This is a genomic window from Aeriscardovia aeriphila, assembly GCF_002259595.1.
Classification (GTDB): domain Bacteria; phylum Actinomycetota; class Actinomycetes; order Actinomycetales; family Bifidobacteriaceae; genus Aeriscardovia; species Aeriscardovia aeriphila.
The window spans coordinates 1-57671 of sequence record NZ_MWWU01000005.1 but is presented as its reverse complement, the minus strand read 5'-3'; the positions used below and the strand labels follow the sequence as shown (position 1 = coordinate 57671).

Below are 57671 nucleotides of genomic sequence, written 5' to 3'. Positions count from 1 at the left end.
GCCGTAACAGGACATTACACTTTCCTCATCAATCCACTCATGCGTTCTTATGGTTTTGCAGGAGCAAACCAGTGGCGTTGGTCCGGAGAAGGTAGTAAAAAACTGGATTCTGATGAAAATGCAACGAACTGGTCTGGTGATTTGAAGTTCACCCTTCCAATGGATGGTAAGCACTTCCAAGACGTTTCTGTTAAGAATCCGATTAACCTGAAAATCGGTGCTACTGAAACAATTTCAATGAATGAAGTATACCCTGGCGGCACATATGATGATGACACGCCGCTCACCTACATTACTTCACTCAAGAGTGCGGATGAGAATGTTGCAACAGTTAACGGTAATTCCATCGTCGGAGTCAACCCAGGTACTACAACTGTCACCATTACCTCTGGCGATCAATCTCGAGACGTCACAGTGAACGTCTTCGAAGCATCCATCACCGCTGTTGATAATCCTCAGCAAATGACTGTTGCTTCCGGTACCACCCAGCTTGACCTGCCGAAGACGGTTCACGCCACCTTCGACAACGGCACCTCTCGCGATGTTGCCGTCACCTGGGCAGATCTCTCCGCTGAACAGAAGGGTATTCTTGCCTCCCGCAAGGGCGGTGTTATCACCCTCAACGGCACCGTTGCCGGCTGGGACAAGCCAGTCACCCTGACCATCAACGTCACGCCAGCAACCGTCGCAAGCGTTGAACTCTCCCCAGCAGACACCGACGTCACCACCCCATCCGGCACTGCGCCAGCACTCGCCAAGACGGGTAAGGTCACCTGGTCCAACGGCGACACCACACAAGAACCAATCACCGTCGCATCCGGCACCAACCCGAACGGCCAACTGCCAAGCGAAGTGAAGGTGGTCTACTCTGACGACGAAGAAGGCACTGCCAAGGTCGTGTGGAACACCCTGTGCAAGGACCAGTACAGCGCTCGCGAAGGTGGCACCTTCACCGTCACCGGTTCTGTTGAAGGTACCCAGCTGCCAGCAACCCAAACCATCAAGGTCACCCCAGCAACGCTCGACACTGTCGACGCTCCATCAGACCTCACCGTGGTTGTGGACACTCAAGCCAAGCTGCCAGAAACCCTCACCGACCACTACAGCAATAGCGATGAAGCAGCCGTCCCCGTCACTTGGGATAGCAGCACCCTCGACACTCACACTGTTGGTGACTACACGCTCTCCGGCACGGTAGACGGCTACTCCAAGCCAGTCTCCCTCACCGTTCACGTCGTCGATGCCAAGATTATCAGCGTCGAAGAGCCAACCCCTCTCACCGTTCCATCTGGCACGAAGAAGGGCGAGCTGACGCTCCCACAAACCGTGGTTGCCCACTTCGACAACGGCACCAGCACTGACGTTGCTGTCACCTGGTCCGAACTGACCGACGCCGACCTGCAAACCCTGGCTTCCCGCCAAGGTGGCACCATCACCCTGCGTGGTAGCGTCACCGGTAAGGCTCCAGCCAGCCTGAACAACCTGTTCGTCATGCTCGCAGCCGTCGCACCAAGCGATGTCACGCTCACCATCAACGTTGAGCCAGCCACCGTCACCGGCGCAAGTGTCGAGCCAACCACCGTGACCACCAAGGCACAGACAGCCCCACAGCTGCCAGAAAACGCCACCGTCACCTGGTCCAATGGCGACACCACGCAAGAGCCAGTCACCTGGGATGAAGTAAACCCTGAAGATTACCAGAACCCTGACGGCAACAGCTTCCAAGTTTCCGGAACCGTTGCAGGCCAGAAGGTTAGCGTAACCGTCAACGTCACGCCACTGGAAATCACCTCCATCACCCTGACCAAGGACACTGCGGAAATCGAACAAGGCGCAGGCTTCGAAATGCCAAACGCCATCGTCACCTACGAGAACGGTTCCACCACAGTTCTGCACCCACGTTGGGAAGATAAGAGCTCCAGTGAAATCCACAACCCAGGCTCCTACGTGTACAACGGCACCGTCACTGTTCGCGGTGAAGAAAAGCCAGTCAGCTTCACCCTCGTCGTGAAGGAAAAGGCTAAGGAAGAGCCAGGCAAGGATGAGAACAAGCCAGGTGAGAAGGATAACGAAGGTGGCAAGAAGCCTTCGAAGCCAGCTGAGCCAGCAAAGTCACAAGCAGACGGCAAGAAGGCTTCCCCCCAAGCCGCGTGCCCTGGCTTCCACCGGCGCTAACGCCAGCATCATCCTGCTCGTTGCTCTTACTGCCCTCACTGCAGGTGCAGCACTGCGCATGAGCACGCGCAAGCACTGATAACTGACTAGCTCCCCACCGTTTCCGCTCACCAGCGGAAACAACAAGAGGCGGTGATGACCATCCGGTCATCACCGCCTCTTCGTATCTGCACTTATCGATTCAGCAACAACATCATTCAATCAGCATCAGCGATATCAGTCGCAGTACTGTTCTCAATCACACCAGAGTCATAACAGTATCATTCAGAATCAGCGGCTGCGTCAGCATCATCACCAGCGAGCGGCTCGCAATGCGAAAGATCACTCAAAATCTGCCAATCATAAATACGCTGCATCGCACGACCAACCGACTGGCCAGCAGCACTCTCTGCCTGCTCAACAGCATGCCAGCCATCCAAATTACCCGGCTGCAAACCCTGCGAAATCAAATAATCACTCAACAACTCATCCGAAACAGCTGCTCGGCCTTTATCTGCGCGCTGGGAAAGGTCCTCCAAGAGTGCAGCAACCGTCTGCTTCGCATCCGACTTAGTAGAGCCAATCAAGCCCACCGGGCCGCGCTTAGCCCAGCCGGTGACGTACTCACGCTCAACCGGTGTGCCCTCGTCGGAAAGCACACGACCTGCTGCGTTGGTAATCACAAAGTGTTCGTCGTCGTAAGGGGCACCTTCGACTTGCGTTGGACGGTAGCCGATAGCCGAATAGATGGCCTGAACAGGCAGGGTTTCGGTGTGCTCGGTTGGCTGAGCAGTGCCGTCGGCGTCGACTTTCATACGCCTGATTTTCAGGCCTGTCACCGTGCCATTGTCGTTGAGAACTTCCTCCGGGTTGGAGAAGAAGTGGAGGATGAGCTCGCGCTCAGGTGCGGAAGTAGCAGATGCGCCTGCAGAGGATGCGCTAGAAGTGTCGGCGGCATTGGCTGCGGAAGCCACGGAATCGGAAGCAGCAGAAGCCGCGGAAGTGGCTTCGACGAAAACATCGCGCATATGTATCAGCTCGCCGAGCATTTGCGCCTTATCATGGTCCTGATAAGCGCGAGCAGTGGTAATCTCGTCCAGTTCAAAGTCGGCAGGGTCGAGGACGATGCGCACATTGGCGAGCTTTTGCAACTCGCGCAGTTCCTTGACGCCAAATTTAGCTTGGGCCGGGCCGCGACGAACCAGAAGGTGCAGGCGGCGCAGCTGAGAAGCACGGAAATTGTCGATCACATGCTCGGAGGCGTCCGTGGAAACGAGAGCCTCAGGATCGCGCAACAGCATGCGGGTGACGTCCAAAGCCACGTTGCCGCCACCGATAACAGCGACGTCGTGAGCGGAAAGGTCCCAGTCGGTGGAAGGGTCCTGATAATCAGGGGTCGGCTGTTTGGCTGGGAAGCCGTTGTACCAGCGAACAAAGTCAGCAGCGCCGTGCACACCGAGAGATTGAGCCCCAGGAATGGTGAGCTCGCGGTCCAAAGTGGCGCCGGTTGCGAAAACGAGAACGTCTTCATGCTGCAAAATATGCTCGACGCTGACATCCTCGCCCACGCTTACGCCCGTCAGCAGGTGCATGTGAGGGTTGGACGCGGCTTTATCGAGAGCGCCGACGATCATGCGCACGAAAGGGTGGTCGGGAGCTACGCCGTAGCGCACCAAACCATAGGGCACCGGCAGCTTTTCTACGATGTCGATGCGAGCCTGAGTGCCCAAGCCCAGAGCCTCGCCCTTAGCGGCGAGCTCGCGCAGAAGAATGTCGGAAAAATAAATGCCGGCAGGGCCAGCGCCCACCACGCCGACGCGCAGTGGACGCTGAGTTGCCAGAGAAGCTGGCTGGCCAGCTGGCTGCTCGGGTGCAGCTGTTGCGTTCGTCTCGTTCTCGTTAGTCGTCATAAGCTCCAGACTAGCGAGGAGCGCGAATCGCACGCGCTAAGAGTGAAAGCGCGTGGGCGGGCGCAGCCTCAGTCGATAGGGTCGAAGCGCAGCCACACGCAACCATGAGCTGGCATAGTCACAGAGAGCAGACGACCATCGAGCTTAGCCTCGCCAGAAGTGCCCGACCATAGGTCAGTCACCTTCCACTTCGTCAGGTCAAAGCCGAGCTGATAATCTTCCAGGCCAACAATGGCGGCAATGTCGACGCGCTGCTGGCACTGGGTGGGGCCAGTCCAGAAGCAGGCGGCATAGTAAGAGCCGCGCTCGGTGGTGAGGGCGGAATTTTCGCCGCAAGAGCACGCTTCACCGCTACCACAGGAGCACTTCTCCCCCTTCTCGCAGGAGCAGGAAGACGGCGCAGCGCCCGTAGCGTCAGCAGCCCAGACAATGAACTCACCTTCCGGCACGGAAGCGCCATCCCACTTGTTGAACTTGTTCTCCTGATCGTAAATTTCACGCAGAACCTCGCGATTATGCATCGAATTGGCTTCCACCTCGAGCAGCCACGGGTTCTTGAGCAGGTCGATGGTCTCAGCAGGAGAGGTTGGCAGGTCGCCGCCCATCATCAGTGGAGAGTGCGACATAGCCCACAAGGTCAACAGCGTGCGCTGCTCGGCAGGCATGAGGTTCGACATGTGCCCGCCTTGCTTGTCATTGACGGTGAGGTGGCCCAGAGGCAGCATGTCGGCGTCGGCCCAATGACCAGGCGTTTGCAAAGGAGCCCAGCGTGCCATGCGGGAGAACTGGTTGTAAACGTCACGCCAGCGGTCCCACAGGTCGTCGGAAATACGCCACATCTGAGCGTTGCGACGCAAGAAGTCGATGTTCGTGGTGGCAACTTGCGTGCCTGGGGAGAGCGAGAGGCTGATCTCGCGGTGGTATTTGCGTTCGGCGATGCGGATTGCTTGCGAGTAGGCTTCGATTTCTGCTGGGTAGAACGGCGCTTGCATGTCGTCGACCTTCAAGAAGTCAATTCCCCAGGAGGCGTAGAGATCGAGTTGAGCGTTGTACCACGCTTGTGCGCCAGGGTGCGCTTGGTTTAAGCCGTAGTTGTCGTTATTCCAGTGGCAGGCATGCTCGAGGTCCATGTCGGCAACGTCGCGTGCTGTCCATTGCGTTCCCTCAACAGGGCAGTTTTCACGCACTGCTTGGCGTGGGATTCCGCGCATGACGTGGAAGCCGAATTTCAAACCTAGTTCGTGTACTTTTTCAGCAATATGCGTGAAACCGGAGCCATCGGCTGCGGAGGGGAAACGCACAGGGTCTGGCAGCAGGCGGCCGTACTTGTCGAGGCAGAAGGTGGCGCCTTGCGCTGCGTCATTGTAGGCTTCTGATTTTGCTTGAGGGTCAAACCAGCTGGCGTCGACGACGATGGTATCCCAGCCGAATTGCTTGAGATTATCACTCATAAAACGTGCGTTCGCGAGAACGTCTTCTTCTGCGATAGTCGTCATGTAGGAATCCCAAGAATTCCAGCCCATCGGTGGGCGAAGTGCTTTCATGCTTTCTCCTTCGAAAGTGCAGGTCGGTGAAGGTGAGGCTCGTCTGGTCGCAGATTACCAGAACTCAACCTTCCCTCGCCTTCTAGTTTAGGAGAAAGCAACTATTGAAACGATTCAGCATGTCGCGCGATGAGAGGCATGCTGACAGTCGCGCACGGGCAATTATTGCGCTAAACCTCAGTACACGCGCCTCTTCGCCACCCATCGAGACTGGCCATTATTGATCATCATTGAGCGCAGGCGTGGCAACATGTGGCATACCCGCCGCAATCGGGTTCACTACGCTCTCCTCATGCTTCCAACTGCGCACCGGCTTGCGCAGGTTCCACGGCTTGCCGTAGTAACGGCGAATATGGTGGCCGAGCACGTAACGGCGGTGGAAGATCAGCAGGAGAATCCACAAGGCGAGGATGGTGGCCGCCGTGTACATGATGATCTCATCCACACTCGGGCTCAGAGCTGGCGCTGCCGTGTACAGAGGCCATTTCGTCCTCTCCCCCGTTACCAGCAGGCGATGCGTGTTAATACCATACGGCGTGCAGGTGAGCAAGGTGACAAGATCCTTACCCGGCTTGATGCGCAGAACCTTGGTGTTGGTCGGCAGCACCACTTCAATCCATTTAACCTTGTAGGCGAGCGTCTCACCAGCGACGGTCACGAAGAAGAGGTCGCCTTTGCGAAGGTCAGGAAGGTTGGTAAACAGCGTTTTTCCTGGCAAACCAGAGTGACCGGTAATGACGGCTCGCGTGTTCTTACCACCAACAGGGAAAGAGGTGCCTGGTAGGTGGCCGAGGCCGTTTTCCAGCTGATCTTGGTCAGCACCGTGGTGGATTGGCAGTTTCACCGAAATCTTAGGGATGGTGAGTACTGCCATAGTGTCGCCTGGGGCGTTGAGAATGTGATGGTATTCCTTATCGTCGTTGCCGTTGAAGCTTCCCGGCTTATTGGTGAATGGGTCGACGATGGCGCCGATAGCTCGTGGGTTTTCGAAAAGCCTTTTGTTGTAGTCGCGCGCAGCTTGGAGAAGGGCGTTTTTCTGGGCTTTAGAGTAGTTTCTGGCGATCTCCTCATCGCGGGCTGCGATGGCTTTATTTTGCGAATCGTTATGGTATTCGCGGCCGATGTACACGGTAGCGATGGTAATAGCGGAGCCGATGAGCAGCACGGCGATGGCGACCATGATGCGATACACTACCATCCAGGCGTTTGCACGTTTCGCCTGTCGAATCGCCTTTTCGCTGGCTTCTTGGTCTTTCTGGCCTTGAATCACCAGCGCGTCGGCGAAGCTTGGTTGTGCCATCGCTTCTCCCCTATCATTGTTTCTCTCTGGGGTATAAATTACTCGCCGCTTCTGAAAATTCTCTGAGGGGCTCAAGATTATCAGCTCGACGCAAACAAAATGGCCATACCTCTTGCGAGGTATGGCCATTTCTATGAACTACTCAGCTCCTGTTGAAGCAACGAGGAACTTGTTCAGTTCACTGTAGCTCAGCGAAGTTCAGCGTTCTTACGAGCCTTGCGTGCGCCGAGAGCAACAGCAGAGCCAGCACCGAGCAGAACAGCGACGAGGAGTAGGAGTGCGATAGCACCGGTACCACCAGTTGCTGGGAGCTCAGTCAGGGACTTAATGTTCTTGACGGTTGCGCGGGTGGTGCCATCCTGCAGATCGACGTAAGAAACACCGGGTTTACTACCGGGTTTGTCGTCGGAGACAGCAACCACGAGGCCGTTGCTGGAAGTACCAGCTGTAACAACGGTCTTTGCCTTGGTCATATCAACGGTGCCATCCTTTTCTGCATCTGGTGCAGAGAGGGTGACATTAGCGACGACTGGAACGCCCATTGGGGAAAGCATGTAGCCTTCTGGGGCGGCAACCTCTTCGAGGCTGTAGGTGCCGTAGTCGAGACCAGAAATGCTCAACTCACCCTCGGTTCCAGCAGTGGTGAACTGGGTTGCGTCTTCCTTGCTGGAAGCCTTGGACCAAGCCTTAGTGGTTGAATCCTGCTTGAGGTAGTCGTCGCCCTGCTTGACAACGAACTTTGCACCTTGCAGAGCATTGCCATTGAGGTCCACCTTCTTCAAAGCGATGGTGTAGTTGTAAACCTTAGAGGTTTCGCCGCCGTCATCCTTGGTTGGGGTGCCGTTGCCATCGTAGTCGTACACCGTCTTGGTGAAGGAGTTGTCTGCGACCTTGTCAGTGCCGGTTGCCTTGAGAACAGCCTGCTTATAGGTGATGGTGACAACCTTGCCAGCATACTTGGTAACGAAGTCGGAAGCAGAAGCGATCTTGGTGCCATCTTCGTTCATGTGGCCGGTAATGGTTGGCTTCTCCGGCTCGCCACTGAAAGTGGTGTCCTTTGGCTGAACGGTGAAGGTGCCAGTACCCTGGGTAACGGTCAGTTCGCTGGAAACGTCAGAGCCATCAACGGTGATAGCCATTTCAGTTGGATCGCCGAGGAGCTTGTAAGTATCGATGACCTTGAAGGTTGCCTGAGACTTTGGATTAGGAACGGTGAAGGTGAGCTTGAAGTCTGCGGTATCACCGATCTTCAAAGTACGGTTCTGAGTGTAGGCAGAATCAGACTTCTCAGAATCAGACTTCACGGTCTTCTTCATGTTGTTATCGGAACGATTGCCGCTCTCAGCCTTGAGATCAGCCTGACCAAGAGTCATCGTGCCGAGCTTGGTGTAGGTCTTTCCCCCGCTGACAATGGTAGATGGAACCAGAGTTGGAGCAATGGTCACATCGCTGGTCTTATCGCCGGGATTAGGATCAGTCTTGATGAGGTAGTAGCCATTAGCCAAGTTGGAGAAGGTTACCTTGGTTGCAGTTGCACCAGTGGAAGAGATGGGGGAACCAAGGTTGGGGGACTTTGCAAGAGCAGATGCGATACGAGCGATCTTTGCCTGATCAGTGCTCTTGAGAGCCAAGAAGGTGGCTTCTGGGGTACTGCCGGGAGCAACGGTAACGCCTTCAGCAGTCAATGCAGCCTTGAGGTCTGCAGTAAGTGCAGAGGAAACTGGGCTTGATGCGACAGAAGTCAGAGTGTCGTCAGAACCGGCCTGTGGTTGGCCAGTGAGATATATCAATGGATAAGCAACGAAAGTGGTCTTCGTGAGATCAACGTTGCTGTTCGTATTCAGCTCAATAGTCGCAGTACCAGTTGGGGTTTCAGCATAAGCAGTGGCGCCCATGCCGAGGCCTGCAGCCAGTGTCGCAACAGCTGTGAACAGTGCAGCTGCGATCTTAGATGCCTTGCGCATAATCATTCCTTCTCACTTCTCTCGCTCTGTAAACAGAGAAAGATGTTTCACAGACAGCAAGAAGCCTTGGTCAGGGAATTTCTCTTCTCTCCTTAACAGGCGACTCTCCGCCATATATTACGTCTCCTAGTATACGCAAGAAAAGACAAAATGCCCAAATCTTAGACACGAAATCGTCAATAATTCAACTTTTTTTCTGAGCGATGGCCGTATTTTCGAGCAGTATTTTTTATTCTTCCATTCAGAAGCGCTTCACCGTACCACCTTCCCAATAGTGAGCTAATACTCACTTACAGCAACACTCAGTTGACTCAACGCGAGCCTACTCTAACGATCAGCCCTCACAACACTCAGCCCTGAACGCGTTCTCACGCAACTTCGAAAGTGCAGAGTTTGCGCACCACCAACCCCAGATTTCTTTCTCTCTCGTACAATATACAAAGACTAAAGGAGGTTAGCATGCAGCACACGACCGCTGATACAACAGCAGAGCTCACAGAACAGGAATATGTTCCCAGTTACGGCTCTACTGACGGCGAACCTCCCCTCGTCAGCGTGATAATCCCGGTGTATAACGTCGAAAAATTCCTCGACGCAAACCTGACCTCAGTGACACAGCAGACGTATCGCCGCCTGGAAATCTTGGTAGTTGATGACGGCTCCCCTGACAACTCCGGCCAGATTGCCGACGACTGGGCCACCAAAGACCATCGCATTCGCGTCATTCACCAAAAAAATAAAGGATTATCAGGAGCGAGAAACACCGGTCTCGCCCAAGCAAAAGGCGACTACATTCTCTTCGTTGACTCGGACGACACCATCGAGCCGAACCTCGTGCGCTCCTGCCTGGCTCATATGCGCCGAGGACGCCGCAACATCGTGATGTACCAGTTCGACACGATGAGCGAGGACGGAACCTTCGTCAAATCGCGCTACGTGCACAACCGCTACAGCAAACGCAAAGTGCTGACCCCCGAGGAAGCTATTCGCGACCAGATTGCCGGCAAAATCGGCGGCTACGCCTGGAGCTTTATGGCACCAACCAGCATCTATCGCGAAAACAACATCACCTTCCCCGAAGGGCGCTCAATGGAAGACCTCGCCCGAATCTGCCAGATTTTCGGCGGCTCGGACGTCGTCATCCGCCTGCCATTCGTGCTCTACCATTACCGTTTGCGCGCGAACTCCATTATGGGAACGGCAAGCCTCGCCTTCTTCAAAGAGTGGAAACTCGCGACGCAAGACCGCGAAGCCTACGTGCTCTCCCGCTTCCCGCAACTGAGAAGCTACATTCTCAAGCAGAAAATTGAGTTCCTCTCGACGGTGGACTACGAGTCCCTCCTGCAAACCATCGTTTTCCGCTTGAACCTCGACCCTGAGTCAACGCGAGAGCGCAAGGAAACCGTCAAGGCGCTGTTCAACGAAGGCGAATCCGACGAGTTTAAGGCAATGCAAGCCGAATACCTCGCCACAAAAGAAGCCGAGCGCGCGCAGAGAGCGGAGCAAAGGGCTGCCGCAAGCAAGAGGCGAGCACGCCAAAAGGCTATTCGCAAGGCCAAGGCGAAGAAAGAGTCGCTGGAAACCCTGGAAAAGCAGGTGAAGCGCAGCGCGCTGAAGAACGCTGAAAAGAGCGCAATTCGCCGCCACAACCAGCACAAGCGCGTCCAGTCAGTGGTGAAGCAAGCGCAAAGCGCTGTCAAACAGGCGCAAACGGCTGTCGAAAAGGCGCAGAAAGAGTTGGAAAAAGCCACGCAGGCGCGCACGGTGGCGCAAATCCGCGTGGCCCAGAAGCAGGCGCAGGAGATGGAGAAGCGCTGATAATCTTGCGAAATGCAGGGAGATTACCAGCGCCTCAAATTCATCAGTCGTCGCCGAGAACTACGTGCAGGCCGCCCACCAGCGAGCTGACCACGTTATACAAGAAGGCACACACCACGGCGATAATCACGATCAACACCAGCTCGAAAATGGCGAAGATTGTCACCGCGCTCACCACCTGGCCCATGCTCAGAATGGCGGAAACGTTGAAGCCCGTCTTGCCTGTCAGGCCGGTGGAGTTCACCAGGCTACTCACCTTATCGAACACGCCGATGGCGTCGAGCATCCACCACAGAATGGTGGCGCACACCACCTGAATGATGCCGTTGGCGATGCCCAGCATGAAGGAGACCTTCGCCACCGACCATGGGTCAAACTTGACGATGGACAGGCGCATGCGGCGAGCCTTCGGGACGCGCACGCGACGAGGCTTGCGACGGTTAGAAACGATCTCAGGCTGGTCGACAGCAGAGCGGGAGCGACCAGAAGCTGCAGCTGCACCGGCTGCCGCGGCGCCTGCGGTGGCGGTAGCAACAGAAGCGGCAGAACCCATAGCCGTGCGATGGCCAGCAACGCCCGAAGTGCCAGAAGCTGCACCAGAAGCCGAGCCAGCAGCTGCACCGTCACCAGCGCCATGAGCACCAGCCTGCGCGCTCTCAGCCTCTTCAGAGGAGAGGAACTCGCTCAAGCCCGTACCCGCAGGAGCTTCAGAATCGGTAGCATCCTCAGAGCCCTCAGAGCCAGAAACGCTGTCAGAAGCAGCACCAGTACCATCAGAAGCCTGAGAAGAAGCCGAATTGCGGCGAGCTTGCTCCACCTGTTGAGCCACCGACTCGCGAATCTGCTGCTCGGAGAGGCCTGAAATGCTCTCCATATTGTCTTCTTCAGCCTCGTTGAGGGCGTCACTCAAGCTTTCCGGAGCCTGGGTAGAAGGCTGGCTGACTTGTGCCGGCTGGCTGAAAAGATCGTTCTGATCAGGCATAATCTCTCCTTGGCAAGGTAGGGCAAGTGGGCCGTACCTCGAGCAGTTGCAGCCTTCTGAGGTTGCTCGCAGTTTTCTTTCTGCCTTGAGATTATCAAAAACGGGGGATTGCTGCGCTTTTTATTGCAAGCTCATCACACAAAATCTGGGATGAAGCGCACTGATAATCTTGAGAAACGAGCGAGCTTTCAACGGTGAGGCCTGACCGTTAGTATAAGAGTGTGCTTGTTCTTGCGTTACAGGAGACGTGAGAGCGGTAAAAGTGACGCGCTTTTGCAAAGGGGCGAAGTGTACCTTGCAGGCTGCGCTAAGTTAACTGAAAGCTTGAACAAGTGAGATAAGAAGGGCTGAACTGTGACTTCGACCAGTGTAGATCGCACAGGAAAGTATGAGCTGGACACGCAGGCGAACCGCGTATTCATGACGACGCAAGCCAGCAATCTGTTGAATTTTGGTAGGGGAGTGGCGAACCCGTGGGGTGGTGCTGGTTGGCTGGATGATTTCGGCCGGCTTGACCCGAGCGAGGGCGTGCAAACCTGGATTAGCTGCCGTATGGCTCACGTGTACTCTATCGGCACGCTGCTGGGCTTCCCGGGTAGCGAAAAGATTGTGGACACCATGGTTTCCGGACTGCGCGGCATGCTGCATGATAAGGAGCATGGCGGCTGGTACCCATCGTTGACGTTGAGAAGCGATGGATCGCTGGACCATGGCACGGAGAAGTTGTGCTACACGCACGCTTTCGTCATGCTGGCTGCTACTTCGGCACTGCTCGCCGGCCGCCCCGGTGCCAAGCGCCTGCTGGAGGATGCGATTGAAACCTATGATCGCTTCTTCTGGGATGAAGATGAGGGCTTGGCCGTGGACACGTGGAACACGGAGATGACCGAGCTGGATGGCTACCGTGGTGTGAACGCTAATATGCATTCGACCGAAGCTTTCCTCGCTATTGCTGATGTGACCGGCGATGAGAGCTTCCGCGAGCGTGCTGGGCGTATCGTCACACATGTGGTGGAGTGGGCGAAGGCCAATAATTGGCGTATTCCGGAGCATTTCGATGAGAATTGGACGCCGCTGCTCGACTACAACGCCGATAAGAAGGATGACCAGTTCAAGCCTTATGGTGCAACGCCTGGCCATGGCATTGAGTGGAGCCGTCTGATTACCCAGTGGGCGATTTCTACGTATGGTTGGGATGCTCAGCATCATCGCGTTTCTGCTAAGGCTCAGCCCTATGTTGATGCGGCTCAGCATTTGTTTGAGCGCGCGGTTCGTGACGCTTGGCAGGCTGATGGTGAGCCTGGTTTGGTGTATACGACCGATTGGCAGGGTCGCCCGATTGTTCACGACCGCATGCATTGGACTGTTGCGGAGGGCATTAACGCTGCTGCAACGCTCTACCAAGTGACGGGTCGTGACTTCTTCCGCAGTTGGTACGCCACTTTTGTGCGTTATGTTGATGAGCATTTGGCTGATCACGTCAACGGCTCGTGGTGGCATCAGCTCGATGAGCATAATCAGGTTTTGCGCACGGTCTGGCCAGGTAAGTCTGACTTGTACCACGCTTTCCAGTCGACGCTCATCCCGTTTAATGACCCTGCTCTGAGCATCACTCCTGCTGTTGCTCGCGGCTAGTTTGGCTTGAGTATGGCTTGAGATTATCACCGCGCTCACTCACCTGCCGTTGTGATGCAGCTGCGGATGAAAAAGGGGCCGCCGATCAGTTTCCTGACCGACGGCCCTTCTGCGTTTGAGCGCTATATTCTCAGAACATCAGGCTTGAGCAGCTTCGACGTTCTCAGCGGTGGCGTCGTTCTCGCCGTCGCTGTTCTCAGCGTTGCTCTCGCCGCTACCCTCGGCGGCAGCGTTGCCCTCAGCACTGTTCTCGTCAGTGTCGTCATCGCCCGTCTCATCGGTAGTGGCAATCTCAACAATTTCGTCGTCAGAACCGGTGTCAGCAATGGTGACGCCTTGGGTGGTGCGGCCCGTGCGGTTGATTTCGTTGACTGCGAAGCGAATCACCTTGCCAGAGTGCATGATGGCCAGAATCTCATCGCCTTCGGAGACGACGAGAGCACCGACCAGAGCACCACGCTCTTCCACCATTTCCAGCGCCTTGATGCCGTAGCCGTTGCGGCCTTGCACGCGGTAGTCAGCCAGTGGGGAGCGCTTGCCGAAGCCCTTAGCCGTGACGACGAGAAGATCCTTATCGGAATCTTCTGGCACGACATCCATGCTCAGCAGCTGGTCGTCATCGCGGAAGCGCATACCCATCACGCCCGCAGCCGAACGGCCCATCGGTCGCAGCTGCTCGTTGTTGGCCTGGAAGCGCACGGACATGCCGGCCTTGGACACGAGGATCACGTCGTCGGCTTCGTTGCACAGGCTTGCGCCGACTACTTCGTCGCCTTCGTTAAGGTTGATGGCGATGAGGCCACCTTGGCGAGGCGAGTCGTATTCGGAGAGCAGGGTCTTCTTCACACGGCCGTTGCGCGTGGCGAGCACGAGGTACTTGGCGTCTTCGTAGCTGCGAAGGCTCAGCATTCTTTGAATGTGTTCTCCTGGCTGGAAGCTCAAAAGATTAGCAACATGCTGACCCTTAGAGTCGCGAGAGCCTTGTGGAGCTTCGTACGCCTTGATGCGGTAGACGCGGCCGAGGTTAGTGAAGAAGAGCAGCCAGTCGTGGGTGGATGCGGTGAGGAAGTGGTCCACCACGTCACCACCACGCAGGCGAGTGCCCTTAATGCCCTTGCCACCGCGATGCTGGGAGCGGTAATCGTCAGCGCGCGTGGACTTCAAGTAGCCATCGCGGGTGACGGTCACCACGACGTTGCGGTCGGCGATGAGGTCTTCGTCGCTCATATCGCCGGAGAACGGCACGATTGCGGTGCGGCGTTCGTCGCCGTACTTTTCGACGATGCCATCGAGCTCTTCACCCACGATGTGACGCTGACGCTCCGGGTGAGCGAGAATATCGGCATAGTCTTCGATCTTTGCCATGAGCTCTTCATGCTCATCAACGATCTTTTGACGTTCCAAAGCTGCCAAGCGGCGCAGCTGCATGGCCAGAATGGCGTCTGCTTGGACGGTGTCGACGTCGAGCAGGTCCATAAGGCCGGTGCGGGCGAGCTCAACCGTCTTGGAGGAGCGGATGAGGTGGATGACCTCATCGATCATGTCAATGGCCTTCAAATAGCCCTGCAAAATGTGGTCGCGCTCTTCCGCTTCACGCTTGAGGAAGGCGGTGCGACGGTTGACCACTTCCAGCTGGTGGGAGATCCAGTGGGAGACGAAGCCGTCGAGGCTGAGCGTGCGTGGCACTCCGTTGACCAGGGCGAGCATGTTGGCGCCGAAGGTGGTTTGCAAAGCGGTGTGCTTGTACAGGTTGTTGAGAACGATCTTCGGGATGGCGTCCTTCTTGAGCACGAGCACCAAGCGTTCGCCAGTTCGGCCGGAGGTTTCATCGCGCATGTCGGCGATGCCTTTGATCACACCGTCGCGAACAGCGTTGCGAATGGAGCTGACGAGGCGGTCTGGGTTCACCTGGTATGGCAGCTCGGTGATGACCAGGCACATGCGTCCGTTGATTTCTTCGGTGTTGACGACGGCTCGCATGGTGATGAGGCCACGGCCGGTGCGGTAAGCCTTTTCGATACCCTTATGGCCCAGAAGCGTTGCGCCTGTTGGGAAGTCTGGTCCCTTGATGATGCGAATAAGATTATCAAGCAGCTCTTCTCGGCTGGCATCAGGGTGGTCAAGTGCCCAATGAACGCCTTCGGCAACCTCGCGCAGGTTGTGCGGTGGGATGTTGGTTGCCATACCCACAGCGATGCCTGCAGAACCGTTGACCAGAAGGTTCGGGAAGCGTGCTGGCAGCACGGTTGGCTCTTGCGTCTTGCCATCGTAGTTTGGCACGAAGTCGACGGTGTCCTTGTCGATGTCGCGCACCATTTCCATGGCCAGAGGTGCCATGCGGCACTCGGTGTAACGCATTGCTGCTGCGCGGTCATCGCCCGGGGAGCCGAAGTTTCCTTGGCCGTCGACCAGGGTGTAGCGCATGGACCATGGCTGGGCCAAGCGCACCAAAGTGTCGTAAATAGCGGCGTCGCCGTGTGGGTGGTATTTACCCATCACGTCACCGACGACGCGGGAGCACTTGTTGAAGCCACGGTCAGGGCGGTAGCCGCCGTCGTACATGGCGTAGATGACGCGGCGGTGCACTGGTTTCAGACCATCGCGAACGTCTGGCAATGCGCGTTCGACGATGACGGAAATGGCGTATGCCAAGTAGGATTCGCGCATTTCTTGGTTGAGGTCGGTGCGTTGGACGCGAGAGCCGCCCATCAGGCCTTTGAAGCCTTCGTCGCCCAGGCCCAGCGAGTTGATGTTGCTGCCTTCTTGAGCGCCGTATTGGGCGTTCAATGCAGCGAGCTGCTCGTTGAGGCGCTCGTCATCGGTTTCACCGTTGTTTTCGCCGTTATCCGCGCCATCGTTTTCAGCGGCGGCATCGTTTTCAGCGGCGTCGCTGTTGGCGGCGTCGTTGAACTCGTTGGCGTCATTCTCGTCGCCGTTGCCGCCGTTGTTAGCGTTGTTCATCTCGTCATCGCCGGGAGTGCTGGTGTTTTCTTCGTCTGCCACAATCTGTCCTTTGTGTTAAAGCGTTGCGCTGTGTGAGTTAAGCGTTGCGGTGTTCGTGTGACGTTTAGGCGTCGATGAACTTGACGTTCTTGGCGTTGCGTTCGATGAACATACGGCGAGGGCCCACTTCGTCACCCATGAGCATGGAGAAGGTGGCATCGGCGCTTTCGACGTCTTCGATGTGCACCTGCTTCAAGATGCGGTGTTGCGGGTCCATGGTGGTTTCCCACAGCTCCTGGTAGGTCATCTCGCCCAAGCCCTTGTAACGCTGGATTCCTTCGCCCTTCGGCAACTGGCGTCCTTGTGCCAGGCCACGCTTCAAGGCCTCGTCGCGTTCAGCGTCGGTGTAGACGAAATCGTGTGCTCCCTTGCTCCACTTCAAGCGGTAGAGCGGTGGCATGGCCACGTAAATGTAGCCGGCGTCGATCATGCCGCGCATGTAGCGGAAGAAGAGGGTGAGGATGAGCGTGGCGATGTGAGCGCCGTCGACATCTGCATCTGCCATGATGATGATCTTGTGGTAGCGTGCCTTGCTGATGTCGAAGTCGTCGCCATAGCCTGCGCCGACTGCGGTGACGAGCGATTCGATGGTGTCGGATCGAAGCATGCGGTCGAAGCTGGCGCGCTCGGTGTTCAAGATTTTTCCGCGCAATGGCAGAATTGCCTGGGTCATAGGGTCACGTCCTTGGATGGCGGAGCCACCTGCAGAATCACCCTCGACGATAAACAATTCGCATTCGGCAGGATTATTGGACTGGCAATCTTTCAGCTTGTCTGGCATGCCAGCCGACTCGAACAGAGACTTACGCCTCGTCGATTCGCGAGCCTTCTTCGCGGCCAGGCGTGCGTGAGCGGCGTCAATAGCCTTTTCGACGATGCGCTTGGCGTCGGAGGGGTGCGAGTCGAACCAGTCGCCCAAACGGTCGGAAACGACGCGCTGGACGAAGGTTTTTGCCTCAGGATTACCAAGCTTCGTCTTGGTCTGGCCTTCAAACTGAGGGTTCGTGAGCTTGACGGAAAGAACAGCGACGATACCTTCACGAGTATCTTCGCCAGAGAGGTTGGACTCCTTCTCCTTGAGAATGTTCTTTTCGCGCGCATAACGGTTGATCAAGCTGGTCAGAGCCGTCTTGAAGCCTTCTTCATGCGAGCCACCTTCGGCGGTGGTAATCGTGTTGGCGAAGGTTCGCAAAGTTTCGCTGTAGCCGGCGGTCCATTGGATGGCGACGTCGGCGGAGATGCCGAGCTTGACGTCTTCTGCGGCGAAGTGAACGATTTCGTCTTCAATAGGGTTGGAGCGGCGAGAGTTCACCAGGTGCTTGACGTAGTCGGAAATACCGTCCTTGTACTGGTAGGAAACCTTGTTGTCCGATTCGCCGGTTTCGTCAGGCTGGTTAGCGGAATCTTCCGGCACGCGCAAGTCGGTCAGCGAGATGCGCAGACCCTTGTTGAGGAATGCGGTCTGCTGGAAGCGGGTGCGCAGGGTTTCAAAGTCGTATTCGGTAGTCTCAAAAATGGTCGGGTCAGCCCAGAAGGTGACGGATGTACCGGTGTCTTCCTCAGGGATTTGCTTGCCGCGGGCCAGTGGTGCTTGAGGCTTTTGGTCGATGTAGGTTTGCGTCCACTCGTAGCCTTGGCGGTGAACCACGATTTCCATGCGGTGGGAGAGTGCGTTCACCACGGAGATGCCGACGCCGTGAAGGCCACCGGAAACGGTGTAGCCGCCGCCACCGAACTTGCCGCCAGCGTGCAGCTTGGTCATCACCACTTCAACGCCGGAGCGGTTTTCGCCAGGAACCATGTCGACAGGAATACCGCGGCCGTCGTCGTCGACACGGATGCCGTTATCCGGCAGAATGGTGACTTCAATATGGCTGGCGTAGCCGGCGAGAGCCTCATCCACGGAGTTGTCGACGATCTCGTAGACCAGGTGGTGCAGGCCGCGTGGGCCGGTGGAACCGATGTACATGCCTGGGCGCAGGCGCACAGCTTCCAAGCCTTCCAACACCTTAAGGTCGGAAGCGCCGTAGTGGTCAGGAACTTGGTTGGAGTTGAGCTCGCCTTCTTGGAGGTCTTCGCTGGCGATCAATTCGTCGGCGTGAGCCAGCTCTTCAGCGCGGCTTTCTGCGCGCTTGACGGCTGCGGTGTGCTCGTCCAAATTCTCACTGTCGTCATTGTGGGAATCACCCAGAGAGCTTTCTCCACTCATAGCGAGGTTATCGGCGTCTTGCTCGGCACCGGTCTGGAGATTCTCGTCGCTCATGCGTATCCCTTCTGTTTCTTGTTCAGCCATACATCCGCTCAGCCGCCCGGAAATGGCAAAACGGCCGTCAAAGGCCCTACAGAGGCAAATAAAAAAACCGAAACCGTTTTTCAACGAGTTCCGGAACTCATAATTGCCGTCTTAAACCGATTCCAGGCCACCGATTTCGCGCGATGGCTATCTTTCTTTATTCTACCGCATGGCCTACCTCGCAAAACGCAAAAACCGGCCAAATTTCCAGCAGACCTCGGTTTATGTGCTCCTCTATGCTTCTGGCAAATTCTGGCGTCTACAGGCGCGTGGATTGCTTCTGAGCGAAATTGTGAAGAAGCAGAGACGTGAAGCACAAACTTCTCAGCCCCACATGTTGGTCAGCCCCACATACCAGGCTGATACGGCTGGCCAATGCCGTTACGCGGCTGATCACCACCATTACGCGGCTGACCCTTGATTTTGAGCTTCGAGCCTTCGGAATAGCCCACGCTCGAGCCATATTTTCCGCGGAAAGCTCGCCTTCTCGAGCTCACTCCGCGCACTTCAACAGTGACGTAAGTGATAGGGGAGAACCACTTTTTGAGTTTGCGGTTGATGTCAGGCGTCAGTTCCTGCCAGATTTGACTCCATGCAGGAGAATCCCCGCGTACAGTCAAAATTCCGCGGTCAAAGCTCACAAAGCTGGCGTGTGGGCCCATGTAATCGCCGAAAACGTCAATCCACTGTTCACGCAGTTGGGCGAGTTTCAAACCCACCTCCCACTGCGATTCTTGGGCCAAGTTCGTGGCCACATCGGTAAGCGTTCTCGGGTCACGGCCCTTTTTGCCGAAGTTTTCGCGCGCTTCTTCCGCTCTCTGCTCGCGCGCCCGTTGGGAGACGATTGCTTTGGCATAACGGCGGAAGGTTGCCCGCTCTAGGCGTGCCGGGTTGATGTTGTACTTGAGGTCAATCGGCTCGTCTGGCTCGACGGTATCGCTAGGCTTGATGAAGGACTTACTCACCGGTATCACCCGCTTCGTCATCCTCGTGAGCTTCATCAGCGCGGGCCTCACTACCGCGAGCCTCACCATCGCCAGTATCCTCAGTTTTCCCAGTCTGGCCACCGTCGCTCTGTGCTGCGCGCTGCTGGCTCAACTGCGCGGCCATCGCGGCCAGCTGCTCGTCAAGCTGCGATTTCTGCGCAAGCTTTTCTACATCGATGATGCGCGTGGTGGAATCGTCATGAAGTTCCGGGATATCCGAGCGGGCGGCGACGGTGATGAACACTTGGCCTTGTTCGCGCGCGAAGCGCAGGATGCGCAGTCGTCGTTCCTCATCCAGCTGGGCGAACACATCGTCGAGAATCAAAATCGGCTTCGAGCTCGTGCTCAAGCATTCAAATTGCGCCATTCTCAGGGCGAGCGCGAGCGTCCACATTTCGCCGTTGCTGGCATAGTCGCGGGCCGGTTCGCCGTCAAGAGTCACGCTCATATCGTCTCGTTGCGGGCCGATCAGCGAAATTCCGCGCGCCTGTTCTCCGGCAAGAAGCCGTTGGAAATGCTGGGCAATACTCTGCCTCATTTTCTCAAGATTATCAGCGCTCACCTCGAAATCAGGCGCTGCTGGCCACTCGGCTTCATTCGCACCGCCCAACACGTCCTCGACTTCAGCAAAAGAGGGCTGATAATCTAGGGCCGCGCTGGCAGAGGGGGAGGGGTCGTCGGAAAGTTGGCGGGCGATGCGGCTAAACGGGCCAGAAAGGCGGCGCACCACCTCGCGCCTGCGCACGGTCAGCGCAATTGAGGCGTTAATGAACTCCGAAGTCCAGGTTTCCAGCTGCGGGTAGAGAAGTTGGGCCATCTGAGGGTCGTCAACCTTGCCCAGTTGCTTGAGAACGGCGGCTCTTTGCCTGCCAATCTGTTGGAAACGTTGGTGCAGGTCGTAGTAGTCGGCGAAGAGCATGGTGGCCGTTTGGTCAATGAAAGCGCGCCGTGCCGCGGGGTCGCCCTGGACGGTGAGCTGGTCGCGTGGGGAGAAGACGACGGCTTTGAGCATGCCGGCGATGTCGCGAAAATAGCGCGAAGGGCCAGCATTGACGCGGCTTCTGATAGCTCCGCGTGTGGGGATGGTGGCTTCCAGCGTTGTGGTGCGCGGGCTCGTCGGTGGCTCACTCGTGCTGGTAATCTCAAGGTTTTCCTCAAGATTGACACGAACAGTAGCGTGCGTCGCTCCTCGAGCGATGAGCGTTCGCGAGGAATTGGTGCGGTGCGATGAGCCGGCCGCCACAAACTCGAGCGCCTCCACGATATTGGTTTTTCCAATACCATTGCGCCCCACGAGGACGTTGACCCTGGGGGCAAAATCAAGAACGACGCTCTCCCAGCTGCGGAAATGGTCGAGCGCGAGCCGGGAGACGTGGGAGGAATCAGTGGGCATGAGCATCAGAAGCGCATGGGCACCAGCAGGTAGCGGAAGGCCAGAGAAGCGGTGTCGTCGTCCATCTCCTGCTGACCGTTGAATTCGACGGCTTTCACCGAAGTTTGCATGCGGATGCGCACGTATGGCTCAGGAATAACAGAGAGGCCGTCCTTGAGGTAAGTCGGGTTGAAGGCGACGGTGATCGGCTCGCCCGTCAGGTTGCAGTTGAGCGACTCGTGAGCTTGAGATTCGTCGGCAGTACCTGCGGAAATGCTAACCTGGTTGTTCTCAAATTCCAAGCGAATGGCCGCGTTGTGCTCGGTGACGAGAGCGGCACGCGAAATGGCAGACATGAGTTCGCGTCGGTCGAGAACAGCTTCGATCGGGTATTCGTCAGCGAAGAGGCGGTCGACAGCAGGGAATTGACCTTCGGTGAGCTGAACGGTCATCACCTTGCCAGCGTTGTCGAAGCTGATGAGCTTGCCGCCTTCATCCATGCCTAAGGTGACGTTTTGTGCTGCGTCGACAGAGCGGACGACGGCACGCAGAATTTCGCCGCGCACGATGACGTCTGCTTGCACGTCTGAGCTTGCTGGAGACCAGGTGAAAGTGGTGCGAGACAGGCGGAAGCGGTCGGTAGAGGAGAGTGTGACGGTTTCGCCGTTGATCTGGATGTGAATGCCAGTGAGCACCGGGCGATTTTGATCGCGAGCGATGGAAACATTGGCCTGGTTAATAGCGTCAATAAAGGTTTTCCCGTCGACGCGGCCGATAGTTGTAGGCACGCTTGGCAGTTGTGGGTAATCCTCTTGCGGCATGAGCTGAAGCTGGAAGGAGGACTTACCGGAAGTGATGTGCAAACGCGTTCCGCTTGTTTCGAGGGACGCGTTCTCACCCGGAAGGTTGCGCGCGATGTCGGAGAGTAGCTTTCCGTGGACGATGACGATACCCGGTTCGTCAACCTGGGCGGCGATGACCAGGCGTGCGGATTGGTCGTAATCAAAGGTGGATAGTTGCAACTGGCCTTCACTGGCTTCGATCTTGATTCCTGCCAAAATTGGAGTGGTGGGGCGCGATGGGATGATTTGGGCGGCCCAGCTCACTGCTTCGGCAAAATCAGACGAATTGACTTCAATCTTCATCAGGTTCCTTCCGTATTCGTGCTGAGTTCTAGTCTAGCGTGGTCAGAGCGCAACATGGGGGCGGCGCGGCAAAAGGGCTGCTTTCCTTCCGTGCTTTAAAAACTTGTGTGGGGAGGAGTTTAACGCCAACGCGTCTGACACGTTTGCTTGAGCATCTATTACTATTCCTTACCAGAAAGATAAATAGTAGTAATAATAATTCACGTGGATTTTGTGGAAAAACGCGTTTTGCGTTGTTATTGCTGTCCTTCCCCGTGTTGAGAACTGTTCACAGATAGTGGATAAGTTGTGGAAAACTTCGAAGTTATCCACATCCTTGTTGCATGGCGCTGATTTTGGCCGATTTATCCACAGTTTTCCCCAATTTACCCACAGAGTTATCCACAGCTTTCTGCACGTTTTCCACAAGTAAATCCCATACCTGTGCATAACTTTGTGGATAACTTTGAGGCTTTCTTATGCAGCTGTATCTCTCCAAAACCGACGGGCTCATTGTTCTCTTTTCTCGCCACAATAAGGTGCACAACGGAGGTCAGCGCTTGCGCAACGGAGTGGCTAATCGCAGTAATCTCGTCGTTGCTCAAAAAATGATGATTTGAGCACATGGAACTTTCCCACACCCTCACCAGTTGCTGCACTAATTCGGCGTCTGGATGCTGTACTTGCTCAATACGCATGGCTTCTCCCGTCGTTTTCCCCTCATTTTCCACAATTATCCGAGATTGTCATTGCGCTTTACTCGTTGTCCGTCACTTTTCACTACTTTCGGTAGTTCTGTGCTTGCCAAAGGTTGTGGACTTGTGGGTAGGCAAGTGCATGACTCATCAACTGTGTGGTCAGCGAAGCTGGTGGCAGCCAGCGGCGATAAAAGGCGAAAAGAACGGAAAATCTAGTGATGATCGTACAGAATTACACTAGATGTTGATTTCACCACGTGAAATATCCACAAAGTTATGCACAGGTGTGCACAACCATGTGAAACTTATTCACAAAAAAGCACGATAAATGTTTCACAAGAAAGAGGAAATGTGCATAACTATGAGGCAAAATTTTGAAAACGCAGTGAAAATCGAGTATGAACGCGTTTTTCGTGAAACATAACAGTGTTTCACACCTCTAATTTCTCCACGTGAAACAATTTAGAGGCAAAAAACAATATAGAGGCAAAAGAAAAGGCCAGGCAAAAGCCTGGCCAGAACTGCGCGCAGGGCTACTGCTCCGTGTCGTTAGTCTTTTTGCCCTTCTGCTTGAGCTGGTTCGTCAGATCATTCACGTACTGGTACACTTCCATCTTCTGAGTCATCTCATTGGCAATCTTTTGGTATGCGTGGATCACAGTAGTGTGGTCGCGGCCACCAAAAATAGAGCCAATAGCCGTCAGTGAGAGGCCGGTCATCTCGCGGCACACGTACATGGCGATCTGGCGAGCCAAGGCAATGCGATGCGAGCGGCGGGAACTGACCAGGTCATCAAACTTCAAACCAAAAAAGTTGGCCGTGCGCGTGATGATATCGGTCGGAGTAACCACAACGTCTTGCACAAAGTAATCTTGCAAGGTTTGCTGCGCCAACTCCATCGTCACCTCTTGGTTGTTGAGCGTTGCCACAGCCAAAACGCGCGTCAAAGCGCCTTCCAGCTCGCGAATATTATCCGTGAACTGTTGGGCGATTAGCGCCAGAACATTGTCGCTAATCTGCTTCTCCGTTTTGGAATTGGCGAGCTTCATACGCAAAATAGCCACGCGAGTTTCCTGGTTCGGCGGCTGGAGGTCTGCCTGCAAGCCCATTTCGAAACGAGAAGTGAGGCGTTCCTCAAAGCCCTTCAATTCCTTGGGCATGACATCAGACGCAATGACAATCTGTTTGTTAGCCTGCTCCAAAGCGTTGAAAGTGTGGAAGAAAGCCTCCAACGTACCGATTTTGCCACCCAAGAACTGGATATCGTCGATCAGCAGCATGTCAACATTGCGGTACTTGTCGTTGAACTGGTTGACTGTGGAGTGCGAGCCTGAACCGGTTTTCACCGACTCGATGAACTCGTTCATGAACACTTCCGAGTTTACATAGCGCACGCGCATATCCGGGTAGAGCTGGAGCGTGTAATTGCCGATGGCGTTGAGCAAATGTGTTTTGCCCAGGCCGGAATCGCCCCAAATGAAGAGTGGATTATACGAGTTGCCCGGGGATTCGGATACGGCGAAAGCAGCAGCGTAGGCGAAGCGCGAGTTCTCGCCTGGCACGAAGTTTTCGAAAGAATCTTCCGAGTTCAGCTGGGTTTCGGGGTCGATCTTGGGGGCATGCTTGGCCTTCGGCTGAGTTGCGGTTGTACTTGTATTTGGCTGAGTTGTGTTTGCTTGCGTTACAGTCGGCTTTACTGCGCCTTGCGACTGCTGGGTTTGCTGAGGCTGTTGCGGCTGCTGAGTCTGAATGCGCTGGCCAGCAGCTTGAGAGCCAACGATAGCCTCAGTTACTGGGGTTACCGGAATCGAGTGTGCCGGTGCAGAAACTTGAGCCTGCTCCGAGGAGCTGAGCTGAGAGACCGGAGAAGCTACCGGCTCAATGCGGTCAGCAGAAAGGTCAGGGGAGAGCTCGTTGCGAGACAAGGTGACCGGCTGGTCAACGCGAGGGGTGACCTCATCCTCAACAGCGGAAAAATCAGGATGCTTCAGCGTTGCTGGGTCAGGAAGCAAATTGCGATACTCGTGCGCAGCCTTCTGCGTGCTTTCGCTGATGTAATTGGCTGGGTCTGGCAAAGTAGGCTGACGCTTGGAACGAGGCTGATTCCATGCAGGCTGTGGTGCCGGACGGTAAATATCAGGACGGTTTGTTGCGCTCGCCGGGGCAGGAGCCTGGTGAGAGGTGTCGTCGGAAGCGGAATGAGGGTCCATCACGCGGATGGCGTAGGTCATATCCTGGCCGGTCACCTCGTTGAGAGCACGAAGAACGGCTTGGTGCAGAGTGTCCTGAATGATGTTGCGCGTGTAGTTATTCGGTACGGACAGGACGATGATGCTGTCCATTGCCATCACGGGGTGGACGGAATGCTGAATAATGCTAGCTTCTCGCTGACCGAAGGAGGGGTCTGCTAGAAGAAGATCGCTGACACGAGACCAAATGCGTTGTGCCTCAGAGACAGTTTGGTCAGGCATATTCATCTCCCTCAGTTCGATGTGGATAACTATGCAAAAAGCATCTTCTATGTTATCCACAGTTTTGACCCTACAAAATAGGTGATTTGCACGACGTAGCAGCCTGTTTGTGAATCACAATCCTGTGATTATGGTAAAAAGCCCGCCATTCTGGGGCTGAACGCGTACGGGGTATGCCGAGCGAGAAGGAAGTTATCCACAGGTTTCTGCACAAGTGTGGATAACTCAGCATGTTATCCACAAACAACACACAGGTTTTCCACTCATAGAGGGAAGTTATCCACAAAAATCACAGGGTTATCCACAGGCAAGCGGCAGTTATCCACACAACAGGTGGCTCGGGGGAGGGAAAGTTATGCACAAAACTGATGCAAGATCTGCAGCATTGTCCAGTCCAAGTGCAGCTCTGACGCGTTATAAGGCTAAGGTGTGCGAACACTCGCCTCAGTGGAAGTTTGTGTACAGGTGGCTCAGAAAACGGCTGTGTCAGCGGAAAGCTGTGTCATTGAATTGCTGTGTCAGCGAAAGGGCGGGCAGACTGTCCGCTGTGGCGGAAGCAAGCTCAGTGGCTGTGAGAGGCAAGCAGACAGATAATGGGACTGATAATCTGAAGAAAACCATAAATATGGGAAAAGTTTCTGGTAAAATCTCGCATCTGTCTGCTTGAGCGTGTATTTTTGATTAACGTATGTCATTCGCACAGGCGGATGATAGAAGAACGAACTTGCTAGGAGCGCTGTTATGAAGAGGACTTTCCAGCCAAACAACCGTCGCCGTCACATGAAGCACGGTTTCCGTGAGCGCATGCGTACCCGTTCCGGTCGCGCACTCATCAACCGTCGTCGCGCAAAGGGCCGCAAGGTTCTTTCTGCCTGAGTCGGTCACCCAACACACAAAGTAAGGAATAGCGAAACAAACGAGGCGGAATATGCAAAGGCTTACGAACCACTCCGCTTTCGTTGGTGTTCTGCGAGTTCGTCGTCGTGTTGGTGCAGACGATATTGTCGTTCACTATGCCCTCCGCCCGGAGGGCATAATGCGTTCTGCACAAGAATTAGAGGCTGCGGGCGCGGGGCAGGCTGTGAGCGAGAGTGCGGCTGGAGTCTCGGGACAGGCTGGAGCTGAAGGGCAAGCGTCAGTTTCAGGCGACCAGCTGCACCATCTGGTAGTCAACCCAGGCGTCAACATCGACAAGCCCACCAACAGCGAAGCGCGCATGGGGCTTGCGGTATCCAAAGCGGTCGGGCATGCGGTGACCAGAAATCTCGTGAAGCGCAGGCTCAGGGCGATCGCGCGCGAATACGAAAGCCTGCTGCCGGCATACATCGACGTCGTCATCCGAGCAAAACCGAGTGCAGCAACAGCGAATTTCGCCGATCTCGAGCAGCAAGTGAAGCGTTGCTTTAGCAAGATCGCACAGCGAGTAGAAGCGGCGCAAGCGTCTGAGAAAGCGCAAGGCGCTGGCAAGCAGCAAGGCGGCGGCGCTGACCCGGCGCAAGCTTCCGCGGACTCGCAAGTGTCTGGCGAACATCACGCTTCCGACAAGGCTCAGCAGTGAGCGCAGACAGCAGCCAGAGCAACAGCGCAGACAGCAGCCAAAAAGGCCAGGGGAGAGGCGCGGCGAACGGTGCAAAGGAAACTCGCCGACCATCCCCACTTGCACGTGTAGTTCTGGGATTAGTGGGATGGTATCGCTCCACAATCTCACCGAAAAACCCAGGAAAGTGCAAGTATTACCCCACCTGCTCCACATATATGGTGATCGCCGTGAAGCGCTTCGGCGCAATTCGCGGCAGTTTATTAGGCACTCTTCGCCTTCTGCGCTGCCAACCATGGGTGGACGGGGGAATTGACGACGTTCCCCATCGCTTCTCCCTTTTCTACCGGTTTCGCTGGTCGAAAGCACACGAAGAAGCCACACTCGAGCCAATTGTGACGTTAGAAGAGCAGCTGAAGTGACAATCTTGAGGTGTGTGAAAACTGAAAAGCCACATTTCAGCAACTTCTCACCTCAACACGGTAGAATTTGCACTGCGTAGTGCGGTGCGCGAGAAACAGACAAGCAATTGCAGGCGGATGGCTGTAGTGCAGCTGGCTCGCGCTGAGAGTAAAAACAACATCCTGAGCCGGCTGGCCGGGATAGAGGAGTAGCTAATGCCCGGTTTTATGACGTTCTTCTATAACCTGCTCTACCCGCTGGAATGGCTTATTTCCTGGGTTATGTGGCTGTGGCACTGGGTTTTCGTCACAGTGTTCCGCATGCCAGGCGGCTCCGGCTTCGCATGGTGCTTGGCAATTATCTTCCTGACTTTCACCGTGCGCGCAGTCATTTTCCCGCTGTTTAACAAGCAAGTTCGCTCGATGGCGAAAATGCAGGTAATCCAGCCGGAAATGCAGAAGATCCAGGCCAAGTACAAGGGCAAGCAAGACCCTGCTTCACGTGAAGCTATGACGCGCGAAACCATGGCCCTGTATAAGAAGTACGGAACCAGCCCAACTTCCTCCTGCTTGCCATCGCTCGTGCAGGCGCCTGTGTTCATGGCCTTGTATAACGTGCTTTACCGCCTGGCCAACATTGCCGCTGGTAAGGAAAACGGCATCGGCGCCTTCACCAAGAAGGTGGCTAACGAGATTGAAAACACCTACTTCTTCAACGTTAAGCTCTCGGCAATGTTCACCTCCTCGGATGGCACAGCTCGCGCGCTGATCGTCGTTTTCGTGGTGCTCATGTGCTTGACGATGTTCCTCATGCAGTGGTACTCGATGCACAACAACATGCCTCGCGAAGCCATGCAAGGTAAGCAGTGGCAGATGCAGAAGATGATGGCTTTCGGCTTCCCGCTCATGTACATCTTCTCTGGCATCGTCGTGCCGTTCGCACTCTTGCTCTACTGGCTCACCAACAACTTGTGGACCTTGGGCCAGACCTACTGGCAGGTTAATACTTTCCCGACTCCAGGCTCTCCTGCTGCTGAGCGTAAGGCGAAGCGAGATTACCAGCACGAGCAGGCTCGCCGCAAACGCCTCGGTTTGCCTAGCATTGAGGAAGAGAAGGTGATGGAGGCTGAGAAGGAGCGTGAGGAGCGTCAGAAGAATGGCTTCCAGCGCGCCCAGCCTGTTCGCAAGCGTCGCAAGAAGTAAGTTGCTTTTGCTCGCTTGAATTTCTCAAGATTATCAGCACAATGAAGCCGCGGTTCCCCCCCCGCGGCTTTTTTGTTGAGCACAGTGGGGCGGGCGTGACTCACGCGGGCGATGTTTTTCGTGAAACACTGAGCGCGTGGTGTGCCCGAGGAGGACGATCTGTTGAGAAAGTCGCGTGAGGGGTGGCGCGGTTGCGCGCGAGGAGTAGAGCGCACGCGATATGTTTTTCGTGAAACATAGAGTGTGGAACACTGATAATCTTTTACCAAAAATTGGGCGATTATATGCACACTCGATGTTGTCGTTGCAAAAGTTGAGTAGGATAGACGTGTACTGCCACAACAGTGGATAGTGAACGACTTGTCGATGTTTTTCGTGAAACATTTTGCGAAACATCTGTTCCCGAGGAGAGGTGGGGTCCGATGGCTAACAACGAAGTACCAGAGCAGGACGATCTTGAGCCAGATGAGCTCGACGACGAGCTGGATGACGAACTGGACGATGAGCTTGACGATGACCTATCAGATGACGCCTCTGATGAGGATGAAGCAGACGACGCTGAAGACGACGAGGATTCTGAGGACGAGGACGATGTGTCCGAGGAAGATGACAGCGACGACTCTGACGTTGAGGATGTTGAGGACGTCGACGAGATTGACGACGAAGAACTCGAAGAGCTGAACGAAGAGGCTGACATCGCAGCCGACTACCTCGAAGGCCTCCTTGACGTTCTCGACTACGATGGTGACATCGAGCTGGGCGTGCGCAACGGCCGCCCCCTCGTCCAGATTGTTGCCGACGACGACACTGATATCAAGCAGCTGATCGGCAAGGATGGCGAAGTTGTTGAAGCTTTGCAGCGCCTCGCCCGCTTGGCCGTGCAGCAAAAGACCGGCGAGCGTTCTGGCCTGATCGTGGACGTGGATGGATTCCTCGCCCGCAAGCGCCGCCACCTGCGCAACCTCGCGCTCGACGCAGTAGATGATGTACGCGAAGACGGCGAGCCCGTCACCTTGGAGGATATGAACGCTTACGAGCGCAAGATCATCCACGACATCGTGCGTCAAGAAGGCTTGAAGTCGCGCTCTCACGGCGATGAACCACACCGCCACGTCACCGTCTACCTGCCCAAGGACCAGCGCGAAGCACCGGAAAATGAAGACGCAGATGTCGATGACTTCGACACAGACGAAGACTACGAGGCAGATCTCGATTGATGAATACACAGAACCCATCACCCGAGAACGCCGAAACGACCGCGAAGCTCGACCAGACTAGCGCGCCTGCCCAGCTCGACCAGACTGGCCAAGTCAACCAGGCCGGCCAACTTCCTGAAGCCGATCCGCTCGACGACAGCCCTGTCATCGCTGAAGTATTCGGAGACAGCGAAAAGCTCATCCGAATGTTTCACGAAAAACTTGTGCAAGAAGGCGTACTGCGCGGCATGATCGGTCCCAAGGAAGTCAGCCGCCTGTGGGAGCGTCACCTGCTCAACTCCGCAGCACTCGCCCCCTTCCTGCGCGACTTCGCCCAAGAAAAACACATCGCACACCTGCGCGTCGCCGACGTCGGTTCTGGCGCTGGCTTCCCTGGCCTCGTCCTCGCAGCAATGCTGCCTGAGCACTACTTCACCCTGGTCGAGCCGATGGAAAGGCGCTGCGAGTGGCTCAACGAGAACATCGACATGATGGGCTTGAAGAACGCTCGAGTTTTACGCGCACGAGCCGAGCAGCTGCATGGTGAGGCAGAATTTGACGTCGTCACCTGCCGCGCGGTGGCTCGTATGAGCAAGCTTGCTGGCTGGGTTATGCCGCTGGTCCATCGCGGTGGCCGCTTCATCGCCTTGAAAGGCCAAGCAGCACAAGACGAGATTGACAGCGCGAAGGCTCAAATCCGCCAATATCGCGGGGCTTTTGCCCACGTGGATCTCGCACCTGTCGCACAAGGTGTTGAGCCAACCCACGTGGTGAGCATCACCAAGCGTTAAACGACGGGCCGCGAGAGTGGCGAGCAGCCACAGCGAGCGCATCGCTCGCAGCGGGCGAGCCCGGCGAAGGCGGGCTGTAGCGCACTGATAATCTGAAGCGTTGAGAAACGTGAGTAAACGGTAAGAAGGACGGAAGGTAGAGTCGTGGCACATGATTCCCGTGAAACCTCTGAGAGTATGAACGACAGTTCTGCTGAAGAGTTTCTGCGTCATATGTTCTCCGATGGCGAGTCCCTCGGCTCTGAACTGGCAACGGAAACTCAACAATTCCATGCCATTCAGAACACGAAGTTCCCGCATCCTCAGTACACGCGCGTCATCGCCGTCGCCAACCAAAAAGGTGGCGTGGGTAAGACGACAACCGTGGTGAACCTGGCAGCAGCCTACGCAGAAAAGGGCTTCAACGTGCTCGTCCTCGACATGGACCCGCAGGGCAACGCCTCTACCGCTCTCGGCATCCCTCACGACGACCCCAACCAGCCGAGCATGTACAACGCTTTGGAAGGCGAGATCCCGCTCGCCGACGCCGTTCAGCAATGCCCTATGTTCCCAACCCTCGACGTCGTGCCTTCGAACATCAACCTTTCCGGTGCAGAGCTCGAGCTTGCCGGTTACGACGACGGCACAGTGCGCGTCCAGTTCTTGCGCAACGCCCTGGCCGAATACCTCAAAACATGCGGTAAGCGCTACGAATACGTGTTCATCGACTGCGGGCCAAGCTTGGGCCTGCTCGTGCTCAACTGCCTGTGCGCGGCCGAAGAGGTTCTCATCCCGATTCAGGCCGAATACTACGCGCTCGAAGGTTTGAAGATGCTGCTGCAGTCGATTCAAAACGTGCAGCAGATGTTCAACCCGCAACTGGTAATCTCCATGATGTTGGTCACCATGTTTGACCGACGAACCGTACTGAGTAGGGAAGTCTATTCTCAAATCGAGCAGTATTACCCGACCGTGCTGCTCAAAACCATCATTCCTCGCGGCGTTCGCGTCTCGGAGGCGCCCAGCCACGACCAAACAGTAATTACTTACAACCCTCAGTCTTCGGGAGCTATAGCTTACCGAGAAGCAGCCCTCGAGATTGCCATGCGGGGGAATGCACATCCAGTCACTGTCAGGCCACACCAGCCAGCGGGCAATACTGGTAACGCTTCCCAAGGCGCGGCTGGCAGCGATTCGGGTGCTGGTGCTGAAGCGGACGCGGCTGGCAGCGATAATTCTGGTAGTGAGACTGGTAGTGGAGCCACCCTCCACGAAGCCGAGTAAGGGGCAGGTATGGCGGCACATCTTGGTTTAGGCAAGGGCCTGGGAGCACTGTTCCCAAATCTCGAGCCAGATAAGAAAAAGAAGCCAGTAACTGCTGCAAACAAGCCAGCAGACGCTGCACAGCAAGGCGAACAAGGCGTTGCAGGCCTGCAGGGTGCGAATAGTGTCATTGCTGGCGTGAACAGTGGCGCTTTAGGCGGTGCTGTTCACGGTGCAAATGGTGGCGCAGACAGCGCAGTAGTGGGCCAAGCCCCTCTCGTTGCACAAGTCTCCCCAGCACCACTCAACGCCAGGCGGGCACACCCAGTTCTCAACCCCGGTATTTCCGACGTCAACACGAGCAGCTTGCCAACCGGCCCCGGCATGGCACCAACCGCTCCGATGTACGCTTTCACCGCTGACGTCAACGAAAACGCACCAGCTCAGCAAGCTGCCAAGCCATCTGCACCTGCTCAGGCTGCAGCGGAAAATGCTGCCGCTCAGGGTGGCGCTGAAGCTTCTGCTGCTCAGCCTTCTGCAACTTCTGAGCCTTCTACGCCGGCGAAGCCAGCCAAGCGCGTGAACAAGGTGAAGGCCAATCTCGCCGAACAGAAGAAGGCAGCTGGTTCTTCCACCGGTTCCGCTCGCAAGAGTGCTCGCCGCAAGCACCTGCCAAGCTGGGATGAGATTTCCCGCCGCCCATCGGACATCTTCTTCGGTGACGATTCCCTCGACCTCACCCCGAAGGCTGCTCAGGCAGAGCAAGCGAAAACGGTTGCAACGCCAACTGCGGCCGCTGATAACGCTCAACCTGAGGTTGTTGAAAAGGCTGAAGCAACTTCTCAAGTGGGGAAGGCCAATGCTGAAGTTGCAGCAAACGTGACTGGGGCTGTCACTGAGGCAGCAGCTGAGCAGGAGAAGAGCAACAAAGTCGCAGAAGCTGCTCCAGCTGAAACCGCTGAGGCAGCAGCTGAGAATGGCAACAACGCTGACAACGGTCAAGCTGCTGACGACGAGGCATTGCGCCCGATCCCACACGCTCGCTACGAGGAAGTACCCGCAGAAAGCGTGGTGCCGAACCCGAAGCAGCCGCGAACCATCTTCGACGAAAAGGACCTCGAGCAGCTGTCTGGCTCCATCCAGCAGGTGGGTGTTCTCGAGCCGATCGTCGTACGCGAAATCTCCGAGGATGACCCTCGCTACCAGGATGGCGCTCGCTTCGAGCTCATCATGGGTGAGAGGCGTTTAAGGGCCAGCAAACTCGCTGGTTTGCAGCGCGTTCCAGCCATCGTGCGCACCACTTCTGACGTGGAAATGCTGCGCGAAGCCCTGCTGGAGAACTTGCAGCGCGTCCAGCTCAACCCGCTGGAAGAGGCCGCAGCATATCAGCAGATGATGGAAGATTTCGGCCTGACCCAGGAAAAGCTTGCTCAAGCTGTCAGCAAGTCACGCCCACAAATCGCCAACACTCTTCGTCTGCTTCAGCTGCCGCCAAACGTGCAAAAGCGCGTGGCTGCTGGAGTTTTGACTGCTGGTCACGCTCGCGCTCTGCTCTCGCTCAAGGACCCGGCGACGATGGAAAAGCTCGCCCAAAAGATTGTCAAAGAGGGGCTTTCCGTCCGCTCCACAGAAGAGCTCGTCACGCTGGCTGCTCTCGACGCTGACCCGTCGAAGCAAGACCATATTCGCTCGCGCGCGTTCTTCTGGAAGCAATCGGGCTGGCCAACTCGTTTGGAAAACCACTTCGACACGAAGGTGACGATGCGCGGAACAGAAAACAAGGGCCGCATTGAAATCACCTTCTCTTCGAAAGAAGAGCTTGACAGGATTACCAGCATGCTGATGTCGACAAAGTCAGAAGCTGGCGACGGCTGGGTGTGATAAGACGACAAAACCGGCAGACGCTGATGCGCCTGCCGGTTTTCTCTATTCGCAAGGTATCTGCTTTCAGTTTACCCATTTGTCCCTGCAGCGGAATGTAGTGAAACGAAAAAACCGGAGTGTTTCACGAAAAACATTCGAGGCGGGTGAGAAAGCAAACTGATAATCTTAAGCGTTGAGGTTGTCGAGGTACTCCTGAGCGTCAAGAGCGGCACGGCAACCCATGCCAGCAGCGGAAATGGCCTGGCGGTAAACCGGGTCAGCAACGTCACCAGCAGCGAAAACGCCCTTCACCGACGTGCGAGACGAGCCGCCTTCTGTAACGATATAACCGGCGTCATCAGTGGCAAGCTGACCACCCAAGAAGCCCGTCGCCGGGTTCGAACCGATAGCGACAAACACGCCGTCAGCACCAACTTCCTGCTCTTCGCCCGTCTGGGTGTTCTTGACCGTCAACGACTCGACCTTGCCGTTGCCATTAACTTTCGTCACCACCGAATTGAGCATGAAATGAAGCTTCGGGTTCTGCTTGGCCTGCTCAACCATCACCTGGGAGGCGCGGAAGCCTTCGCGACGGTGAATGAGTGTGACCTCAGCAAAACGAGTGAGGAAGAGGGCGTCAGTAAAGGCAGAGTCGCCGCCACCGACCACGAAGACGCGCTTATTGCGGAAGAAGAAGCCATCGCAGGTTGCGCAGTAGGAGACGCCGAGGCCGCCGAGTTCCTCCTCGCCAGGAACGCCCAAGTGGCGGTACGAGGAGCCAGTGGAAACGATCACCGTTTTGGTGAGAACGACAGTGTCATCGTCCAAAGTGAGAGCTTTCAAGCCGTCCTCGCGGGTGAGGTCGACGGAAGCGACGTCCTGAGTGACGAAAGTAGCGCCAAACTTTTCGGCCTGCTTCTTCATGTTTTCCATGAGCACCGGGCCATCAACGCCTTCAGGGAAGCCAGGGAAGTTCTCCACCAAAGTGGTGTTCATCAGCGCACCACCTGGTTCGAGTGCGCCGGTGTACATGACAGGCTTGTAGCCTGCGCGGCCCAAGTAAATGGCTGCGGTGTAGCCTGCTGGGCCGGAACCAATAATTACAGCATTTTGCACATTCTGAGACTCATTCGACATGTCCCCTACTTTAGCGGGTACAAACGTACAAAATCTGATTTTTCGCCCCGAGGCTCACAAGCCGATTTTCGGGAATAAATTTGCAAGAGGATGAGATGCGAGGGGACTGTAGATGAGAGTGTGAGAAATTACAAGTAAGGATGGGAAGTGAATTCCGAACTCCAGCAGGTAGAAGACTATCGCGCTGGCCGCATGCGAACCATCAGCCTCGAGGACGCAGAGAAAATCCTCGGGTTGGAAAAGTAACGAACTCAGTGCGCCTCATGAGCGTTCACGCTGGTTCGCCGCATGCCTCTGAACTCAGTACACCTTCAGGCTGGTGAAGTTCAGCTGAATGCCGCTCTGGCCAGGGTTGTCGCAGTAGATGACGAGGTCCTGCGTATGCTGCTTGGAGAACTGAACCGTCGTCTCCTTACCGGCCGGCTGGAAGGTCACGCTCGCCACCGAACTGCCATTCTTCGGGTTCTCCATCGTCGAGTTCACATAGAGATTACCAGTGAAGCTGGAATCTCCCGACGCCAAAGAGAACGTGATGCGGGACACGTCCTCCGGCTGAGACAGCTGAATGTGAATAGCGCGAGCCTCATTCGTATTCGCCGGAACAAACACGCGGATCTGACGGATCGAATACGGGTTCGTATTCTCCGGGGTCGTCTCCACCGGCGCAGGAACACCAGTCGCCTGCTTGGCATCATGCGTAACAGCACCCGACATTTCCGTCTTCGCAGTCTGCTTCTTCTCCGTCGTCGACTTCTTCGCCGAGTCGCTCGTAGCAGGCTTCTTCTCCTCGGAAGTATCCTTCTTGGACGGCACACCCCTCTGGTCAATAGCAGGAGCGTCGTTCACATCCAAATTCCACTTTTCCTTTTGCGACGATGACGTCGAAGGAATGATGGAGAAGCTGCCCAAACCCAGCGACTTCACGCCGTAGTAAGCACCAGCCACCAAGATTACCACGACGATGAGCACGATCAGGAAGTGCTTGAGGAAGGTGTGCCCGCGGCGAGGAGCTTCCTGCTCAGCTGCAACCGCAGGGTGAGAGCTTGCTTGCACGTACTGCACCGGCTGCGAGCTGGTGACGCGATGAGCAGACGAAGCTGCTGGCTGGCCAGGCTGAGCTTGCGCGCCGAACTGGCCTGGTTGGCCTGCTTGTGCTGGGCTTTGTGCAGCGCCTGCATGCGCATTCTGCGCAGGCTGTGCAGGGAAGAGATGCGCGTCATACAAAGTCTCATCCGCTGCAGGGTGAGCTGAAGCAGTAGAGGTGACAGGACGAGAAATGATGGTTTCGTCAGTACTGTTAATCTCGGGCGAAACGAGAGGCTGAGAAGAGAGGATGGTTTCGTCGCCAGCGGCCTGAGCCGGATTTGCAGCCTGCGACTTGTGGGACAGCTCGGCCAAGGAAGGAGAGATCATCGTCTCATCCGAGCTTACGATCGTCTCATCGCCAGCAGCCGAAGCGAGGCCTGCAGAAGCGGGCAGCTGGGCCGCGGAAGCCGGCGAGTTGGCGGACATGCCCGGTGCGGACGCGGACTGGGCAGCTGCGTAACGAGAAGCGGGGTAGCCTGTAGCGGTCGAGCCTAGGGTAGCAGAGCCTGGAGTCGCTGAGCCTGCAGCAGCTGAACCTGCAGCAGACGCAGGGCCGTACGAGTTTGCAGCAGAATACGAGCCAGAGTTGAGCGAGGCGGCCGAACCATAAGGCCCAGAAGTGACGTAAGGGTTCGTGCTGGCAGCCTTGAGGCTATTCGCACCGGCAGCTCCCAAACCAGCAGCCGCAGCACCGAGGCCAGAACCGAGGCCAGCAGCAGAACCAGAAACCGGGCTAGCCGAGGAGAAGCCTGCCAAACCCTGGGTCGGGTTCACCTCCTGAACAGCCTCCTGGCCGTTGAACAACAAGTCAGACGCACGCCACGGCGATACCGTCGGGCGAGCCTGCTCCACAACGCCAGCAGCAGCCAAAGAATTGGGAATATCCACTACAGTTCCCATGCTCACATGAACTAGAGGAACCGTAGAAATAGAAGCCGAACCCTGAGCAGCAGGAATGTCATACTCGTCAGCAGGAAGCTCCTTCACTGCCGGAGCGTCACCCACGAGAATCTGCAGCTCATTCAACGTCAAAATCGGAACGATTGCGCGAGAGGTTGCCAAGCCCGTCTCCGAACCGGTAAAGCCCAGGCCTCGCGTGCAGATTGCCAGAAACTCAGCAGGCACCTGGCCTCGCAAATTGCTCAACAGCTGAGCCATACCCGCATGATCATTGAGGTCATACTCGCTGCCCGTAATCATTTCAAAGAGAATGCCCGCAATCTGGCTGACCATCGTCGCTTCCAAATTGCCACGATGAGCCGTCAAATCAACCTGAGGAGCGAGGAACGGCGACACCGTCGTATCAGCAATACGAATACCCTGATCGGTTAAACGCACCACGCGAGAGCCCAAACCGTTATGTACAATCACCGAGTCGACGAGAGTGCGGCACGCGCTGATAATCTCAGAAATAATGGAGCGAATAGCGCGCTGCGACAGAGGCTTATGGTTCGAAGCAGCCAAAAAGTTATGCAAACTCACGCCCGGCTCAGTGCCCGTCACAATAACCAGAACGCCGTCCTGACGCGAAAAAGTGAAAACCGGAGTGAACAGCGGCGACTGAGTGAGCACCAAAGTCGAAGCAATCGCGTTAATCTGCGTGAGCTTCGTCTGGTCGGAAACAATGTACAACTGGCAGTCGCGCTTCAGGGTGTGATCATTGGCAAGCCAAGCGTTCAAACCCGGATGGGAACGGAATTGAGCGATGAGCGTGTAACGGTTGTTGATGGTGTCACCAATTGCCGGAATCATGAAGCCGCTCCTGCCACAGCACTTGCCAGTTAATCCAACGCGCCGGCGCCCGACGCACTGCAGGGACACTTATCCCTACACTCATCGCTATGTTACTCGCAACGGCTCACGAAAAAGGGTGAGCAGGGGCTATAGGCAAGCTGTCTTCACACGTTTTTCGGGTTCGCAACCGCAGCTGAATTGGCAGACTGATAATCTCCCACCAACCTCGTAAAGCCAGGAATGCGCGACAAACCAGGAACTTTACGCGCCACAACAGCCAAGAACGACGTGATTTCCGCAATGCGCAACAGCTTGCACAACACGATGTACGCAGCCAACATCACCACGCCAGTAATCGCGCACACCACCAGCGACTGCACCCAACCCAAATGCCCATGAGCAGCGGTGCTTGCGCCGAGCAAAGCCGTCAGCGCGCGGGAAAGGAACCAGCCCAGCACACCATCCGCAGCAGCAGCCAGGCCAGCCTTGAGGTGCAAGAGGACGAGCGAACCCAACTGCAACGGTTCAGAGAAGTGACGACGCAACAAGAACAAAGCGATCGGAATGCACGACGTGTTACCGATAATCGTCGTCGCACCCACCACGGCAACCCAATAATACGGCGGCACCAAGCGGGTAAACGTGACCAGGCAGACCACCTCAACCACCATCATCACCAACGACACAATAAACGGCGAACGACCATCCTCAAACGCGAAGAACGCGCGACGCAACAGCAACGTGATCGACGCCATCGGCAAGTTCAACGCCAGGCCATAGATTGCCACCGCGATCAAATTCGCATCATGCACCGAAACAGAAGGCAGAAGCGCGCGCACAATCGGCACCGGGAAAGCGATGAAAGCCGCCGAGAAGAACACCATAATCACGCCAGACGTGCGCAAAGTAGACGTGAGCGAACGCTGAGCCGAGTGCAAATCATTCTTCGCCACCGCGCGCGAAAGAATCGGGAAAATCGTCGTCGCCAGCGACACGGTGATCAGCGAATACGGCAAAATCCAGATTTGGAACGCCTGGTTATACGCCTGCGAACCCGCGATATTCAAACGATCGCCGCCTGCAATAGGAGCACCCGTGGAAATGCGCGTGCTGACAATGCCAAACACCTCGTCGAGCAGCACCATGCCCAGCGTCCAAATACCCACACGACCCATAGAGCGCAAGCCAATGCCTCGCACACCCCAACGTAGGCGCGGATGAATGCCCATTTGCAGCAGCGGAATGAACAGCAACAAGCCTTGAACGGCGACGCCTAAGGTCCAGGCGCCGGCGCTTAACGCAATCTTGTCGGTAGTCCAGAAGCTGATCGGCTGCTCCTTGGCGCTACCAAATTGGTAAATAAACAAGCCGAAACCCGCGCATGCCACGATGTTGGCCGCCACCGACGACCATGAGTAGAAGCCGAAACGGTCGCGCGCTGCCAAAACCTGGCCCAAAACTGTGTAAATTCCGTAGAACAGCACCTGTGGCATGCACCACAAGGTAAAGGCGCTGGCGAGGGCACGCTGTGCGTTGTTCCAGTCGGAGGACACAAAAAGATTAACAAGCAGAGGGGTGAGCGCGGCCAGCACGGCTGTGAACCCGAGCAGAACAGTCATGGCGAGAGTCAGCAGCTTGTTGATGCGGTCTTCGAAATCCTTGTGCTGGAAGGCGCGCACGATCTGCGGCACCAAAATAGCGTTAATCAGGCCGCCGGAAAGCAAGTTGAAGAAGATCTGTGGAATCTGGCTGCCCACCTGGTAGGCGTCTGCGGCGACACCGGTCACGCCGATGGCTGCGGCGAGAAGGATGGTGCGAATCTGGCCAGTCAGGCGGGAGGCGAGAGTGCCGGACGCCATGATCAGCGAGTTACGGCCCATGCGCGAAGCTTCGGAATCGTGGGAAGCGGCGTCAGAGGCTGCTGCGGGGTATCGGGCTGCGGTGGAGGCTGCTGCTGGAGCTTCTGCAGACGCTTGCGCAGGCGTTTTAGACTCCGCAACTTGTGCTCGCGCCGGCGCGGAGACAGACGCAGAGACGGGCGCAGGAACAGGTGCAGGAGGCGCCGGCGGAGTGAGCGCTGCAGCAAACAGTGTGTTATCACCCTCACCGGCTGGAGGGGCCGGAGGAGGAGTCAGCGGCTCGCCAATCGTCAGCGGGGGAGTAGGCGGCAAAGGAGGGATGATCTCGCTCACATTGCTCTGGCCGGCGCGCCCGCGAATCACACGTGCACGGTGCGCAGCAGTTTTCTGCTCAGGGGCTTCAGCAGCAGTGGAAATCTTGAGCGACGAAGAGTTTTCAACAGGATCAACAGGCGTGGTCACTGGTCTGGGCCCTTCTTTCTTGTGAACTGGCGGCGCAAACCAACAATTCCCAGCACAACAGCCAGAACAATGAGAATATCGCCAGAGAGGTCATTCAACGGCAACTGCGTGTACAACATCGTCGTCTGCGGCTCGCCCAACACGTTGCCCTGCTCGTCCGTCACCTGAATGGAGAGCGTCGTCTGCGAGGTCCCCACGACGCGCACGTGCAAGGTGGCCTGCGCTTCCGAGTTTTCGTGAACCGTTAACGTCTTCTCCGAACTGACCGTCGTCAGCTGCGTGTCGGTTTGTGCGGCAAGCTTGACTTTCACTGGGTACGGCAGCCTGTTGGTCACCGTCACCGGCGTCTGCGCAGACTCCGAGAAAACGTTGATAACACTTGGCTTGACGATGCTCACGGCGTTGGAAAGCTCGGCATTCATCTTCTGGTCGGCTTGCAAGGCGGTAAGGTCCGCCGACCCGTTTTGCGTGTCCACATTTTCGCTGGCAAAGCTCGCCAAGGCCAAATGCATGTGCGAGGTCTCCAATTTGGCGAGCCACTCATCTTGCGTCACATCGTCCTCGGCGCTCGACTTCGCATTCTGGCGAGCAAGCGGCTGCGGGTTGTCCGTCTTATCCTCTTTCCCAGGATTATCACTGCTCTTTGCACTCGCCTTCACGAGAACATTCTTCTTCAGCTGCGAAAGGGTGGTCAACGTTTTCGTCAACGTCGACAGCTGACGAGCAGTGGAGGCCGCATGCGTATGAGCCGTGTTGCCATCAGGAGCGAGATCAAAATGAGCCGAAACGTTGGTCGCACCCTGACGAAGGTCAGCCAAAGTACCTGACTTCAACCAATCAGCAGACTGCAAGGCAGACAACAGGGCACGCGAATTGGCCAACGAAGTGCGTGAACCCAACGAAACCAACAGATTGCGCTGAACATAAGGCTGCTGCATCTGGAAAATAGCCGACTGAGCGATAAAACGCTGCAAACGGCCGGCATCGCTATTCTCCGCCAGTGCCTGCTCTGAAGTTTTTTGCCCTTCAGCAAGCTGGGTGAGCGTGGACTGGGTAACCAACACCGTCACATCGCCCGCAGCCGTGTTCATCACCACATGGCCCGTCTCCACAATCGAATCGTCAGCAACCGGGCGAGCCGAATTCGCAATCACCGTCTTATAGCCTGCGCGAGCAGCGGTTTCCAAGGAGCGTGCTGTCCAGGAAGAGGAGCCTTCCCAGGCGATAGCGCCCTTGGCAACGCTCGCAGGCGTGGATGACGAAGAATTCTCCTCAGTTTTCTTGCTTTGACCACTATTTTCACCAGTGGAGGAGGGTTGCGAAGACGAAGACGATGAAGAGGACTGAAAATCTGAAGCCAAACTATCACCGGCCTGCACGGACCAGGTGTCAGCCGAAACTCCAGCCTTTTCAAAGCCTTCCGGGTCGAGCGTGAGGCGGGAAATGTCGAAACTATACGGCTGGGAAATGGAACTCATCGCCTGGTACAGCGAGATTGCCACCGAGCGGGAAGCGGGCGCCTTGTCACTGGTCGGGGTGTTGTCCTCTCGCAAACTGGCCAGCAAAGCCGGGTCGACCACAGACTGCAGATGCGGGTAATCCTTGAGCAGCTTGAGCTGGGCGAGAGTGTACGCCTTCGCCTTCTTCGTCAAAGTGAGCGGGAAATCCGTCGACATCGGGTCGTGAACCAAAGCCAGAGTTGCCGCCAGCTTCTTACTCTTCTGGTTGACCGAAGCAGTATCCGACGTTTGGGTGCGCACCTGCCAGCCCGTTGCCACCACCGGCATGACCACCGTCAGCGCCATCTGAGGGGTTTTGAACTCGTCGAGGCCGTCGTGCGAGCGCGTCACAAAAGTGTTGAGATGCGCAGAAAGAGTAGTGCCCGTGCGCGGGTCAGCCTCGCCCGAGTTGGGCTGAGCGGCAGCCTGGTACACCACTTCCAACGGCTTGGGCCCCCAGTTGCGCAAACTGGCCAGATTACGGTCGTCGGCTTTGAGCGTGACGGTGACAGTCACCGACGAGTTGCGCTTCAGGGCCGGAACGGAGACTTGCGCGAGGTCGAAAAGGTAAGGGTTATAGCGGCCTTCCGCCCAATCTTGAGCGTTCGACGAGGAAATGAGCGAGTACTGCGAGGTGCGAAGCGTGAGAGTGCCGGCTTGTGCGGCTTGACTCGACTTATTCGTGATGGTGACGCTCGCCTGGTAGCCGCTTGAGGCGGTGATGATGGGCGTCGCTTTCGCCAGCGTCAAGCTCAGGCCTTCGCTGGCGGGCAGGGTAGAGCCCAAGGCGAGGTGTGTGACGGCTGGGGTGACGCTCGGCGCAGGAGTCTCTGCGAAGGCGCGGCCAGCGTGCCCAGCCAGAGGAGTGACGAACAGCGCGGCGGCAACGCACGTGCTGGCAAGAGTGCGGATTAGAGCGTGGAGGGACGATCGTACTTTCTGGTGTAGAGCCACACGATCCTCCTCTCGTTGGGGTAACTCAGCACTGACGTGAGGTCATCAAACGGAACCCATGCAGCATCTTCCGCTTCATGGTCTGGGTCACCCAAAACGTTGAGCTCGCCAGAAACCTGCTTCAACACATAATGGTGCACCAGTTTGTGCACGCGCTGAGTATCACCAGTGAACCAATAGTCAATGGTAGCGATTGAGCCTTGAATTTCTCCGAGAATTCCCGTTTCTTCATGGACTTCGCGCACGGCAGTCTCTTCCGGAGTCTCGCCCTTCTCAATATGGCCCTTTGGCAGGCACCACTCCAAATGCCCGGAACGCGAGTGACGAGCAATAATCGCGACCTCACCACGCTCGTTAAACACCAAGCCGCCGGCAGAATACTCGCGCACAATCGGCAGCTCGTGAGTGTCTAGGCTGGCAAAAGTTTCCGACGACAAGGTGGCATGCTTCTTGGGCGGCATCATATTCGGCGTCGGTCGCACCGCGTTAGGCTTGTGAGCGCGCGGCTGCACACCTTGAGCATGCTGGTTGGTTTGGCCGTGCTGCTGGATGCGAGATAGGTAGATTGCCTTGACTTGGCGGCCATGATGGCTCTTGTATAGCGGCGGCTGAGCTGGCTTTTCAGCTTCAGCGGTAGTCTTGGCGGCATTTTCTGCCTGGGCCATCACTTGGCCTAACACCGCACCTTCCCGCTCGCCGATTGACGTTTCCATTGGTCGAATCTGCTGCGAGGGTACGGTCATCTCGCGCATCATGCGCGCAACGTCCCTCGGAGTAGTCATAACTTCAACAATAGGGGCAAGCGTGTGCAAATGGGGTGATGAGGTCAAAAAACTGTGGTGTTCGCCCCTTCTCCACTAATATAAAAGGTTGGTAATCTCAGGCGTACAGCAGCTTGATTACCACGCTCGTACGTCGCCAGTGAAAGGGAAGCCATGCGCATTGAGGTCCGTGAGGAAGCCATCGAATTGGGCCGCCTCTTCGAGGAGAAGGGATACGAGCTCGCTCTCGTCGGCGGGGCGGTGCGCGACCTGATGCTCGGCCGTCCCGTCCACGACTACGATTTCACTACTTCCGCCCGTCCGGAAGAGTTCGAGCCGATTTTGCGCGCGTGGGGGCGCGATGGTTTTTGGGATATGGGCCGCAAGTTTGGCACGCTGGGTGCCTTGCGCCGCCTTCCTGATGGCCACGACCTTTCCGCCGAGGTGACGACGTACCGCTCGGATGAGTACGAGCCGGATTCACGCAAGCCGGAGGTGCAATATGGCGACTCCTTGGAGGGCGATCTTTCTCGTCGCGACTTCACCATTAACTGCATGGCCTTAAGATTGCCAAGCTGCGAGTTGGTTGATCCTTTCGACGGCCAGGCCGATTTGGATAAGGGCTTGTTGCGCACCCCGGTTGACCCGCATCAGTCATTTGATGATGACCCTCTGCGCATGATGCGTGCCATCCGTTTTGTGGCGCAGCTGGGCTTCGATATTGAGGCGGAAACGGCGGAAGCTATTTATGATATGGCTCCTCGTTTGGAAATCGTTTCTGCTGAGCGAGTGCGTGACGAGTTGACCAAGCTTTTGTTGGCAAAATACCCTTCCGATGGCATTGATGAGCTGGTGGACTCTGGTATTGCTGACATTGTGATGCCGGAAATCCCGGCATTGCGCATGACTGTCGATCCGTCACATCCACATAAGGATGTATACGAGCACACGCTCATGGTTCTGGACCGCGCTATTGCGTTGGAAACAGATGCCGATGGTGATGTTCCTCGCCCTGACCTCACGTTGCGTATGGCAGCGCTGTTGCATGACATTGGTAAGCCGCGCACGCGAAAGTATGAAGCGAATGGCAAGGTGAGCTTCCATCACCATGATGCGGTAGGTGCGAAGATGGCTGCTAAGCGTTTGCGCGCACTGCGTTTTGATAAGGAGCTTATCGCTGATGTGTATAAGCTCGTCGATCTTCATTTGAGGTTCCACGGTTATGTGGAAGAACCGTGGACTGATTCTGCAGTTCGTCGGTATGTTGTGGATTCTGGCCACTTGTATAGCCGTTTGAACCGTTTGACGAGGGCTGATGCCACCACTCAGAACAAGCGGAAGGCGCGCTTGTTTGAAGAGGCCATGGATGAGATGGAAGAGCGCGTTGTTGAGCTCAAGGAGAAGGAAGACCTCGCTCAAATCCGCCCGGAACTCAACGGCCAGCAGATCATGGAGATTCTGGGCATCAAGCCTGGCCCGCTCGTCGGCAAAGCATATAAGCACATGCTTGCCGTTCGCCTCGATGAAGGCGAAATCGGCTACGACGAAGCAGTACGCGAGCTGCAAGCGTGGTGGGATCAAATCGGCAGCAAAGAAGTGTAATGAAATACGTTACTTAACGGGCATTTTCCCCGCTGTCTATTTTGCTGGAATAAGATATCACTTTGCAGGTGGTATTCGACCTTCCCATGGATCTTCAGATGGAAAATATGTAGGTTGCGGATGCATTGCTTGGTCAAATTGTGCAATGTAATGTTCAATCATACTGTGTGTGAGTTTTTCGATTCCGTCGAGATGAGGATTCTCATACTGAGAAAGAGTTCTGACCTCATCTCCAAAGTTTTGAATAAGGTACTTGTATCGGTAAGCAAACATATAGATATCACCGTCTTCATTTGCAGAAGGGTAACCAAAATATTCAGACTTCCATAACCAATGAAGAGTAGATACAAGCTTCTTTGCTTCATCATCTGTATGTTCTGTAGCAGTCTGCAGATTAGCACCGTTATACAAGTCATCCATACTCACGTTGAGAGCTTGAGCCAGCATGAAAAGAGAATCTGCTCGAGGAATGAGTTGGCCTCTCTCATATTTGCTTATTGCCGCAGTAGAAACGCCGCTCGCGCGAGAAAGAGCTTCTTGTGAAAGTCCTTTCTCCTTTCGAATTTGTGATAGTTGCTTCCCGAAAGCAGAGGACTTTCCTTCTTCATTAGTATCTTCCATATTACTGGAAAATCACCTTTCAGATCATATAAGTTCTCAATGGTTTATTTCTCCATTATGAAATTAGAAAGCCGTTTGGTAAAGGGAAAGAATTCATATCGTATCAATTTAGAGTATGGGTCTTTCACCGAAGCTGATGTGTAGGAACAACCGAGAACCTGTTTTGCACCCTACTTCTTCGAAACATACTGAGAATGTAAACAGTTTCAAAGCATAGAAAGACAAAAATGAGTACAAATTCGTTTTTTGATGGATGGCGACCACAATTAGTAGAGAGTGCCAATTTTGTGGGTGATTTTGATATTCCGCAAATTGAAGCATTGCCCGACATTGTTCCTCTCCCCAAGCGACTCGTTCGATTTGACCACCGGGGTTCAGAATCAAATCACCAAGGGTGGATTCATTGCTACACCTATGACCAGAGATTCACTCAGTTAGTTAATCACACCGAAAAGTATTTGCAGGAAATACGAGCATTTGATGGTTTCATCACTCCTGATTGCTCACTATATCGTGGGGCTCCACTTGCTGTGCAAATTGGAAATACCTATATGAATCGTGCTGTCGGAAGCTATATGCAACACCATGGAATTCCTGTAATTTGCAATATCCGTTGGGCAGATCAATCTTCCTACAGCTTCTGTTTCGATGGAGCTCCTCGGAACTCAACAATCGCTTGCAGTAACCATGGTTGCTATCGGTCTCGAGAAGATAAGTATCAGTTTGAAGCGGGGTTTGATCAGATGATGAGTGAACTCACTCCTCGAAGGGTAATACTGCACGGTACTCCTATGCCTCAACTGAATGAGAAGTATGGGAAAGAAGTAGAAATCGTGTATTACCCCAGTGATTTTGCACAAACGAGAAGGGGTTTCTGATGGGAAGCGGGCCAAGTGGCACCTACTATGCTGCTAAAGGAAGCTATGCAATCGATCATAGTGGCTTGATACATAGCATTGAAGGGAATTTTGTTCTTGGTGCAGACGGCAGACCTACACGGATGAAGAGCGGAGGACATGGTCAGATGAACTTGCAAATACTTGAAGAAAACGGGATTAGATATGAAATCGTACTTGAATATGCCAATGGAGTTCGTCTTGGTAATGTTCCTAACCATAAAAACAGGGCTAAATCGAAAGGAATAGGACAGGCATGGTTTCCTCGTTCTTGGACGACAGAGACTGTGCTGGATGCGAGTCGTGCTCTTCATGATCATTTTTCTCACTCGATTGATGACATGAAACGCGATGCTAAGTCTGAAATGAAGAGATTGCACATATCAGACTCTTCTCGGCTTTCTCAGCAAACGAAGCTTTATAAGTTCAGATATAAGAACGTTGATTTGCAAGCATTCGTTAATCGAATTACAGGTCTAGTTGATTCGATCTTTCCTGCTTTTGAGCAGACAAGCTCGATTATTTTTAGTAAAGGAGAATGACCATGACCAGAGAAGATTTGATCCGCCTGATTGAGAAGGTAGAGAGTGTAGATAGCAATGACGACACTTCCGTACAGTTAGCGTGGGATGAGCTTGCTCGTGGGATAGTTGACGGCTATGAGGTCGCTCGGGATTACCTGCTCACGCAAGCGTCCTTTGCTGAGATTGAGGCCGTAGGAGAAGTGTTTACTGATGTGCTAGCTCAAGCAACAAGTGCAGAAACAAAGCAGCAATTTGTTCAGCTGTTTTCCCAGGCTGTTGAAAGAGCAGAGCACCTCGACCCTAACGAAGTACAGTGGCTGAAAGATTCACTCAGCTTCAGCATAAAAGAGAACGGACTCAGCTCGTCTTGAGGGTTTCGTTCGGGTTCGTGTTGACTGCTTCATGCTCCGGAGCCTTCGGCAGGTTCTTGATCTTATCAGGAGCAACACAACCGGAAATCGAGTGGATGAGCGAGCCCGCTTCCACATTGGAGCGGCTCGACTTATCCAAGTCGTAGAAAGAGCTTCCCACAATCACATCGACGAGCTGGTCGGTGCGGTCATCCAAACGCAGGATGGCGTCATTGAACTGGTGAAGAACGAAATACGCTTCTGGAAGCGCGTTCACACCAGCGCGAATCTCGGTGCGCTTGAGCACGAGTTGGGAATCAGACGCGCCTTGCACGTTCAAACCACGGTTGGTGAGAGCCGAAGCAACAGCAGTAGCAATGCCACTTTTCTCCGTCCCGTTGAGCACGCGCACGGCCACCTGAGAAGCACTGGGGTAAACCGACTTGCTAGGTGCGCACGGAGCTGTGGTGCGGAAGTTATTCGACAAATCAGCCACGGAATCAGCACCAGAACGGCGGAAAACGCCGGTAACGCCGAGCACGGCGAGGATGAGGCACACGGTCAAAAACACGAATGTTGCACGCAAAACCATCTTCTGACGGTCGTGAACATACTCGCGGCGAGCCTGACGCTCTGCCTTGATATTTCCTGCAGTGGCCATGTGTATTCCTCCTTCCTCTGACTTTACCGCGTACTGAGTCGAAATGCGGGATACTCACGTCTTTCTCACTTTTTCCAAAGCTTGGTGTTAAGGAGAGCAGCTAAGATGAGCACGAGAACAACAGGAGGTAGTCATGGCGCTCAGTTTGCGCACTGTCATTGACGTGCTAAAAAGCAACAATCTGCTTCACGAGCTTATTGCTGGCGATCTGTGGACCACCGATTGTGACAATCTGGGGCCGCAAGCCGACTTGAGCTTCGAGGACATCAGCTACGACACCAGAAAAGTAAGCGAGAAAACGCTGCTCTTTTGCAAGGGAAACTTCAAAGCCGAATACCTCGACGGGCTGGACGCTCTGAGCTGCTATGTGGCGCAAACTGACATGAGCGAGCACACCAAAGCCTTGGGGATTGTAGTTTCCGACGTGCATAAGGCCATGGCTTTGCTCAGCGCCGAGTTCTACGGCCATCCGGAGAAGCAGCTGACGATGATCGGTATCACCGGCACGAAGGGCAAGACGACCACCGCTTACTACGTGCATCACCTTCTTGCCCAGCTGACGGGCAATAAGACGGCCCTGCTCAGCTCGGTAGATAACTGCGTGGACGGCAAAACCTATGTGGAATCGCAGCTGACGACGCCGGAAAGCCTCGACCTTTTCCACCTTTTGCGCGAGGCTGTTGACAACGGCATGACGCATATGGTTATGGAGGTTTCCAGCCAGTCGTACAAGGTCAACCGCGTGTTCGGCCTCACTTTCGACGTGGGCGCATTCCTCAACATTTCGCCGGACCACATCAGCCCTATTGAGCATCCCACTTTTGAAGATTACTTCTCGTGCAAGCGCCAGCTGATTTCGCGCTCTCGCCGTGTGGTTCTGGGTGCGGATACGAAGCATGCTAATCTTTTGCTCTCTGATGCTCGCGCTGTGGGTACGCCGGTGACAACTTTCGCTTTAAGGTCGTCCCAGATTTTCACTGCGGGTACGCCGGCAAACGTTAAGAATGCCGCCGATTTCGTGGCAATTCCAGAAGACGAGCGCCACGAAAAATTTGCCATCCTGCATGAGGGCGAGCTTCTGGCCAGCGTCAGTTTGGCCATGGAAGGCGACTTTAATGACGAAAATGTTGCCGCTGCCTACGCCATTGTGGAAGCAGCAGGTTTCAGCTTGAGCGAGCCGGCAACGCGTGCGGTTCTGCCTTCGGTTAACACGGTGGCGGTTTCCGGCAGGATGGAGCATTTCGAGGACCATGCTGGTACCCCGGGCTCGGCTGGAATGGTTGCCATTGTTGACTTTGCTCACAATTACCTGAGCACCAAAGTGCTGGTAGATTTCGTGTACACGCGCTACGGGGAGAAGAACCCGCGCATCACGCTGATTTCCGGTTCGTCGGGTAATAAGGCTTTCGACAGGCGAGAAGGCATTGTGAAAGCTGCGCAGGATCGCATTGCCGAGTTCATTTTTACCGCCGATGATACCGATAGTGAGCCGGTAGAGAACGTGTGCCGCGATATGCTCTCGCATGTGACGAACCCTGCTGTGAAGGCACAGATTATTCTGGACCGCGAGCAGGCTATTCGCCAGGCTGTGGCGGATGCGCGCGAAAACAGTGATCGTTTCAACGTGATCTTGGTTATCGGCAAAGGCAACGAGCAGTGGCTCAAAGTGCATAACAAGCATGTTGCGTATGCGGGTGATGATCGCGTGATTCGCGAGCTTTTCGCCGCCTAAGCTCTGCGAGGTTCGCTGAGTTCGGCGTCGCTCGCTGGTCGCACAAACACAGCCCTTCGCCCGAGTCGGCAAGCTCGCCCGAGCTGCCGCACGCCCGTCATTATTGAGGAGGAAGTACAGTTTCATGGCTATTTCTTTTGTTCCAGCAACTGAACAGGAGTTTCTCGACGCTGCTCACCACGCTGGAGTGGTCATTGCGTTGGAGCAAACCTCCATTTGGGCTCGCTACCAGGCAACTGTGACGGACCGCACCCCGTGGAGGCCTTTTGGTACGAACGTCGCTGGCCAAGAATTAAGCCATATCAAGATTGTCAGTGACGGTGAAACACTGGGCTACATCACTTTCATCGATATGCTGACTCACGGCTACCACTTCCTGCGTTCTGCCCACGGCCCCGTTTGGCTTCACGACGTGGATGCGCAGACGGAAGAGGAAGTGGCTCGCGCGCTGGTAAGCTTCATTCACCGCACGGATAGCCAGGTCGCGTTCCTGCGCTATTCCATCGACGCTGAAATTCCTTCCAGCAAGCCGGTACTTTCCACACGCCCTTACGATTCGACGGTGATTATTGACCTCAGCGGCGGCGATGATGAGATTTTGAAGCGCATGAAGAGCAGAGGCCGCCGCGATGTGCGCAAAGCACTGCGCGAAAATGATGACGTATGCTCAGATGAAACTTCGAAAGCTCTCGCTGACTTCTCTGAATACTATGCGGTGATGGAGGAAACAGGCGCTCGTGATGGGTTCGTACCTGCTCCGCAACGCGATTATGAGGATATGATTCACACTCTCGGCGAGCAGCACTGCCGCGTGTTTGCAGCGCGCAACACTGAAGATGTTCTCACTGGTTGGAGCATCGTAACCAAGTATGATTCTCGCGCTGTGCGCTTCTATGCTGCTATGCGTTCGGATGCTCGCCGCACTCATGTGACGGATAAGCTGCTGTATGCAGAGTGCTGCATGTTGAGCCAGCAGGGTGTGAAAGATTATGACCTCATGGGTATTGGCTCTGATTTCGCGCCAACACTCAAGGGTCTCAATGAGTTCAAGACGAAGTTCGTCAAGGATATTACTCATGAGGCTCCTGAGCGTGATGTGCCGGTTAAGAAGGGCTTCTACTGGCTGTTGCGCATGGCGAAGGTCGTGCTTAAGCGCGGTCAGTAATTTACCGCTCAAGATTATCAGCGCGGATTACTCCGCGGCTTCGCCGCGCGCGCTCACTTGCGCGCGGCGCTTACGCGAGCGCATGAGCGCGCACAGATAGCGCGCTCGTCTCCATCTCGCTCAATGAGCGCCGCAGCTCGCATGCATCCCTCTCAGACGAGCGCGCGCAGAGCGGCGATCGCCTTGTTCTCCTCTTCATCACTGATGTTGGTCGGCAACACCACAATGCGATCGCTCACATCCTTCGTCGTCGTCAAATTGCGCGAATCGCTGGGTAAGTTATACACCGCCGGATCCATAACACCAGGGAAAAGCTGCGGACGATACCAATGCTGAGCAGCCACACCCGCTGCACGCACTGCATCCACAGCAGCTTGCGCCTGAGCAGCATCCTTGAGTAACACTGGAAAATACAACAGCGGCTGGGCGTTCGCGCTATCAACACCTGCGCTGTCAGTACGAGAACCATCCGCAGAGGCTAAAGCTGCTTGCGGGATGCTGAGCTTGCCCTGATAATCTGGGGCCGTGAAAGCGCGAGAGTAGAGCGAGACTGTCATTTCGCGGCGCTGGAAGTTCGCCTCCAGTGAGTCGAGGGCGAGGCGGGCTTGAGTGTCAATCCAATCAGTAGAACCAAGCAAAGAGTATTCCAAACTACCCTGCCGCTCAACAGCACTCAACTCTGGCTCGTACTTGCCCGTGTTAATCCAGCGGGCGCGCAAACGGTTGGCCCATGTTTGAGGCAGGCGGGCGAGGAAGCGATCCTGCTTGTCGTGCTTTTCCACTGCCCTTTCGATGCGGTGAGTCGGGCGGCGCAGGGATGCGAATTGTTCCACGATGGCGTCGTACAGTTCGCCGTTGCGCTGGGCGAGGGCGGGGTTGAGCCAGATGGCGCCGCCAAACGAGGTGCCCAAAATATTGTTGAAACCAAAGGAATGAGCGGACACGTCAGCCAGCGGCTCGCCTTGGGAATTGCGGGCCATGCGGGTGACGGTTGACATCGAATTTTCTACGAAGAGAGCCTGGGGGAAGGTTTCGCGCACGCGAGCAGCGAGTGTTTGCGCGTGGGATTGGTCGATGATGCCGAAGGTGTTTTGCATGACCACGGCCTGAACTCGTGATGTGTCAATCTCGTTGGAAGAAGTGCGCAAAGTAGGAGAGACGGGGGCGCCAGCAGCGGGGGCAGAGTGGAGAGCCGTAATGAGCCGATCCGCATCCAAGTTCAACGTGCGAGGGTTAATATCCCCATACACTGGCGTGAGCTGAGCAGAGAGAATAGGGTCGATGGCCGTGCAGGTTGTGAAAGTCTGGGTGAGAACCAGGCCGTTGGTGTGCAGTGTATGAATGGCGGTATAGACTGCTTCGAGGCCATAGCGTGACTTAAAAACTGGGAACCACTCTGCAGGATGCGTGTTTGTGCGCTGTGCCAGAGTGAGGCAGAGGTCATATTCAGCGCGGGAGCGATACGAGCGCTGACGGGTGTGAAGCGTTTCAGGCGTGGTGTTCTGCTGATACTCAGACATGAGTTTTCCTTTCGCAGCATAACGTGCGATATGGCACTGGGCGGGCAGGACTTGCGGATCGAGAGATTCACAGTGACGCACTACGAACTAGGGTCCACGTACTTTCCAGTGTAGCGAGAAGCGCCCAGAACAACAGAAAAAATTCACAATTGTACTGAAGATGATGATAAGCGTGTGGTGAAAGAGGCGATAGGAGTGGGCGAGGAAAACAGCGTACCTGACGAGATTATCACTGAGCAGAAGGCCGCCGTTTCCGTGAAAGCTGAGGCTGTGAAAAGCGAGAAGATGGCGCGCATCTCCGCCAAGCATAAAGAGATGACGCAGTCGCCGCTTGCTCCACTGATTTTGCGCATGGCAGGCCCGGCAATCCTCGCCAACGTCGTCTCGACTGTGTACTCACTCACTGACACTTTCTACGTCGGTCATCTGGGAACAGCAGCTTCTGGCGCTGTGGGAATTGTGATGCCGATTATGCTCGTCTTCCAAGCTCTCGGCCTTCTGTTTGGTCAAGGTTCTGGCAATACTGTTGCCGTAGAGCTGGGCAAGAAGAATGTGGAGCGCGCTGGCCGCTTGGTTTCCGTCGGTTTCTTCACCGCGCTTGGCCTATCTACTATTATCGGCGTGCTCGCTTTGGCTCTCGTTTCGCCGCTGATGCGTTTCTTTGGTGCGACGCCCACCATTTTGCCGCTGGCCATTGAGTACGCTATCCCGCTGCTCATCGTCTCGCCGCTGTACTGCACCACCTTTGTGATGAACCCTCAGTTGCGCTTCCAAGGCTTGGCGAAGTACGCCATGATCGCCATTGTTTCTGGTGCACTGTTGAACATGGTTCTTGAGCCGATTTTCATTTTCGTCTTCCATATGGGCTTGCTGGGCGCGGGTATCGCTACGGCTATTGCGCAGACGACGTCGTGGGCGTTGCAATTGTGGATGAACCGTCATCATGGCATCGTGCGCATTCACCTGAGCAATTACAAGCCGGATATGCCTTTGATTCGCGAGATGATCGGCGGCGGCATCCCCTCTCTCATCCGCAATGGCATGCTCTCTATTGCTGTGATCGCTGTCAACGTTGCTGCGAACCCGTTTGGTGATGCTGCTATTGCGGCAATGGCTATTGATGGCCGGATTATGACGTTCTTCAACCAGGTTCAGATTGGCTTGGGTCAAGGCTTCCAGCCGGTGTGTGGCTTCAATTATGGTGCTCATTTCTTCCAGCGCGTGCGCAAAGGCTACTGGTTTGTGGTGCGCTGTTCGCTGGTATGGCTTGCTTTGGCATCGATTCTGGTTTCGACTTTTGCTGAGCCGGCGATGGGCTTGTTCCGTAATGATCCTGAGGTGATTCGTATTGGCGCGCAAACCTTGCGTTTCCAGTGCTTGACGTTCACTCTCTCCGGTTTTGTGGTGCCGTCGAACATGATGCAGCAGACGATTGGTCATACTTTTATTTCGTCGCTGGTTGGCTTGGGCCGCCAAGGTGTGTTCCTCGTTCCGGCGCTGCTCATTTTGCCGAATTTCTTAGGATTAACAGGAGTGATGATCAGCCAGCCTGTGGCTGATATTGTCACGTTTATCATGACAGTTCCGCTTCAAGCCTATGTGTTGCGCGGGCTGTCTGATTCTTCGACGATTCCTATGAAGCGCTTACATTTCTGGGCTCGTCGCGCTCGCGCGAAGAAGTGAAGCGCGCTTGTGGCGTTGTGCACAAGTGCCGCTGTATCGCGGGTTTCGTGTGGTGGCGCGCGTCGAGAGCGGCGCTGTCCTAGTGTATGCGCACGCTAGATGAGCGCACGCGAGGTCAGCGCCTCAGGCTTGGGCGAGGGCGGCGAACTGCTCGAGGGTGAGCTTTTCACCGCGCAGCATCGGGTCAATTCCCGCAGCTTGGATCTGCTCTGCGCTGAGCTGGTCACGCAAAGCCGCACGCAGGGTTTTCCGCCGTTGCAAGAAGGCGGCTTCAATGAGGGCGAAAGTGCGTTCTTGGAGCTGATAATCTTGAGCGCGAAGAGCTTGAGGGCTGCCCTGAGGCCAGCGAGTAAAGCTGACCAGCGACGAGTCGACATTCGGCACCGGCCAGAAGACGGAACGGGCCACTTTTCCCGCGTTTTTCGCCTCGCCATACCAGCGCAACTTCACCGAGGGGACGCCATAAATTTTGGAGCCAGGCCCTGCGCTTAACCGGTCGGCGACTTCCGATTGCACGAGCACGCACGCCGAGCTCAGGTTGGAAAAGCGCGCGAGCAAAGTGAGCAGGATCGGCGTTGCCACGTTGTACGGCAGGTTGGACACGAGGGCGAAAGGCTTATCAGGGTCGATGCCAGGCAGCTGGTCGGCAGTTTCGATGGCCAGCGCGTCACTCAACACTGTCGTCAGATTGTCAGCATTCTGAGGCTGGAAACGCTCTACCGTCTGGGGCAGCTGGGCGTTCAGTTTTGGGTCGATTTCGACGGTGGTGACGTGTGCGCCGGCTCCGAGCAAGCCTAAAGTGAGTGAGCCCAAGCCAGGGCCTACTTCGACGACCTGGTCGCCAGGCTGGACGCCTGCGATGGTGACGATGCGGCGAATGGTTTGAGGGTCGCACATGAAGTTTTGGCCCAGCTTTTTTGTGGGCTGGATGCCAGCTTGGGTGGCGAGCTGGTGAATATCATCAGCGCCGAGTAGGCGAGCGGTAGCGAGAAGGTTTTCGCTCATTGTGTCCCCTCATGACTTTGTTCAACGGTTTAACAAACTCAGCAGCGTGCACGTACCCGCGAGGTGGGTGCGAGGCGCCTGCGACTGCGCGGCTGGTGTACGCGAAGCGCGTGCCGAAAGCACGCATCAAGTGTGCGGATCAGTACCACTTCTTCCTCTGCCAGAAGTCCCACGCACCACACGGATTGGTATAGCGGCCACGAATATAACCCAAACCCCAGGAAATCTGGACTTGAGCGTTATCATGCCAGCCTTCACCCATCTTCCAGCCTGGCAAAGCTTGTGGAATACCATAGGCGTCCGAGTACGGGTTATCCGCATCCCAACGCCAGCCTGACTCATGGTTCCACAAGGTGAGCAGGCAGGCGAACTGGTCGTCACCCCACCCATAGAAATCACGAGCCATACCTCGAGCAAGCGACTGGGCTTCGGCAGGGCTCAAATGCAACACATTGCCGGAGTTACCGCCATTGTTGCCCCCATTGTTACCGCCGTTATCCGGTGGATTCGACGGCTTATCAGGCTGGGAACCATTGTTGCCTGAGTTCCCATTACCGCCATTGCCCCCGTTATTACTGGAGTTACCAGAATTGCCGGAGTTGCCGGAGTTACCGCCCTGGTTCGAGTCATTACCCGAACCGGAGTTGCCGGAGTTACCCTTATCGCCCGAGTTATCCGAGCTGCCCGAATTGCCCTTCTGACCTTGATCAGACGAGCCCTTCGAACTATCCGAGCCCGTCGAGCCAGAGTCAGCGGCATTACCCGCATTGCCAGAATCAGACGAGTCAGAAGCGGGTGGGGTCGGCTTCTTCGTACCCACCGCAATAATCTCATCCGTCGGCTGGCTGGTCACCGTCGAATCGAGCAGCTGATACTGGTCAGCCACACCATCCACATAGGTCACGCGCAAACGCTCAGCCTTCGAACCGTCAGCACCCGCCTGACGAACCTGCTGAACACCTTCCTCCAAGTTCGGGTCTTCCACCTTCACGGTAGAGAAGGGAATGGCAATCGTCCTGGTAATCTCCCCAAAGGTGATGCGCTGGACGCGAAGAATCGTGACCTGCTTGCCAGTCGAGTCCGTGCCATTTTCGACGCTGACGCGGTCATCCTTGTTCAAAGTGATGCCCTTGGAATCCAAAATCGAGGCGACGGGCAGGCGGCCATCGGGAGCCACCGACTCTTTACCATCCCAGATCACCGTAACTGGGCCTGGCTTGTCAATAACAACTCCACCGGTCAGCTGCTGGTACACGTTAGCAATATTGACTGTGATTTTCACTGCGTCTTTATGCGCATTGTCAAAGTAACTGGCCAGTTGGCTCGCCGACTTGGCAACCGTCCAGTAAGGAATCTGGTGGCCGTCAATGTTGAGTGTGACCTGGAAGGCTTCGCGTACCTTCACCACCGCATGGTCGCTCAACCATTCGCCAGAACTGGAAATCGCTTGATCGTGGGTTTTGAGATCGATGCCCTGTTCATTCAAGAACTCTTGCAAGCTGGAAGCATAGGTCACTACTTGCTGGGTTTTGCCGTTCACTTCCAGTGCGATCGCCTTGCGGGTTGTGCCCACGAAGGCGGTTGCGCAGGAGGCAAAGGTAGCGAGGGCTGCAATTGCCACTCTCCAACGCCTGTGCTTCACAAAAGTGCGAGGAGTCCATTGCTTTGACATGATCGTCACTTTCCTTCAGTTACATCAACAAAGTGGTCGCAGCTGCAGCGGCGCGCAGGTTTTCTGCGGTTTTGGCGCCTTGGGTGGCGCTGGTCGGCTCATCGGCTGGGGCCGCGCCCGCCGCTACACCAGCTTGAGAAGCGCCTGTCGCCGCGCCGTCTTGGGCAGCGCGCAAAGCTTCGGTCGACTTTTGCGTCACTTCCGTATCGCCCGCAGCAAGGTCCACCCACCCGGCAGCCGATGGGCCATAAGCAGGGCTCGTCGGGTCAATGCTTGCAGAAGAATTCGTCGCACTGGCAATCAGAAGCGAGCCCGGATGCGGCTGGCTAGCAGGCATTTCTATGAGGTACGGCCTCTTCGCATGGCGACCATCGCCGGAACTTACACCTTTCAAACGCCTTTCGATCCATGGAATCGAATATTCCTTAATCCAACTCGAATTGCGCTTCACCCGAGCGGTCAAACTCAAAGGCGCCGGCGGGAGAGGAAGGTCAAGCTGCTCTTGCCAGGCGGGGTCAGGGTCCAAACCAAGCCCGCGCAAAGCAATCTGAGCAAGCCTCTCATGGCACTCGGGAGATGGGTGGATGAGGTCCTGGCTCCACAAGCGCGGGTCCGCAAGGTTGGGGTAAGCCCACGTGTCACACAGGTAAATATCCAACTTGTTGGCCAGCTCGTACAAGCGCGTGGCATAGTCGGAGGTGGTGCCGCGAATATAGTTCATCTCTTCGCTCGGCGGCTGGTTAGGCAGGCAGTAAATCACGTCGGCGCCGCTCTCGCGAATCTGGCGAACACCATGCTCGATATACGCCATAATGCGGTCCAGCGAGTGGCCAGGGCGCAAAATATCGTTACCGCCACCGTCCATGATTACCAGGTCGGGCTTGAGTGCCAGCGCTTGAGGAACCTCTTGCTCGACGATGTAGCGGATCAGCTTGCCGCGGATCGCCAGATTAGCATACAGAACAGGAGACAGGCCCTGCTCAACTCGACGAGCGGAAAGGTGACCGGCAAGCCGGTCAGTCCAGCCGAAAAGCGGAGTTTCATTATGCGCACTCTGGTTTTCGAAAGTGGTCATGTCCAAGCTCGTGTCGACAGGGTCCCACAAACCTTCGTTCACCGAGTCGCCCACCGTGACCACGCGCTGCCACTTTTCCAAGTGGGGCAACACCACACGAGCAGGAAGGTTGCGCACAGTAAATGAAGTAGCCACAGCCGCGCTGGCTGAGTTCATAGCCGCACTACCAGCGTTCGTAGCTGCGCT

Annotated in this window: 41 protein-coding genes (1 of these 41 running past the window's edge); 18 read left to right on the top strand and 23 right to left on the bottom strand. The window is 55.7% G+C overall.

All coding sequences use genetic code 11. From position 1 onward, the window contains the following. Nucleotides 1-2175, top strand: the 3' portion of a protein-coding gene (locus AEAE_RS06475; protein WP_158520555.1) for an Ig-like domain-containing protein. The gene continues 51 nt to the left of window position 1, outside the view; the window shows 2175 of its 2226 coding nt (coding positions 52-2226); its start codon lies beyond the left edge, outside the window; the stop codon is at nt 2173-2175. 260 nt (nt 2176-2435) lie between these two features. On the opposite strand, the gene AEAE_RS06470 is transcribed toward AEAE_RS06475, so the two are convergent. The 4 genes from AEAE_RS06470 to AEAE_RS06455 form a co-directional block, all read right to left on the bottom strand. Next, on the bottom strand, nt 2436-4064 hold the full coding sequence (locus AEAE_RS06470) for a ferredoxin--NADP reductase domain-containing protein (protein WP_094690337.1): 1629 nt from the start codon (nt 4062-4064) through the stop codon (nt 2436-2438). Between the two features lie 68 nt (nt 4065-4132). Beyond that, nucleotides 4133-5608 carry a glycoside hydrolase family 27 protein gene (locus AEAE_RS06465; RefSeq protein ID WP_244569675.1) on the bottom strand — a complete coding sequence of 492 codons (1476 nt, stop codon included), beginning with the start codon at nt 5606-5608 and terminating at the stop codon, nt 4133-4135. Nucleotides 5609-5825: 217 nt separating this feature from the next. Further along, nucleotides 5826-6908 carry a class C sortase gene (locus AEAE_RS06460; protein WP_275542018.1) on the bottom strand — a complete coding sequence of 361 codons (1083 nt, stop codon included), beginning with the start codon at nt 6906-6908 and terminating at the stop codon, nt 5826-5828. A gap of 188 nt (nt 6909-7096) precedes the next feature. Continuing rightward, a complete protein-coding gene (locus tag AEAE_RS06455; protein WP_094690335.1) occupies nt 7097-8872 on the bottom strand; it encodes a SpaA isopeptide-forming pilin-related protein in 1776 nt (591 codons plus the stop codon). Nucleotides 8873-9331: 459 nt separating this feature from the next. On the opposite strand from AEAE_RS06455, the gene AEAE_RS06450 reads away from it, so the two are divergent. Beyond that, nucleotides 9332-10690 carry a glycosyltransferase family 2 protein gene (locus tag AEAE_RS06450; protein ID WP_094690334.1) on the top strand — a complete coding sequence of 453 codons (1359 nt, stop codon included), beginning with the start codon at nt 9332-9334 and terminating at the stop codon, nt 10688-10690. 43 nt (nt 10691-10733) lie between these two features. Here AEAE_RS06450 and AEAE_RS06445 read toward each other — a convergent pair whose 3' ends face one another. Beyond that, a complete protein-coding gene (locus tag AEAE_RS06445; RefSeq protein ID WP_094690333.1) occupies nt 10734-11672 on the bottom strand; it encodes a DUF3566 domain-containing protein in 939 nt (312 codons plus the stop codon). Between the two features lie 420 nt (nt 11673-12092). Between AEAE_RS06445 and AEAE_RS06440 the strand changes: the two genes are divergently transcribed. After that, the gene (locus AEAE_RS06440; RefSeq protein ID WP_094690362.1) at nt 12093-13307 is read left to right on the top strand and encodes an AGE family epimerase/isomerase; all 1215 of its coding nucleotides are present in this window, start codon (nt 12093-12095) and stop codon (nt 13305-13307) included. 138 nt (nt 13308-13445) lie between these two features. Here AEAE_RS06440 and gyrA read toward each other — a convergent pair whose 3' ends face one another. From gyrA to dnaA, 7 genes are all read right to left on the bottom strand, one after another. Beyond that, entirely contained in the window at nt 13446-16016 is a 2571-nt protein-coding gene (gene gyrA, locus AEAE_RS06435) for a DNA gyrase subunit A (protein WP_244569678.1), read from the bottom strand. A 358-nt stretch (nt 16017-16374) separates the two neighbouring features. After that, the gene (gene gyrB / locus AEAE_RS06430) at nt 16375-18399 is read right to left on the bottom strand and encodes a DNA topoisomerase (ATP-hydrolyzing) subunit B (RefSeq protein ID WP_420809204.1); all 2025 of its coding nucleotides are present in this window, start codon (nt 18397-18399) and stop codon (nt 16375-16377) included. A 545-nt stretch (nt 18400-18944) separates the two neighbouring features. Further along, a complete protein-coding gene (locus AEAE_RS06425) occupies nt 18945-19589 on the bottom strand; it encodes a DciA family protein (protein ID WP_158520554.1) in 645 nt (214 codons plus the stop codon). Then, nucleotides 19561-20982 carry a DNA replication/repair protein RecF gene (gene recF, locus AEAE_RS06420; RefSeq protein ID WP_094690359.1) on the bottom strand — a complete coding sequence of 474 codons (1422 nt, stop codon included), beginning with the start codon at nt 20980-20982 and terminating at the stop codon, nt 19561-19563. Before recF ends, AEAE_RS06425 begins: the two co-directional genes overlap by 29 nt. Before the next feature lie 5 nt (nt 20983-20987). Next, complete coding sequence (gene dnaN, locus AEAE_RS06415; protein WP_094690331.1) at nt 20988-22106, bottom strand: DNA polymerase III subunit beta; 1119 nt, start codon at nt 22104-22106, stop codon at nt 20988-20990. 377 nt (nt 22107-22483) lie between these two features. Continuing rightward, on the bottom strand, nt 22484-22783 hold the full coding sequence (locus tag AEAE_RS06725) for a GNAT family protein (protein WP_148139984.1): 300 nt from the start codon (nt 22781-22783) through the stop codon (nt 22484-22486). A 533-nt stretch (nt 22784-23316) separates the two neighbouring features. After that, nucleotides 23317-25254 (bottom strand): chromosomal replication initiator protein DnaA, encoded by a 1938-nt coding sequence (gene dnaA / locus AEAE_RS06410; protein ID WP_244569673.1) that lies wholly within the window; start codon nt 25252-25254, stop codon nt 23317-23319. Between the two features lie 741 nt (nt 25255-25995). Between dnaA and rpmH the strand changes: the two genes are divergently transcribed. The 8 genes from rpmH to AEAE_RS07025 all read left to right on the top strand — a co-directional run bounded on the left by rpmH (nt 25996) and on the right by AEAE_RS07025 (nt 33505). After that, nucleotides 25996-26130 (top strand): 50S ribosomal protein L34, encoded by a 135-nt coding sequence (rpmH, locus tag AEAE_RS06405; protein WP_026502121.1) that lies wholly within the window; start codon nt 25996-25998, stop codon nt 26128-26130. 52 nt (nt 26131-26182) lie between these two features. Beyond that, nucleotides 26183-26812 carry a ribonuclease P protein component gene (gene rnpA, locus AEAE_RS06400; RefSeq protein WP_094690330.1) on the top strand — a complete coding sequence of 210 codons (630 nt, stop codon included), beginning with the start codon at nt 26183-26185 and terminating at the stop codon, nt 26810-26812. Nucleotides 26813-26925: 113 nt separating this feature from the next. Then, nucleotides 26926-27213, top strand: coding sequence for a membrane protein insertion efficiency factor YidD (yidD, locus tag AEAE_RS06395; protein ID WP_218841016.1), 288 nt, complete (start codon nt 26926-26928; stop codon nt 27211-27213). A gap of 195 nt (nt 27214-27408) precedes the next feature. Next, nucleotides 27409-28395, top strand: a complete 987-nt coding sequence (yidC, locus tag AEAE_RS06390) for a membrane protein insertase YidC (RefSeq protein WP_094690328.1) — start codon at nt 27409-27411, stop codon at nt 28393-28395. A 653-nt stretch (nt 28396-29048) separates the two neighbouring features. Further along, nucleotides 29049-29612 (top strand): Jag family protein, encoded by a 564-nt coding sequence (locus AEAE_RS06385; protein WP_244569677.1) that lies wholly within the window; start codon nt 29049-29051, stop codon nt 29610-29612. Beyond that, nucleotides 29612-30382 carry a 16S rRNA (guanine(527)-N(7))-methyltransferase RsmG gene (gene rsmG, locus AEAE_RS06380; protein ID WP_094690326.1) on the top strand — a complete coding sequence of 257 codons (771 nt, stop codon included), beginning with the start codon at nt 29612-29614 and terminating at the stop codon, nt 30380-30382. The genes AEAE_RS06385 and rsmG overlap by 1 nt, the downstream gene beginning before the upstream one ends. A gap of 177 nt (nt 30383-30559) precedes the next feature. Beyond that, nucleotides 30560-31645, top strand: a complete 1086-nt coding sequence (locus AEAE_RS06375; protein ID WP_179373194.1) for a ParA family protein — start codon at nt 30560-30562, stop codon at nt 31643-31645. 825 nt (nt 31646-32470) lie between these two features. Beyond that, nucleotides 32471-33505 carry a ParB/RepB/Spo0J family partition protein gene (locus AEAE_RS07025; RefSeq protein ID WP_420809205.1) on the top strand — a complete coding sequence of 345 codons (1035 nt, stop codon included), beginning with the start codon at nt 32471-32473 and terminating at the stop codon, nt 33503-33505. 168 nt (nt 33506-33673) lie between these two features. On the opposite strand, the gene trxB is transcribed toward AEAE_RS07025, so the two are convergent. The 5 genes from trxB to AEAE_RS07005 all read right to left on the bottom strand — a co-directional run bounded on the left by trxB (nt 33674) and on the right by AEAE_RS07005 (nt 43000). Continuing rightward, a complete protein-coding gene (gene trxB / locus AEAE_RS06365; protein ID WP_094690324.1) occupies nt 33674-34624 on the bottom strand; it encodes a thioredoxin-disulfide reductase in 951 nt (316 codons plus the stop codon). A gap of 300 nt (nt 34625-34924) precedes the next feature. Further along, on the bottom strand, nt 34925-37462 hold the full coding sequence (locus AEAE_RS06360; RefSeq protein WP_094690323.1) for a hypothetical protein: 2538 nt from the start codon (nt 37460-37462) through the stop codon (nt 34925-34927). A 146-nt stretch (nt 37463-37608) separates the two neighbouring features. Beyond that, complete coding sequence (gene murJ, locus AEAE_RS06355) at nt 37609-39765, bottom strand: murein biosynthesis integral membrane protein MurJ (RefSeq protein ID WP_094690322.1); 2157 nt, start codon at nt 39763-39765, stop codon at nt 37609-37611. Next, entirely contained in the window at nt 39762-42218 is a 2457-nt protein-coding gene (locus tag AEAE_RS06350; RefSeq protein WP_094690321.1) for a DUF6049 family protein, read from the bottom strand. Before AEAE_RS06350 ends, murJ begins: the two co-directional genes overlap by 4 nt. After that, nucleotides 42176-43000 (bottom strand): NUDIX hydrolase, encoded by an 825-nt coding sequence (locus AEAE_RS07005; RefSeq protein ID WP_275542017.1) that lies wholly within the window; start codon nt 42998-43000, stop codon nt 42176-42178. Before AEAE_RS07005 ends, AEAE_RS06350 begins: the two co-directional genes overlap by 43 nt. Before the next feature lie 153 nt (nt 43001-43153). Here AEAE_RS07005 and AEAE_RS06340 point away from each other — a divergent pair, with 153 nt between their 5' ends. After that, complete coding sequence (locus AEAE_RS06340; RefSeq protein WP_094690320.1) at nt 43154-44581, top strand: CCA tRNA nucleotidyltransferase; 1428 nt, start codon at nt 43154-43156, stop codon at nt 44579-44581. A gap of 57 nt (nt 44582-44638) precedes the next feature. Here the strand turns inward: AEAE_RS06340 and AEAE_RS06335 are convergent, their stop codons facing one another. Continuing rightward, entirely contained in the window at nt 44639-45202 is a 564-nt protein-coding gene (locus AEAE_RS06335; RefSeq protein WP_094690319.1) for a helix-turn-helix domain-containing protein, read from the bottom strand. A 227-nt stretch (nt 45203-45429) separates the two neighbouring features. Between AEAE_RS06335 and AEAE_RS06330 the strand changes: the two genes are divergently transcribed. From AEAE_RS06330 to AEAE_RS06320, 3 genes are read left to right on the top strand one after another with little or no spacing between them, the layout of a single operon-like run. Beyond that, on the top strand, nt 45430-46080 hold the full coding sequence (locus tag AEAE_RS06330) for a DUF4417 domain-containing protein (protein ID WP_094690318.1): 651 nt from the start codon (nt 45430-45432) through the stop codon (nt 46078-46080). Further along, complete coding sequence (locus tag AEAE_RS06325) at nt 46080-46640, top strand: EndoU domain-containing protein (RefSeq protein ID WP_094690317.1); 561 nt, start codon at nt 46080-46082, stop codon at nt 46638-46640. Before AEAE_RS06330 ends, AEAE_RS06325 begins: the two co-directional genes overlap by 1 nt. A gap of 2 nt (nt 46641-46642) precedes the next feature. Further along, nucleotides 46643-46993, top strand: coding sequence for a hypothetical protein (locus AEAE_RS06320; protein WP_094690316.1), 351 nt, complete (start codon nt 46643-46645; stop codon nt 46991-46993). Here the strand turns inward: AEAE_RS06320 and AEAE_RS06315 are convergent. Further along, the gene (locus tag AEAE_RS06315; RefSeq protein ID WP_094690315.1) at nt 46980-47633 is read right to left on the bottom strand and encodes a LytR C-terminal domain-containing protein; all 654 of its coding nucleotides are present in this window, start codon (nt 47631-47633) and stop codon (nt 46980-46982) included. The genes AEAE_RS06320 and AEAE_RS06315 overlap by 14 nt on opposite strands. Nucleotides 47634-47766: 133 nt before the next feature. On the opposite strand from AEAE_RS06315, the gene AEAE_RS06310 reads away from it, so the two are divergent. Together AEAE_RS06310 and AEAE_RS06305 are read left to right on the top strand one after the other, a co-directional pair. Further along, entirely contained in the window at nt 47767-49365 is a 1599-nt protein-coding gene (locus AEAE_RS06310; protein ID WP_094690314.1) for a Mur ligase family protein, read from the top strand. 124 nt (nt 49366-49489) lie between these two features. Next, nucleotides 49490-50530 carry a lipid II:glycine glycyltransferase FemX gene (locus AEAE_RS06305; protein ID WP_094690313.1) on the top strand — a complete coding sequence of 347 codons (1041 nt, stop codon included), beginning with the start codon at nt 49490-49492 and terminating at the stop codon, nt 50528-50530. 152 nt (nt 50531-50682) lie between these two features. On the opposite strand, the gene AEAE_RS06300 is transcribed toward AEAE_RS06305, so the two are convergent. Beyond that, nucleotides 50683-52050 (bottom strand): aspartate aminotransferase family protein, encoded by a 1368-nt coding sequence (locus AEAE_RS06300; protein WP_094690312.1) that lies wholly within the window; start codon nt 52048-52050, stop codon nt 50683-50685. A 195-nt stretch (nt 52051-52245) separates the two neighbouring features. Between AEAE_RS06300 and AEAE_RS06295 the strand changes: the two genes are divergently transcribed. After that, a complete protein-coding gene (locus AEAE_RS06295) occupies nt 52246-53733 on the top strand; it encodes an MATE family efflux transporter (protein WP_420809196.1) in 1488 nt (495 codons plus the stop codon). Nucleotides 53734-53856: 123 nt separating this feature from the next. Here the strand turns inward: AEAE_RS06295 and rsmA are convergent, their stop codons facing one another. The 3 genes from rsmA to AEAE_RS06280 form a co-directional block, all read right to left on the bottom strand. Continuing rightward, a complete protein-coding gene (gene rsmA / locus AEAE_RS06290; protein WP_094690311.1) occupies nt 53857-54738 on the bottom strand; it encodes a 16S rRNA (adenine(1518)-N(6)/adenine(1519)-N(6))-dimethyltransferase RsmA in 882 nt (293 codons plus the stop codon). Between the two features lie 139 nt (nt 54739-54877). Then, on the bottom strand, nt 54878-56410 hold the full coding sequence (locus AEAE_RS06285) for an aggregation-promoting factor C-terminal-like domain-containing protein (protein ID WP_094690310.1): 1533 nt from the start codon (nt 56408-56410) through the stop codon (nt 54878-54880). Nucleotides 56411-56429: 19 nt separating this feature from the next. Further along, a partial coding sequence (locus tag AEAE_RS06280) for an SGNH/GDSL hydrolase family protein (protein ID WP_094690309.1) occupies nt 56430-57671 on the bottom strand: 1242 nt, incomplete at its 5' end.

Coding starts and splice junctions, on each gene's coding strand:
- rnpA (WP_094690330.1), top strand. CDS start 26,183: ATGCAAAGGCTTACGAACCACTCCGCTTTCGTTGGTGTTCTGCGAGTT.
- AEAE_RS06315 (WP_094690315.1), bottom strand. CDS start 47,633: ATGGCCACTGCAGGAAATATCAAGGCAGAGCGTCAGGCTCGCCGCGAG.
- yidC (WP_094690328.1), top strand. CDS start 27,409: ATGCCCGGTTTTATGACGTTCTTCTATAACCTGCTCTACCCGCTGGAA.
- dnaA (WP_244569673.1), bottom strand. CDS start 25,254: ATGCCTGACCAAACTGTCTCTGAGGCACAACGCATTTGGTCTCGTGTC.
- rsmA (WP_094690311.1), bottom strand. CDS start 54,738: ATGAGCGAAAACCTTCTCGCTACCGCTCGCCTACTCGGCGCTGATGAT.
- rpmH (WP_026502121.1), top strand. CDS start 25,996: ATGAAGAGGACTTTCCAGCCAAACAACCGTCGCCGTCACATGAAGCAC.
- AEAE_RS06320 (WP_094690316.1), top strand. CDS start 46,643: ATGACCAGAGAAGATTTGATCCGCCTGATTGAGAAGGTAGAGAGTGTA.
- AEAE_RS06310 (WP_094690314.1), top strand. CDS start 47,767: ATGGCGCTCAGTTTGCGCACTGTCATTGACGTGCTAAAAAGCAACAAT.
- AEAE_RS06360 (WP_094690323.1), bottom strand. CDS start 37,462: ATGATTCCGGCAATTGGTGACACCATCAACAACCGTTACACGCTCATC.
- AEAE_RS06440 (WP_094690362.1), top strand. CDS start 12,093: ATGACGACGCAAGCCAGCAATCTGTTGAATTTTGGTAGGGGAGTGGCG.
- AEAE_RS06285 (WP_094690310.1), bottom strand. CDS start 56,410: ATGTCAAAGCAATGGACTCCTCGCACTTTTGTGAAGCACAGGCGTTGG.
- AEAE_RS06375 (WP_179373194.1), top strand. CDS start 30,560: ATGAACGACAGTTCTGCTGAAGAGTTTCTGCGTCATATGTTCTCCGAT.
- AEAE_RS06425 (WP_158520554.1), bottom strand. CDS start 19,589: ATGACGAAGCGGGTGATACCGGTGAGTAAGTCCTTCATCAAGCCTAGC.
- AEAE_RS06330 (WP_094690318.1), top strand. CDS start 45,430: ATGAGTACAAATTCGTTTTTTGATGGATGGCGACCACAATTAGTAGAG.
- rsmG (WP_094690326.1), top strand. CDS start 29,612: ATGAATACACAGAACCCATCACCCGAGAACGCCGAAACGACCGCGAAG.
- AEAE_RS06465 (WP_244569675.1), bottom strand. CDS start 5,608: ATGAAAGCACTTCGCCCACCGATGGGCTGGAATTCTTGGGATTCCTAC.
- dnaN (WP_094690331.1), bottom strand. CDS start 22,106: ATGAAGATTGAAGTCAATTCGTCTGATTTTGCCGAAGCAGTGAGCTGG.
- AEAE_RS06460 (WP_275542018.1), bottom strand. CDS start 6,908: ATGGCACAACCAAGCTTCGCCGACGCGCTGGTGATTCAAGGCCAGAAA.
- AEAE_RS06335 (WP_094690319.1), bottom strand. CDS start 45,202: ATGGAAGATACTAATGAAGAAGGAAAGTCCTCTGCTTTCGGGAAGCAA.
- trxB (WP_094690324.1), bottom strand. CDS start 34,624: ATGTCGAATGAGTCTCAGAATGTGCAAAATGCTGTAATTATTGGTTCC.
- AEAE_RS06445 (WP_094690333.1), bottom strand. CDS start 11,672: ATGCCTGATCAGAACGATCTTTTCAGCCAGCCGGCACAAGTCAGCCAG.
- gyrA (WP_244569678.1), bottom strand. CDS start 16,016: ATGGGCGGCTCTCGCGTCCAACGCACCGACCTCAACCAAGAAATGCGC.
- AEAE_RS07005 (WP_275542017.1), bottom strand. CDS start 43,000: ATGACTACTCCGAGGGACGTTGCGCGCATGATGCGCGAGATGACCGTA.
- AEAE_RS06305 (WP_094690313.1), top strand. CDS start 49,490: ATGGCTATTTCTTTTGTTCCAGCAACTGAACAGGAGTTTCTCGACGCT.
- AEAE_RS06725 (WP_148139984.1), bottom strand. CDS start 22,783: ATGCGTATTGAGCAAGTACAGCATCCAGACGCCGAATTAGTGCAGCAA.
- AEAE_RS06450 (WP_094690334.1), top strand. CDS start 9,332: ATGCAGCACACGACCGCTGATACAACAGCAGAGCTCACAGAACAGGAA.
- AEAE_RS06325 (WP_094690317.1), top strand. CDS start 46,080: ATGGGAAGCGGGCCAAGTGGCACCTACTATGCTGCTAAAGGAAGCTAT.
- AEAE_RS06300 (WP_094690312.1), bottom strand. CDS start 52,050: ATGTCTGAGTATCAGCAGAACACCACGCCTGAAACGCTTCACACCCGT.
- AEAE_RS06455 (WP_094690335.1), bottom strand. CDS start 8,872: ATGCGCAAGGCATCTAAGATCGCAGCTGCACTGTTCACAGCTGTTGCG.
- AEAE_RS06340 (WP_094690320.1), top strand. CDS start 43,154: ATGCGCATTGAGGTCCGTGAGGAAGCCATCGAATTGGGCCGCCTCTTC.
- recF (WP_094690359.1), bottom strand. CDS start 20,982: ATGCCCACTGATTCCTCCCACGTCTCCCGGCTCGCGCTCGACCATTTC.
- AEAE_RS06470 (WP_094690337.1), bottom strand. CDS start 4,064: ATGACGACTAACGAGAACGAGACGAACGCAACAGCTGCACCCGAGCAG.